Here is a 56,290-nt window from a genome sequence, read left to right as displayed (position 1 = left end):
TTCTTACTGGCGGTCACGCTGGCGGTATTTGTAGCGAACGCGCTGGCATCTCCCTATTTCCTGAATATCTGGAACCTGTCGGACGCCACGTTCAACTTCACCGAGAAAGCGATCGTCGTGCTGCCAATGGCGATGCTGATTATTGCCCGGGAAATTGACCTGTCCGTAGCCTCCACCATCGCGCTCAGCTCCACGGCGATGGGCTTTTGCGCGCAGGCGGGCATGGATACGCCGGGGCTGGTCTGCGTGGGTCTGGGCGTCGGGCTGCTTTGCGGCCTGTTCAACGGCTGGCTGGTGACGCGCTTTAACCTGTCATCCATCGTCATCACCATCGGCACCATGAGCCTGTACCGCGGCATTACCTACATCCTGCTCGGCGACCAGGCGCTGAACGCCTGGCCTGAAAGCTTCGCGTGGTTCGGACAGGGCTACGTGTGGGGCGCGCTGTCGTTTGAATTCACATTGTTTGTCGTGCTGGCGGGCGCGTTCGCCTTCCTGCTGCACAGAACCAACTTCGGTCGCCGCACCTACGCCATCGGCAATAACCCGACCGGCGCCTGGTATTCCGGCATCAACGTTAAGCGGCACAACATGATCCTGTTCATGCTGGTCGGCGTGATGTCGGGGCTTGCGGCGGTGCTGCTGACCTCAAGGTTAGGCAGTACAAGGCCGACGATTGCCATGGGCTGGGAGCTTGCCGTGGTGACCATGGCGGTGCTGGGCGGCGTCAATATTCTTGGCGGCTCCGGCAGCATAATCGGGGTGATTATCGCCGCCTTCCTGATGGGACTGGTGACCTTCGGCCTGAGCCTGCTCAACGTGCCGGGCATCGTGATGTCGATTATCGTCGGCCTGATGCTGATCGTGGTGATTTCCCTGCCGATTCTTACCCGGCGCTTAATACAACGTAGGGTGGATAAGCGCAGCGTCATTCACCACTAAATTTTCGGCGGGTGAAGCATTGCTAACCCGCCCTGCGCTTGCCCTGGAGGGGAGCGAACAAGGATTCAAAAACTGCAATATTAAGGAAAATAACAATGAGTTTTATGTTGGCCTTACCAAAAATCAGCCTTCACGGCGCGGGCGCAATCGGCGATATGGTTAAGCTGGTTGCGGGAAAAAACTGGGGCAAAGCGCTGGTCGTCACCGACGGTCAGCTGGTGAAAATGGGGCTGCTCGACAGCCTGTTCACCGCTCTGGACGCTCATCAGCTCTCTTACGAACTGTTTGACGAGGTCTTCCCGAACCCGACCGAGGAGCTGGTGCAGAAGGGGTTCGCCGCGTACCAGACGGCAGATTGCGACTACATCATCGCCTTCGGCGGCGGCAGCCCAATCGACACGGCCAAAGCGGTGAAGATCCTGACCGCCAACCCCGGCCCGTCTACCGCTTATTCCGGCGTAGGCAAAGTGGTTAACGCGGGCGTGCCTCTGGTGGCGATTAACACCACGGCAGGAACGGCGGCGGAGATGACCAGCAACGCGGTGATCATCGACTCGCAGCGCCAGGTGAAAGAAGTAATTATCGATTCAAACATCATCCCGGATATCGCCGTGGACGACGCGAGCGTGATGCTGGAGATCCCTGCCAGCGTTACAGCCGCAACGGGCATGGATGCGCTAACCCACGCGGTTGAAGCCTATGTTTCGGTCGGCGCACACCCGCTTACCGATGCCAACGCGCTGGAAGCAATTCGATTAATCAGCACCTGGCTGCCGAAGGCCGTGGATGACGGGCATAACCTTGAAGCGCGCGAGATGATGGCTTACGGTCAATATATGGCAGGGATGGCGTTCAACAGCGCGGGCCTTGGCCTGGTGCATGCGCTGGCGCATCAGCCCGGGGCCACGCACAACCTGCCCCACGGCGTCTGCAACGCCATCCTGCTGCCAATTATCGAAGCCTTTAACCGCCCGCAGGCCGTTGCGCGCTTTGCGCAGGTCGCCTCAGCCATGGGTGTGAACACGCAGGGGATGAATGAAGATCAGGCGAGCCACAAGGCGATCGAGGCGATCCGCGCCCTTTCCGCCCGCGTCGGCATTCCGTCCGGCTTCAGCCAGCTCGGCGTGAAGTCGTCGGACATTGAAGGCTGGTTAGATAAAGCCCTCGCCGACCCGTGCGCGCCTTCTAACCCACGCACCGCCACCCGTGAAGAGGTGCGCGAGCTCTATCTGGAGGCTTTATGATACGCAAAGCATTTGTGATGCAGGTAAACCCCGATGCCCATGAAGAATACCAACGCCGCCATACGCCGATTTGGCCGGAGCTGGAGGCGGTACTTAAACAGCACGGTGCTCACCACTACGCTATTTATCTTGATGCCGAACGCCACCTGCTTTTTGCAACGGTAGAGATAGAGTCGGAAGCCCGCTGGAACGCGGTGGCGCAAACCGAAGTCTGCCAGCGCTGGTGGAAGCACATGAGCGAAATTATGCCGAGCAACCCGGACAACAGCCCGGTGAGCGCGGAGTTAAAAGAGGTGTTTTATCTCGCGTAAATAGCTGAACTTGTAAGACGGGTAAGCCCTCGCGCCATCCAGCAAATCGAGTATAAACGGTGGATGGCGCTGGCGCTTATCTACCCGACTTTTTGAAATTGGATCATCGTGGTCGGGTTTAAATGCTGACGTCGGGGAAACATCAGGCAGTGCAGCGATCGTTCCACGTATCGCGATAAATAATGTTGCCTTCCGTATACTTCCAGGAGATCGCCTCGTAGCGTAACTCGAGCGTTTCCAGGTGAGTGCTGCTCAGGCCGTTGGGGGAAAGGTACGGCGAAACCGTCGTCAGCTTGACGTTTTCCAGGATGATATTGAAATATTCAGACTCCGCGCCTGATTCAACAATGCGGTACATTTTAATAATGGCTTTTTTCAGCGTGCGGCTTTCACAGACGGCGCGATACAGCACGGGGGTGGTCTGGTCGAATTCTTTTACTATTACGACAGGCCGGTGAACGCGTGTACCGGTGAGTTTGCCCCAGTTCGGGTCAACGGGAATGGTTACCCCATGGGAAAATGATTTTAATTCGATGGAGCCTGAACGCAGCGGCATTAAGCATCCGCCGACAATGGGCGAGCCGTTTTCATCTTCAAGCCATAAATGCGCGGGAGTCGACATATAATATCCTTATTAATGAGAATTAAAAATTGGCAATCCAGACTGCTGGGTATTTACCACTTCACGTAACGGGAAACTATTACGAGTATGAATATTGCAAATATTCCAACAGGCCATATAGGGCCGTCCGGAAAAAAATTCACCATGACGACCGCGAAGAGAAGCGTTAGCAATCCAGGACCGTAGATCGAAAATAAAAATCTGCACTGCCATCGTAAAACTTTTTTTATGTAACCCATCATTATCATCTAATCATCCTGCTAATTATCCCCGCAATAGCGTTATCTGATAATTCTTGGGAGCTAACCGCTCCCGCGCGTATGAATACTGACTCGATCAGAAAGTACATCATTTCTAATTCTTGTGCGTATAACGCAGAGTAATATACGGGATGTTCAAAATGTAGACGATACGCGCTGTCTGCCGCTTTTTGTACAACTCCATACATGGCAGTCCATCCTACAACATTACCAACCCTGGTGCCTGCCAGTGCGCTAATTTCAAGTCTTAGATTCATGCCAATAGCGACATAGGTGGCGACCGCTAACGCAAATCCCAAACTTGTAAGAGAACTGGCGGCAATATGTACATTCACCGCCATCAGCATTTGTTTGATGTGCTCTAATTGATCGGATGTTTTGTATCGAAAAAGTTCCTCAAAATAGATCTTAAGCATCTCATCAATCACGCCGCCATGTTGAAGAAGGCGGGTGACGCCCATAGCAAACCGACTATCTTCGATTCGTTGCTGCCTGCAGACATCCTGGTACTCATCCGTAAAGCAGGAGGCATAATACAGCGCGCGTTTTGCGCCTGCTCCTATCGTGTCAATCTGTTTTGATACCGCTTTCCCGACACCGCTTAAAGCATGGTCGAGCTTCAGGGCGAGAATATTATTAGCCTGTAAATAACTTATGACGTCGTTTTTATAATACATAGCTGCTCCCTGCTATTTTTTATAAACTCCCGATAACTGTAAGTGATTTATACTGGCGGGTAAACAACTTATTTGATGTGTTTTTACGACCACTAATAATATGCTCTTGTAATAACATAATGGCGGGACATTCATAATTCTTATGAGTCGTAGGCCGGATAAGCATTAGCGTCATCCGGCAAATCAGGTTTAAAGAGTGGATGAAACGGTGAGTTTGCCCCAGTTCGGGTCAACGGGAATGGTTACCCCATGGGAAAATGATTTTAATTCTATGCAGCCTGAACGCAGCGGCATTAAGCATCCGCCGACCATGGGCGAGCCGTTTTCATCTTCAAGCCATAAATGCGCGGGAGTCGACATATAATACCCTTATTAATGAGAATTAAAAATTGGCAATCCAGACTGCTGGGTATTTACCACTTCACGTAACGGGCAAAGATATAAATCACAATTATCGCGAACAACGGCACAAACCAAAGTGGTACAGAAGGAAATATATTGATCTGCACTAATGCATACGTGATTATTATCGCCTGGGGAACGTAGAGCCCCACGAGGGACTTAAAAATCCGTATAAAAAATCTTTTGATAAGATTCATCATGGTTATCGAATCATCCTGGTGATAACGTCCGCAATGTCGCTGTCCGATGCCCATTGCGTCTTAAGCGCACCTGCCTGCTCAAACACTGGCTCTATCAGAAAGTACATCATTTCCAGCTCTTGGGCATACAGCGCGGCATAATAGGCAGGAGAGATATAAGCAAGGCGATAGGCGCTATCAGCTGCTTTCTGAACGACACCATACACGCCAGCTAACATTACTGCCCCACTCGATACATGCCCAGTCAATGCTTGCATGTTAAGGCTTAGGTTCATGCCGATGGAGACTGAACTAGCGACAGCCAATGCGAAACCGTGCCTGGTTAGAGTACTCGCAGCTATATGCACATTAACCGCCATCAGCATTTGTTTGATGTGCTCTAATTGATCGGATGTTTTGTATCGAAAAAGTTCCTCAAAATAGATCTTAAGTATCTCATAAACCACACCTCCATGATGAAGCAGGTGAGCGACGCCCATAGCAAACCGAATATCTTCATTCTTCTGCTGCCTGCAGACATCCTCGTACTCATCCGTAAAGCAGGAGGTGTAATACAGGGCGCGTTTTGCACCTGCTCCTATCGTGTCAATCTGATTTAATACCGCTTTCCCGACACCGCTTAAAGCATGGTCGAGCTTCAGGGCGAGGATATTATTAGCCTGCAAATAACTTATAACGCCGTTTTTATAATACATAGCTGCTCCCTGCTATTTTTTATAAACCCCCAATTACCTTAAGTGATTTATACTGACGGGTAAACAACTTATTTGATGTGTTTTTACGACCACTAATAATATGTTCTTGCAATAACATAATGGCGGGACATTCATAGTTCTTATGAGTCGTAGGCCGGATAAGCATTAGCGTCATCCGGCAAATCAGCTGTAAAGAGTGGATGAAACGGTGAATTTGCCCCAGTTCGGGTCAACGGGAATGGTCACCCCATGGAAAAATGATTTTAATTCGATGGGGCTTGAACGCTGTGGCATATGTATTCGCCGACCATGGGCGAACCGTTTTCATCTTCAAGCCATAAATGCGCGGGTGTTGACATACCATTTCCTTATAAATGAATTTTAGATTATTCTAACGTTTGAACCTTACAATTTCATATATCGATAAAACAACCATCACAAATACAAAGAATAAGGGGGCAAGCCAGATTGGGCTGTCCGGAAACAATAAACCTTGAACCGAAGCGAATATTATGGTTAGTACGGCAGGTCCATAATACGAAATCAATGATCTGAATATCCGACTGAAAAATCTTTTAATGAGATTCATCATTATTATCGAATCATCCTGGTAATGATATCTGCAATTTCACTATCTGACACCCATTGTGCTTTAAACGCCTCAGCCCGCTCAAACAACGGCTCTATCAGAAAGTACATCATTTCCAACTCTTGCGCGTATAGCGCTGAGTAGTAAGCTGGATAAGTAATGTGAAGGCGATGTACACTATCTGCTGCTTTCTGGACCACGCCGTATATGCCGATAGCCCCTACAACCTCGCCCGCCCTTCGCCCTGCCAGTGCACTGAGTTCAAGACTTAGATTCATGCCTGCAGCGACAAATGATGCTGTTGCCAGAGCAAATCCAGCGTTTGTGAGTGAACTGGCGGCAATATGGATATTAACAGCCATAAGCATTTGTTTGATGCGCTCCAGTTGATCGGAGGTTTTATATTTAAATATTTCTTCGAAATATATTTTGAGCATGTCATATACAACATCGCCATGTCGCAGAAAATAAATAACGCCATTTTTAAATCGGATATCCTCGGCCTTCTGCTGCTGGCAGACATCCTGGTATTCATCCGTAAAGCAGGAGGCATAATACAGCGCGCGTTTTGCACCTGCTCCTATCGTGTCAATCTGATTTGCTACCGCTTTCCCGACACCGCTTAAAGCATTGTCGAGCTTCAGGGCGACAACATTATTAGCCTGCAAATAACTTATAACGTCGCTTTTATAATACATAGCTGCTCCTTGCTATTTTTTTATAAACTCCCGACAAATGTAAGCGATTTATGCTGGTGTGTAAATAACCGATTTGAAATACGTTTTACGGTTACTAATAATATGTTCTCGTAATAAAACTATGGCGGAACACCCCACAATTCGAATGAACTGAAGGCCGGATAAGCTTTAGCGTCATCCGGCAAATAAGGTGTAAGGGGTGGAAAGCGCTGCCGCTTACCCCCCTTATTTTTCCTATCCGGCAATTCCTTCCAGCTTCGCCATCACTTCCGGAGACAGTTTCATCTCCGCGACGGCCAGATTTTCATGCAGGTGGGCAACCGACGAGGTGCCTGGGATCAGCAGAATATTCGGGGAACGCTGCAGCAGCCAGGCCAGCGCCAGCTGCATTGGGGTGATGTTCAGCTCTTTAGCCACGTCCGACAGAATCGACGACTGCAAAGGCGAGAAGCCCCCCAACGGGAAGTACGGCACGTAGGCGATCCCGTCTTTTGCAAGGTCATCAATCAGCGCGTCATCGTTACGGTTCGCCAGGTTATAGAGGTTCTGCACGCAGACGATTGGGCAAATTTTGCGGCCTTCGGCAATCTGCGTTGGCGTCACGTGGCTCAGGCCGATGTGGCGCACCAGGCCCTGCTGCTGCAGTTTTGCCAGTGCACCCAGCGGTTCCGCAATCGAACCTTCCGCCGGTTTGTGCGGGTCGAACATCGCACGCAGGTTCACTACGTCGATTTGCTCAAGGCCAAGGTTGCGCAGGTTGTCATGCACCGCGCTGGTCAGCTCTTCGGCAGAGAAAGCGGGCAGCCAGTCGCCTTTGTCGCTTCGGCGCGCGCCAATTTTGGTCACGATAACCAGGTTGTCCGGGTAAGGTGCCAGCGCTTCGCGGATCAGCTTGTTGGTGACGTGCGGACCGTAAAAATCGCTGGTATCAATGTGGTTTACGCCCGCTTCGACAGCCGCTTTTAATACCGCCAGCGCTCCGTCATGATCGCGCGCAGGGCCAAATACGCCGGGGCCTGCAAGCTGCATCGCGCCGTAGCCAAGACGGTGAACTTTGCGATCGCCAAGGGTGAACGAACCTGATTTTTCGATGGAAGCCATGATGTCTCTCTTATGGGTAGGGATGACTAACAATGCACCCGTGTCGGAGAAAAAACCATAGTTGTTAATGCCCTTTCCGGGAAGAGAGGGCATTCAGAAAAAGACTTACAGCACCGCGTCCGCAAGCGCTTTATGGATCACCGCCGAAAGCTCCTGTACGTCAAACTTCGCGACGTAGCCGTTGGCCCCGACTTTTCTCACATGATCCTCGTTGGCGCTGCCGGAAAGCGACGAGTGGATGATGACCGGAATACTTTTCAGACCGGCATCCGTTTTAATATTTCTCGTCAAAGTAAAACCGTCCATTTCCGGCATTTCGATGTCGGTGAGCACCATGCCAATTCTGTCGGTGATTGGCACGCCGTCCGCTTTCGCCGCCGCCGCAATCGCCTGAATATTTTCCCAGGCAGCAAGGCCCGTAGGGTGCATGATCGCCGGAATACCCATGCCTTTCAGCCCCTGCTCCAGCATGGAACGGGCTACCTTTGAATCTTCCGCCACAATCGCCACGGCCCCTGGTTTCAGGGTGTAGCTTTTCTCTTCTATAGCGGACACATCAACGTTACGGCCGGACGGCAGGATGTCGTACAGAATCTGTTCAACGTCCAGCACCAGCGCCAGCTCACCTTTGTAATCTTCGCCGTCCAGCGAGGCGATGCTGGTGATATTGCGGCTGCTGACGCCCGCTTCGGCGGCGTGAACCTGGCTCCAGTCCAGACGAATAATGTTTTCAACTGATTCCACGGCGAACGCCTGCGTACTGCGGGCGTACTCGGTGATCAGCAGCAGGTTGAGACCGGTTTCGGCCACGCAGCCGGTGACGGCGGGCAGATCGATAACCGGGATAATCTGGTCGCGGATATTAGCCATGCCCATCAGCGGTGATGCCATGCCCGCAGCCCGGTTAATCTTCGGCATCGGCACTATTTCGCGCAGCTTGAAGACGTTGATGCCGTACAGCTCGGATTTGTCAGCGTGCTGGCCTGTGCCCAGGCGGAACAGCAGAAGCTCGAATTTGTTGGATAACGCAAGGTTAGCCCTTTCATCAATATCTTTTTGAAAACTATCCACTTTAACCTCGAATAATCGCCCGGCGGATGGGCATCGCGATGCGTTTCAACGTCCTGGTTAAGTTATCGGCAGAAAGGAAAAAAAGTGGAGTGAAATTGGCTTATTGATGCGGGTTAGGAGGAGGCTACGGCCCCCCGCGCAAATGAGAGGGCCGCTTCGCTTAGTTCTCCAGCGCCTTTCCCAGCCAGGCAACCAGCGCCGCACTGTCTATCGGCTTCCCCTGATCCAGGGTATAAACCGGCCCCAGCGCCATAGGCTGTGCACTATCGGCCAGCCGCAGCAGCTCCGGTAAATACTCTTCACCGGGGTGCCCGTTACGCCTGACGTCCAGCCTTTGCGCATAGCGCGCCGCCGCAAGATTACCGGGAATGCTGTTCCAGACTTCCAGCACGCGGGTAATGCCCGCCTGCTCAAGATAGCGGACGAGCGACGCCTTCGGCTGGAAGCCAAACCAGGCGTCAATCAGAAATACGCACTGCCGGGGGCTGTCTGCCACTATTGACCAAATCACCTCGTAGGCCGCGCAGCCCAGCCGTCGGTTGAACGGCCTGTCAATATCATCAAACTGCGCCATAAACGGCTCTTTGATCCCGTCGATGGTCAAAACCGGCAAAGCAAAGTGCTCTGACAGCAGACGCGCGATGGTGCTTTTCCCGGATGCGGGAACGCCGTTCACCAGTACCACCGTTTTGCCCTGTGTTCGCGTAGTCTGGCTCATAATATTGCGATCGCCTCTTCTTTGTTCTTTGCCTGACGCAGCTTCGTCATCACCTCGTCATCGCCCAGCAGGTTCACAATGGCGCGAATGCCTTCTTCTATGTGCCCGTTACTGTCCCTGGCGGCAAACATGATGACGATATCGGCCTTGTCACTGTCGGCAAAGGCGATCGGCTCCTCCAGCAGCAGCAGACTGAAGCAGTTCCTCAGCACCCCGCACTCCGGCCTGGCATGGGGCATGGCGACGCCTTCCTCAAAGACGTAATAGGCACCGTGCTCCAGCGTGTTAGCGATTACCGCCTGATGATAGGACGGCAAAATATAGCCGTTCTCAACCAGCGGCCGCGCCGCCATTTCAATAACTTTTTGCCAGTCCTTTTCACGTACGCCGACCTGGATTGCCTGCGCCTCGATCAATAACTCCTTAATAGCCATAGTGGCTCCTTAAATCGTTCTGCGGATGATATTGCGCAGCTCGTCTATTTTGACAAATAAAGGATCAATATGCTGACGGTGCGTTTTACTCTTCGCAAAGACCTGTAACGCCTGGTTATAGCGCAGCATTAATGTTTTTTGCGCTTCGCTATTCAGGGGATCTGCCGATAATATATTTTCCAGAGCCGTTAATTCAGCCGCAAGCTGCGCCGCCTGAATATCATATTTTTCCGTATCTGTATTATCCGGCTTAAACAGTCTTTTTAATGATTCAAACATAGCTATCTCCCGCCCCGATGATTGCCGGGCAACCAGGGTTACAGTGAAGAGTAAAGATTAACGCGGTCGTTATTTAAATAATGCAATCTTTTCGATTAATACCGCAGCCACCGCATCATTAGCCGGAATTAAAAATTTGCGCACGCTGTCGTTAACTTTGCCTTTGCCGAACGTCTGCTGGCAGTGACCGACCCACTGAACGTTCATCTCTGTGCCGACGTTCACTTTGTCGATTCCCCCCGCCACGGCGCGGCGCATGTCATCATCGCTGACGCCCGTTCCACCGTGCAGTACCAGCGGCGTTCTGGTGACTTCGCTGATGTCCGCCAGGCGCTGATGCTGGATTTTGGCCTTGCCGGTGTACAGGCCGTGCACGGTGCCCACGGAAACCGCCAGCATATCGACCTTCGTGGCATCGACAAACTGCCGGGCATCTTCCGTGGTGGTAAAACAAATATCTTCCGCCGCCACCGCTTTACCGTCTTCCGAACCGCCGATTGCGCCTAACTCTGCCTCAACAGAAACATTTCGCGGGCGGGCAATTTCGATAACTTTTCGCGTATTGGCGATATTCTCTGCCATTTCCAAATGCGAGCCGTCATACATCACCGAGCTGAACCCGGCGTCAATGGCCGTTTTAATGGATTCAATATCCGAACAGTGATCCAGATGCAGGCAGGTCGGAATATCCTGGCTTTCCGCTAAAGAACAAACTGAATCGACCAGCAAACGATAGCCTAAATATTCCGCCGTGCCGGTTGAGATCTGAATCATTAACGGGCTGTTCGTCGCTTTTGCCGCTTTAAAAAAGGCGGGCAGCATTTCCAGACAATGTAAGTTGAAGGAACCAACCGCTTTAAAACCGCGTGCTTTTGCCACCTGCAATAAATCAGGGAAGTTATACAGACTCATGTGCTTTTTCCTCTTGAGGTTTGGTTGATTTGCCATTCACGAACCAGGCGATGAGCGCCACTAACAGGATAAATACGCCGACAAACGTCCAGTTATTCTGGAAGACGTGCCCCAGAATCAGGCCGCTGCCGATCACGTCGGAGTCGCTGAAGGTCACGCCGGTAAAGCCGTAGCTTTCCAGCATCGGTACCAGAATTGCCGGCAGGAAGGTAATGAACAGGCCGTGTACCACGCCGCCGATCACCGCGCCGCGTCTGCCGCCCATCGCGTTACCGAAAATGCCTGCGGTACCGCCCGCAAAGAAGTTGGTCAGCAGGCCGGGGAGGATCATCGCCAGGCCAAACATAGGGAAGACAATCATGCCGATGATGGAACCCGCCGTGGTAGCCAGGAAGCCGACGATAACGGCGTTAGGGGCATACGGAAACAGAACCGGGCAATCCAGCGCGGGTTTTGCGTCGGGCACAATGCGCATCGCAATGCCGCGGAACGCGGGAACCAGTTCGTTTAACAGCAGACGTACGCCGCTATAGAGCACGAATACCCCGGCAACAAACTGAATCGACTGCATAAATGCAAACATCAAGTAGTTCACGCCGTTGGAATACTGGCTGATGTATTCCGGCCCGGCCGCCAGCGCGGGGATGAGATACATCGGGATCATCACCACCGCCATAGAGAGGTAGGTGTCCTGCAGGAATTTGAAGTTATCCGGCAGCACCAGGTCTTCGGTGGATTTCGACCCTTTGCCCACCACCTTCGCCACCGCCGCCTGCACCAGGTAGCCAATGGTGCAGAAGTGGCCGAGCGCCACGTCATCCGATCCAGTAATGCGGCGCACGACCGGCTGAGCAAGCGCGGGCATCAGCACCGCCATAATTCCGCCGAAAATCCCCCCGGTCAGGATCAGCGGCGCCCCTGTCAGCCCCGATTTGTAGCCGATGACCGCACCGATGGTGGCCATCCACAGCAGCGCCTGGCCGGTAAGAAAGATGTATTTAAACGGCGTGATACGGGCAATGATGATGTTGACGATGAAAATCACCATCAGCGTGAGCGCCACTTCCGAACCCAGCTCGCGGTTTGCCAGCCCCGCAATCGCCGCCACGTCGGTGATGTAGCCCTTCATGCCGAAGCCGTGGGTGAAGATATCGTTCAGGAAGGTCAGGGTATCGACGATAATATTGATGCCCGCCATCATGATTAAAAAGCCGAGCAGCGTTTTAAACGTGCCTTCCGCCACTTTGCCCTTCGATTTCTTCTGCAGCAAAAGACCGAGCATGGCGATAAAGGCAATCAGAATCGATGCCTGCCCCAGCAGGTCCTTAACGATAAAGTGAATGATGCTATTCATTTTCGAGTACCTTCACATTTCGTTCTTTTAAAAAGGCGACAATTTTCTGCTCAATTTCGTCTTTGTCCGTTAAGCGGTGCAGCACGATAACGCGTTTAATTTCCTCTTCGCTGGCGTCCGCCGTTAAAATATCGGCGAAGGTTTTTTGCGTAAGAATAATATCGGATTTAAAAGCGCCCGCTTCGGAGACGGTGGTGTGTTCAATCTCGGCCGGGATTTCTAATTTTTTAAGCACCGCCTTCGCCGTCATTTCAATGGCGAAACTGGAACCTAAACCGCAGCCACATACGCATAGAATTTTAAGCATTGATTCACTCCTCAAATAATATCGAGTTGCCTGGCTAATTTATAATGGTGCCCTTCGGTGTCGACGAGGCGCTTTTGCATACTGATTAAATCTATCGGGATCGGTTTATTACTCGAATTAATAATGACTGCTTTATTTCTCATGCCTGACCGGATGCAGCGCACGACCTCTCCGGCCATAATTGTGCCCTGATAAATCTCTTCGCAGGTCGGGTCACCGTTACGCAGGCTGTAGCCGACTATCGACTTACGGATGCGCACGCCGATTTTCGGCTCAAGCTGTTTAATCATGGTATCAATCGCCCCCTGAAAGCCGGGGGAGTACTCTTTGGTGTAGCCTTCAGAGCAGAGGATCACGACGCTGTTTTGCGATTCAAGCCTGGCGGTAATTTTCCCGGCCAGCTCGCTCAGCGTCTGCTGGCATTCAGGGATCAGCGCGAAATCAGCGTTGCTTTTAATCGCCGACTGCAGAGTCAATTCGCCGCAGTAGCCGCCCAGCAGCTCGACCATAAATACCCGTCCCGGCAATGCCCGGCCGGTATTACGCAGCTTACTGACCTCTTTAATAACCTGTTCGCAGGCGGTAGAAAAACCAATCGTGTAATCGCTGCCGTAAACGTCATTATCGATGGTCATGCCGACGCCGAAACAGTTCACACCGTACTCGCTAAGGTGATGAAGAAACTGTAGCGAGCCGTCGCCGCCCGCCATAATAAGCACATCAATATGCAGGGCTTTAAGCTGCTTCGCGATGGTTTCATATTCCGGGGCCATCAATTTACGGCTGGTTCTTCCCGAAGACATAATCGGAATGGCGGCAATGGAAAAGTCCACTAAATCACGCAGGGAAATAGCCTGATATTTATTTTGCAACAGGCCGGGAATACCCCCATTGAATAAAATGATTTCTGCCCGGGCTAATCTGGAGACCTGGAATACAAAGTTATTTATTCCTGTCACATCCCCGCCGCTAATTACCATGCCGATTCTCATGACCCTTACCCCATTTAATTTCCCTGCAATCATTTTTCCTTTTTAACAAGCCCTCGATTTGCAATGAATGTCACAAAAATGCGATTCATCTGGCGACCATGAATATTGACAGAGGGTTTTAACGGTCATTTATTGTGATGAATGTAACATTGTAAAAAACAGCGGGCCGCCGCTAATATCGTGAAAAAATATTATATTTCAAGGAGGTAAACGGATTTCAGAAAGGGATTTAATGAATGGCAAAATTCAGGGGATAACGGATAAAAAGCAGATATCAGAAATGTGACTATCCACGCATTTTTATGCGGGAAATCGGAGAAGGAAAAGCCGGAATCGGGTTTCTTAAAGCATCCAGCCAGCATCTGAAAGATGCCGGCGATTCTCAACGTTATCGCAGCCGCTCAGGGTGCGTATAAACAGTCGCGCGGCCAGGCTTGCTGAAGCCCACCAGCGTCAGGTTGCAGCGCTGGGCCACTTCGACGGCAAGCGTGGTGGCGGCTGAAACCGCGAAGAGGATCTCGACCCCGCACTGGGCGGATTTTTGCACCATCTCGTAGCTTGCACGGCTGGAGACTAACGCCGCGCCGCTGTGCCAGTTCTGGCGGGCGCGGGTGCCGAGCAGCTTGTCGAGCGCCACGTGGCGGCCAATATCTTCTTTGCCATCCAGAATTTCACCCTGCCCGTTGAGCCACAGCGCAACGTGCGTACAGCCCGTCAGCTCGCCGATGGGCTGGTACTCGCGCATTTTGCCCAGCGCCGCGTCAAGCAGGTTCAGATTGAACGTCTGGGTGAAAGGCAGTGGGGTAACCGGGCGGCCAATATCGTTAAGCTGTTCTACACCGCAGACACCGCAGCCAGTGCGCCCGGCAAGGGAACGGCGGCGCTCTTTCAGGCCCATAAAGCGGCGGCTGGAGAGTTCAATTTGTACTTCGATGCCGCTGCAGCCCGGCACGGTGTCGATGCCAAAAATTTCTGAAGGGGATTCAATAATGCCCTCGGAGAGGGAGAAGCCCAGCGCAAACTGCTCCAGGTCCTTCGGCGAGGCCATCATCACCACGTGAGAAATACCGTTGTAGACCAGCGCGACGGGCACCTCCTCGGCAATCCAGTCGCTTTTGGCAACCTCGAGCGAGCCCCGCGTCCACAGATCCACCGCGCTTAACCCTGCGATTTCTGTCACATTTTTTTCGTGATTTACGTCAGTTTTATTCACTTTCTATTAACCGGATGAGAACAGCCTTAATACCAATGTGGTATTCTGGACATACTACCCCTTCAGGAAGAAGGGTAATAACCCGTTTAGCGGTTCCGATTGTGAACCTTTGCGGCTTACACCGCAAAAATAAACCTATAAGTCATGTGAAAAATGTCGAAAGGAGTATCCATGCAGGTCAGCAGAAGGCAGTTCTTTAAGATCTGCGCTGGCGGTATGGCAGGCACCACGGCAGCGGCGCTGGGCTTTGCCCCGGGCGTTGCGCTTGCGGAAACCCGGCAGTACAAGCTGCTGCGCACCCGCGAAACCCGTAATACCTGCACATACTGTTCCGTTGGTTGTGGGCTATTAATGTACAGCCTGGGCGACGGGGCAAAAAATGCCAAAGCATCCATCTTCCACATTGAAGGCGACCCGGATCACCCGGTCAACCGCGGCGCGCTCTGCCCGAAAGGCGCAGGCCTGGTGGATTTCATCCACAGCGAAAGCCGCCTCAAGTTCCCGTCTTACCGCGCGCCCGGCTCGGATAAGTGGCAGCAAATCAGCTGGGAAACGGCCTTCGACCGCATCGCGAAGCTGATGAAAGAAGACCGCGACGCCAACTTCATCGAGCAGAACGACCAGGGCGCCACCGTCAACCGCTGGCTCTCTACCGGCATGCTGTGCGCATCCGCCTCCAGTAACGAAACCGGCTATTTAACCCAGAAATTTACCCGCGCCCTCGGCATGCTTGCCGTGGATAACCAGGCGCGCGTCTGACACGGACCAACGGTAGCAAGTCTTGCTCCAACATTTGGTCGCGGTGCGATGACCAACCACTGGGTTGATATTAAAAACGCCGATCTCGTGATTGTGATGGGTGGCAACGCCGCAGAAGCGCACCCGGTCGGGTTCCGCTGGGCGATGGAAGCCAAAATTCACAACGGCGCGAAGCTGCTCGTTATCGATCCGCGCTTCACGCGAACCGCTTCGGTGGCGGATTTTTATACCCCGATTCGTTCCGGTACCGACATAGCCTTCCTGTCGGGCGTGCTGCTGTACCTGATTACCAACAATAAATTCAACCGCGAGTACGTTGAGGCCTACACCAACGCCAACCTGATTGTGCGTGAGGATTACAGCTTCGACGACGGCCTGTTCTCCGGCTACGACGCGGCAAACCGCAAATACGACAAAACAACCTGGAACTACGAGCTGGATGAGAAGGGTTTCGCTAAGCGCGACCTGACGCTCAGCCATCCCCGCTGCGTGTGGAACCTGCTCAAAGAGCACGTCTCCCGCTATACGCCGGACGTGGTGTCGAACATCTGCGGCACGCCAAAAGACGACTTCATCAAGGTGTGCGAATACATTGCCGCCACCAGCGTGAAGAACAAAACGGCGTCGTTCCTCTATGCGCTGGGCTGGACGCAGCACTCCGTGGGCGCGCAGAACATCCGCACCATGGCAATGATCCAGCTGCTGCTCGGCAACATGGGCATGGCGGGTGGCGGCGTGAACGCCCTGCGCGGCCACTCCAACATCCAGGGCCTGACCGATCTCGGCCTGCTGTCACAGAGCCTGCCGGGCTACATGACGCTGCCAAACGAAAAGCAGCCCGACCTGCAGACCTACCTTGCCGCCAATACGCCGAAGCCGCTGCTGGAAGGCCAGGTGAACTACTGGGGCAACTACCCGAAATTCTTCGTCTCGATGATGAAGGCCTTCTTCGGCGACAAGGCCACAGCGGAAAACAGCTGGGGCTATGACTGGCTGCCGAAGTGGGACAAGGGCTACGACGTCCTGCAGTACTTCGAGATGATGAACCAGGGCAAGGTCAATGGCTATCTGTGCCAGGGCTTTAACCCGGTGGCGTCCTTCCCGAATAAAAACAAGGTGATTGCGTCGCTGTCGAAGCTGAAGTTCCTCGTCACCATCGACCCGCTGAACACTGAAACCTCCAACTTCTGGCAAAACCACGGCGAGATGAACGATGTCGATCCGTCGAAAATCCAGACCGAGGTCTTCCGCCTGCCGTCCACCTGCTTCGCCGAAGAGAATGGCTCCATCGTGAACTCCGGCCGCTGGCTGCAGTGGCACTGGAAGGGCGCGGACGCGCCGGGGGAAGCGCTGAACGACGGCGAAATCCTCGCGGGTATCTTCACCCGCCTGCGCCACATGTACCTGCGCGACGGCGGCAAGCTGCCGGAGCCGGTGGTCAACATGACCTGGAACTACCTGACACCGGACAACCCGGCGCCGGAAGAAGTGGCCATGGAGAGCAACGGCAAGGCGCTGCAGGACGTTATCGACCCAGCAACGGGCGCGGTGCTGGTGAAAAAAGGCCAGCAGCTGAGCTCGTTCGCCCAACTGCGTGATGACGGCACCACTTCCAGTGGCTGTTGGATCTTCGCCGGAAGCTGGACGCCAGATGGCAACCAGATGGCACGCCGTGATAACGCGGACCCATCAGGTTTGGGTAACACCTTAGGCTGGGCCTGGGCGTGGCCGCTTAACCGCCGCATTCTTTATAACCGCGCATCCGCAGATCCGCAGGGCAAACCGTGGGATGAAAAACGTCGCCTTATTTCCTGGGACGGCGCGAAGTGGGGCGGCGCAGACGTTGCCGACTACAGCACCGCCGCGCCGGGCACGGACGTCGGGCCGTTTATCATGCAGCCGGAAGGCTTAGGGCGCCTGTTTGCCATCGACAAAATGGCGGAAGGGCCGTTCCCCGAGCACTACGAGCCGTTTGAGACGCCGCTGGGCACCAACCCGCTGCACCCGAACGTGGTCTCTAACCCAGCCGCCCGCGTGTTCAAGGGCGATCTTGAGGCGATGGGCAAGCATGACAAGTTCCCGTACGTCGGCACCACCTATCGCCTGACGGAGCACTTCCACTACTGGACCAAGCACGCGCTGCTGAACGCCATCGCGCAGCCGGAGCAGTTTATCGAGATTGGCGAGAAGCTCGCGAACAAGCTCGGGATTGTTCAGGGCGATACGGTGAAGGTCTCCTCCAACCGTGGCTATATCAAGGCCAAAGCGGTGGTGACCAAGCGTATCCGCACGCTTGATGTGAACGGACAGAAGGTGGACACCATCGGCATCCCTATTCACTGGGGTTACGAAGGCGTGGCGAAAAAAGGCTTCCTCGCCAACACGCTGACGCCGTTTGTCGGTGATGCCAACACGCAAACGCCAGAGTTTAAGGCGTTCCTGGTCAACGTGGAAAAGGTGTAACGGAGACGAACTATGGCTTATCAATCTCAGGACATTATCCGTCGTTCCGCCACCAACGGCTTCACGCCCGCCCCCCAGGCGCGGGATCACCAGCAGGAGGTGGCGAAGCTCATCGACGTCACCACCTGCATCGGCTGCAAGGCCTGCCAGGTGGCGTGTTCGGAGTGGAACGACATCCGCGATGAGGTGGGGCACAACGTCGGGGTTTATGACAACCCGGCGGATCTGACCGCCAAATCCTGGACCGTAATGCGCTTTTCGGAAGTGGAGCAAAACGACAAGCTGGAGTGGCTTATCCGCAAGGATGGCTGCATGCACTGCGCGGATCCCGGCTGCCTGAAGGCGTGCCCGTCGGAAGGGGCGATCATCCAGTATGCCAACGGCATCGTCGACTTCCAGTCTGAGCAGTGCATCGGCTGCGGCTACTGCATTGCGGGCTGCCCGTTCGACATACCGCGCCTGAACCCGGAGGACAACCGCGTCTACAAATGCACCCTGTGCGTGGACCGAGTGACCGTCGGCCAGGAGCCTGCCTGCGTGAAAACCTGCCCGACCGGCGCAATTCATTTCGGTTCGAAAGACGACATGAAAGTGCTGGCCGGCGAGCGGGTCGCGGAGCTGAAAACCCGTGGCTACGACAACGCCGGGCTGTACGATCCGGCGGGAGTTGGCGGCACCCACGTGATGTACGTGCTGCATCATGCGGACAAGCCGACGCTCTACCACGGCCTGCCCGAAAACCCGTCTATCAGCCCAACGGTGAAATTCTGGAAAGGCGTCTGGAAGCCGCTGGCCGCCATCGGCTTTGCCGCGACCTTTGCCGCCAGCGTGTTTCACTATGTGGGGGTCGGCCCGAACCGTGCCGAAATCGATGATGACAACCTGCATCATGACGATGACGAGGTGCGCAAGCCATGAAAAAACAAGTGACTATTCAGCGCTACAGCGCCCCTGAGCGCATCAACCACTGGGTCACCGCCTTCTGCTTCGTGCTGGCGGCGGTGAGCGGGCTGGGGTTCTTCTTCCCCTCCTTCAACTGGCTGATGCACATTCTGGGCACGCCGCAGCTGGCGCGCATCCTGCACCCGTTCGTGGGCGTGGTGATGTTTGCCTCGTTTATCATCATGTTTTTCCGCTACTGGCATCACAACCTCATCAATCGGGATGATATCTTTTGGGCGAAGAATATTCGTAAGATCGTCGTTAATGAGGAGGTGGGCGACACCGGGCGGTATAACTTCGGCCAGAAATGTGTGTTCTGGGCGGCGATTATTCTGCTGGTGCTGCTGCTGGCGAGCGGTGTGGTTATCTGGCGGCCTTACTTCGCGCCTGCGTTCTCCATCCCGGTTATTCGCGCTGCGCTGATGGTGCATTCATTTGCCGCAGTCGCGTTAATTGTGGTGATCATGGTGCATATCTATGCTGCACTGTGGGTAAAAGGCACGATTACCGCAATGGTGGAAGGCTGGGTCACCACGACCTGGGCCAAAAAACATCACCCGAAATGGTATCGCGAGGTTCGCCGGAAAGAACAAAACAAGCTGGACTGATCTGTTATGGCAGGAGAAACGACCGGGTCGTTTCTCCTGATTTTTATCTAACGCTTCTCCTGCGCTCTACCCTGCTCGACGTAGCTCATATCCCCCACCGATTCTACGATCAGTTTTCCTTCATCGGTGTAGCGAATTTTGGTGACGCTGGCATTTTCAAGCGGCTTTTTCAGCTCCGTGTAGCCAAGTTTTTCAAGCAGCATCCCTATCGCCAATCCGTGAGAAACGACGAGAACATTACGTTGCTCGTCGCCGTGCGCGGCGCGTGCGATACTTAAAATGCTGCGCTCCATACGTTCTGCGACAGTATTATAACGTTCCGCTATACCGCTGCTGTCGGCAGCAGCGATAGCATCAATCATTTCGGCAAGCGTCGTTTTTCCTTCACCGTAACTCTTCATCAGAGCAGTTTCAGATGAAAAACCAGCCTGTTTCGCAGCGGCTCCCCACATATTGGGATCGAGATCGCCTTCAAAGATACCAACACCCACTTCTCTGAGCCCCTTGCTTTCATTTAAGGTGAAAGGCGTCGATTTAGCCTCCATGATCAACCGGGCGGTTTCCCTTGCCCGTCCGGCATCGCTGGCATAAACCGAGTAAAAGTTTACCTCTTTCAGCCCCTTGCCCAGCAGGCGGGCCACCTCTACACCAGGTGCGGTCAGCGGCGTGTCGGCCCAGCCCTGCGCGCGATGAACCGTATTAAACATCGTCTTACCATGGCGCGTAAGATAGATAGTCACATCGGCAGCATAACTCTGACTTATACCCATAAAAAGACACAGGCCAATCAGCCAATTTACTGTAACTTTCATTTTCTGACTCCTTTATTAATTACTTTCAAAAAAGCCCAAAGCGGTAATCCACGACAATTTCAGAAGACAAGCTTGGGGAACGCATATATTTCCCGGAATCACTTAGTGTAGGTGTGGCGTTAACATTCTTATAATGCCAGCCGTAACCGACGTTTATAAACACTGATAAATCTTTGAGCGGCGCGCTATCGGGCGCCCAGACATTAATTAATGACACCTCGCCTGAACGAACAAGGTTATCTTTATAGCTGAACTGACCGTAATTTAGCTGTAAACCGCTGGTTAATGTACGGTGCGTCTGATACTGGCCATACAGCGCCAGCGCGGTTTCGCCATCGCGCATATAATCCACCCCGGCTGAGGTTAATGCGTTAAAACGTCCGCGGCTGTTTTTAGCAATATGACGGCCATAAATGCCTACGCCTGACTCTTTATGAGCATTAGTATGCGCCGCTGCGAATTTAAATAACCAACGTGGGTCCTGCCAGCGGATCTCCCCCACATAGTGCCAGGCCTGATTATCGTATTCCTTTTTCCCGGCAGCCATTTTTTTATATCCCGCCAGTGCCTCGCTGCCATATACCTGCGAAGCCAGGGTCCAGTTTTCCAGGGGTTGCCATGCCATTTCTACGGCGTGGCGACGCTGGTAATCTTTTGCTTCGCCATAGCCATAAGAAAGGCGCATTTTATCGTTTTTCCAGCTCAGTCCGCCGGTCCGTACATTGGCGATATTGCGCCTGTCCGCCGTTTGAAAATGGCTTTTATTCGGTGAGTCACGGTTAATGCTGTCGCTTAACCAGCCGAAATCAAGCTGCAAACGGTCATATACCAGTGAGCCGCTGTAGCCAAAATAACTGTTTTTAGTCAATCGATTAGAGGTCGTCAGAACACCGAAATTCTTTAGCTCATGCCAGCCAATTTTCGCCTTCAGCCCCGCACTCTCATCACCAGCTTTAACTTTAAGGTAGCGCTGGCCAAATTTATTGAAGCCTTTGGCGTTCTTTTTATCCATTCCCTGACCGTCGTTATAGAGCAGTGCACGGGTGGAAAAGTAATCGCTGGCCGCGAGCTTAATGACCTGGCTGTAGCTTGCATCAAACCCAATAACGTCCCACAGATAACCTGATTCAAAATTTAGCGTAGCGCTTTGCCCCCAGGCATTATGGACTTCTTTAGGCTGTGACGCATTTTCTTTCAAATATTTCCATTGGTTGCGCAATGCCATATCCAGATGGGAATCGCTAATAAAGCTATCAACATTTTTCGGCATTTCACTTTCTGCTAATTGCGCCAGGACCGGCGTTGCCCCTAGCAAACCAGATAATGCAAACAGGTAATAATAATGTTTTATTGGCAAGCCGCCGACATGGCGGGTTAGCTGCCTGACTCTACTATTTGTTACTGGAACATTTAATATATCCATGTCATAGCCATCCATTTTTTTGCAAAAAAAAACCTAAATTGCGCGATGAGCTTGAAAAGCTCATCGCGCAATTTAGGTTTTGCCCTGTTAAGGTGACAACCCTGCTGTTCCCACGGAATATACTCAACAACGTGCTTTCCACGAAGAGAAAAAGGTTATTTTTGAGAACTGAGCCGCAGATTAAATTCCAAGAACGGTGCTATTAAAGAAAGCAATAAAAGGAAGCGCTATCAGTAAACGAATAAATGTATTACACCTTATTAACATGACGCGCTATTTTATTTTGAACGCATCTCTGTCAGAAATAATGAATGAGGTGTATTACCCATAAGGCTTCACGTGATGTACATCGACCAGCCGCCCATTGATTTACCCTTTACCGAGCAAGGGTAATTGCGGTTATCCTCTTCTTCATTCACACTGCCTGATAAATCATATGCCGTGTCTGCCCGACGTGCTCCGGCAGGATATGTTAAGCCAGACGGGTTCACCCCGTCGTAACAGGAAGACAGATAGGAATGAGTATTCGCATAGTCCCGCAAGATCAGCTGGATAAGAGCGAGAAACGCACGGCGGACATGATCCCACCGTTATTGTTCCCCAGGCTGAAAAATCTCTACAACCGCCGCGCTGAACGACTGCGCGAGCTGGCAACCGATAATCCGCTGGGTGATTTCCTGCGCTTTGCTGCGCTTATCGCCCACGCGCAGGAAGTGGTTTTGTACGACCACCCGCTGCAGATAGATTTAACCGCGCTGCTCCAAAAATCAGCCGAGACGGGCAAGCCGCCGCTGGATATTCACGTTCTGCCGCGCGACCCGCACTGGCAGCAGCTGCTGAATTCGTTAATCGCCGAGCTAAAGCCGGAGATGGACGGCCAGGCGCTGGCGGTGATTGAAAATCTGGAGAAGGCCTCTTCCCTGGAGCTGGAAGAGATGGCAACGTCGCTGTTTAACGCCGACTTTGCGCAGGTTTCCAGCGATAAAGCCCCGTTCATCTGGGCAGCGCTGTCGCTTTACTGGGCGCAGATGGCAAGCCTCATCCCCGGCAAAGCGAAAGCCGAATATGGCGAACAACGCCAGTTCTGCCCGGTGTGCGGCTCAATGCCCGTGTCGAGCGTGGTCCAGATTGGCACCACCAGCGGCCTGCGCTACCTGCACTGCAACCTGTGCGAAACCGAGTGGCACGTGGTGCGCGTAAAATGCAGCAACTGCGAACAGACCCGCGATTTGAACTACTGGTCGCTGGACAGCGAACAGTCGGCCATCAAAGCGGAAAGCTGCGGCGACTGTGGCACCTACCTGAAACTGCTGTATCAGGAGAAGGATGCCAAAGTGGAAGCCGTGGCGGACGACCTGGCCTCGCTGGTGCTGGACGCGCGCATGGAGCAGGAAGGCTTCGCCCGCAGCAGCATCAACCCTTTCCTGTTCCCAGGGGAAGGCGAGTAAGTTTGCAGGCGGATAGCTTCGCGTTATCCGCCTCACCCATCACGCAGGATCTCAGCTATGTCTTTAGAACCCGCCATCGAGGCGCTGGTTGATGAGTTTATCGCCGCCGGTCGCCCCTCTTCACGCCAGCAAACTATCGACGAACGCCGCGCCGGGTATCTCGCCAGCACGACCCTGGCCGGTGAAACGGAAACCCGCGTAGACGTAAAAGACATCAGGCTTGATGGCATGACGCTACGCGTGTTCTCCCCGCTTAACGCATCCGGCGATCTACCCGCCGTTATCTACTACCACGGCGGATGCTTTGTGAGCGGCAGCTTTGCCACCCATGACAACCAGCTGCGCCAGCTTTGCTACTACAGCGGCTGCCGGGTGATTGCCGTGAAGTATCGCCTGGCTCCGGAGCACACGTATCCGGCAGCGCATGACGACGCTGAGCGTGCGGCCAATGCCGTCCGGAACAATGCAGAGCTTCTGGAAGTGAACCGCGAAGGTATTACGCTTGCGGGCGACAGTGCCGGGGGCCATATTGCCCTGGTCACCGCGCTGCGGCTGAAGGGCTCCGGGAAATGGCAGCCCGCGCGGCTGGTGCTGATTTACCCGATGCTGGACGCCACGGCGGAGTCCGTCAGCTATCAGGAAAATGGCTACGACTACATTATCACCCGCGATATGCTGCTTTCGGGTTACGAAGCCTATATGGCGGATCTCGAGCCAATGGATGCGGAAGCCAGCCCGCTGTACCGCGAAGATTTCAGCGGCCTGCCGCCGGTGCATATTATTACGGCCGAGTACGATCCGCTGCGCAACGAAGGCGAAGTGCTGCACGAATGCCTGATGGAGCATGGCGTGGATTCCACCTGCCAGCGCTATCTTGGCGTGATCCACGGTTTCTTCCAGCTCGGCGGGATCAGCCCGGCTGCGCGAAGCGCGATGCAGGATATTGCGTGGCGGGTGAGGCGGTAGCGGTAGCTGAAGGGTTGAAAAGCGATAGCGTCATTCAGCAATGGTGTACATTTTGCCGGATGACGCCGCGCTTATCCGGCCTACGAAAGCAGTGCGTCGTAAGCCAAAAATGGTCTTAGTCTTTCTTAATCATCTGCGAGATCTGGTCGTTGTTGATCTCATGCTCGATGCCCTGCTGGTCGGTGTAGCGGGTCAGGCCGGTTTCTTTATCCACTTCCGGCTTGCCGTGGGTGATGATCATTTCGCCCGTTTTGGTGGACATCACGTAGTTGCTGGAACAGGCGGTAACGGACAGCGCAACGCCAGCGAGCAGCGCGAAAGAAAGCAGTTTTTTCATAACGATAAATCCCCTTTAAAAGATCACGGGATTATACGCCTTTAAACCACAACCTGATGTTAATGTGTGTTGCGAGGGGTATACATTAAAAAAAGGTGGATGACGCGGACGCTTATCCACCCTACGAAGCGGTAAAATGAAGGGCGGATAAGCCTGCGTCATCCGCCATTAAACCTACAGCTCAATCACCATCCGTGACCCGGCAGAATCCGGGGTAATCACCACGCCCTGCTCGCCCATTTGGCTCTTGCCCTGCTGCACGCCCTGCACTTTGCTGATGTTACGCAGGCACAGCGTCCACGCTTTTGCCTGCCCTTCACCCTGCACCGTCAGCGCGTTACCTTCGCGCTTCACCTTCAGCGTGAAGATGACTTTACCGTCCGCCGCCGGGACTTCGCACAGCGCTTCACGGCCATCCTCAAGGTTAAACAGCTGGAAGGCGGTGCCTTCGTGCCAGGCGTAGTCCGGCTTCTGGTCATTATTACCCAGCGCCAGCAGCGTGTTGTCCCGCACGTAGACCGGCAGGCTCTGGAAGCCGTGCTGCTCTTTGTGCCAGCGGCTGCCCTGTGCCTCACGGTTGCTGAACAGGTGCGTCCAGCGTCCTTCCGGCAGGTAGAACTGCACGTCCCCCGCCTCGCTGAATACCGGCGCTACCATCACCGACTCGCCCAGCATGTACTGGCGGTCCAGATAGTCGCAGCCCGGATCGTCCGGAAACTCCAGCATCATGGCGCGCATCATCGGCGTCCCGGTTTCAGCAGCGTAGGCCGCCTGACGGTACAGATACGGCATCATGCGGGACTTCCACTGCGTGAAGTGGCGCACCACATCACAGGCTTCATCGTCGTACGCCCACGGCACGCGATAGGATTTGCTGCCGTGCAGGCGGCTGTGGCTGGAAAGCAGCCCGAACGCGCACCAGCGCTTATAGACGTGGGCAGGCGCGGTGTTCTCGAAGCCGCCGATGTCGTGGCTCCAGAACCCGAAGCCGGACATGCCGAGCGACAGCCCGCCGCGCAGGCTCTCTGCCATGGATTCATAGTTGGCGTAGCAGTCGCCGCCCCAGTGAACCGGGAACTGCTGCGCGCCCACGGAGGCCGAGCGGGCAAACAGCACCGCCTCTTCTTCACCCAGCTCCTGTTTCAACACGTTCCACACCAGTTCGTTGTAGATGAACGCATAATGGTTGTGCATTTTCTGCGGATCGCTGCCGTCGTGCCACACCACGTCCGTCGGGATGCGCTCGCCGAAGTCGGTTTTAAAGCAGTCCACGCCCATGCGCACCAGGCGCTTCAGGTGCCCGGCATACCACTCGCAGGCCTGCGGGTTGGTGAAGTCGACAATCGCCTGCCCCGGCTGCCATTTATCCCACTGCCACACCGCGCCGTTCGGGCGTTTCAGCAGGTAGTCCTTCTCCATCCCCTCGCGGAACAGCGGCGATTTCTGGCCGATGTAGGGGTTTATCCACACGCAGATTTTCAGGCCGCGCGCCTTCAGGCGTTTGAGCATTCCCTCCGGGTCCGGGAAGGTCACCGGGTCCCACTCGAAGTCGCACCACTGGAAGGCCTTCATCCAGAAGCAGTCGAAGTGGAAGACGTGCAGCGGCAGGTTGCGCTCCGCCATGCCGTCGATGAAGCTGTTGACCGTCGCCTCGTCGTAGTTGGTGGTGAACGAGGTGGTGAGCCACAGGCCGAACGACCAGGCCGGCGGCAGCGCTGGACGGCCGGTGAAGCGGGTGTAGCGGTCCAGCACCGCTTTCGGCGTCGGGCCGTCGATCACGAAATATTCGAGATACTCCCCTTCGACGCTGAACTGCACCTTGGAGACTTTTTCTGAGCCCACCTCGAAGGAGACGCATTCCGGATGGTTCACCAGCACGCCGTAGCCGCGGTTGGTGAGGTAGAACGGGATGTTTTTGTAGGATTGTTCGGTGCTGGTGCCGCCGTCGCGGTTCCAGGTTTCCACCGTCTGGCCGTTTTTCACCAGCGCGGTAAAGCGCTCGCCCAGGCCGTACACCGCTTCGCCCACGCCCAGGTCCAGGCGTTCAAACACATGCGTGCGGCCCGTATTCGCATCCTGCACGTAGCCGTTGTTCTTGAACGCGCTGCCGGTGATGCGCACGCCGTCGCGCAGGAAATCCAGCGCCCACTCGCTGCCTTTGGTGACGCGCACGGTCAGGCTGCCGCTTTTCAGCTCCGCGAACTTCTCGTTGTTCTGCATCTCGACTTTTACGTCTTGCAGCACGTTCAGCGGGTAGTGCGGACCGTTGTTCACCGCGCCCTGGAAGTGCTCGATACGCACCCCGACAATGCCCTCCTGCGGGGAGAAGAAGCGCAGGGTGAACAGCGGAGTATCCAGCTGGTTGCCGCGTTCGCTGACGTCTTTCGTCCCGGCGTAGACCACCATCTCGTTACCGTTTTGCTCCACGTCGAACACCTGAATCGGGTGAATCAACGCAAGCCCAGGCTGGATCAGCCAGTTACCGTCACTAATTTTCATTACTTCATGTTCTCCTGCTGTAATTCCCGGGAAACCGATGTGTTTTCAAAATCCTGCTGGTTGCGACGCACGCCTGCCGCCAGTTCGCCGAGGATCTTCGTCAGGAACGGGGTCTTAAGGGTGTAGAAGCGTTTGGCGACCACGGCGCTGATCAGGTAGCAGACCGCCGGGAAGAGGGTGAACAGCGCGATGATGATGGTGATAGTGGCGCTGTTTTGCGTGGCGGCACCGGCATCGTACCCGCCGCCTGCCAGCATCCAGCCGATCAGCGCCCCGCCGATGGCCAGGCCGAGCTTGAGCACGAACAGCGTGCCCGCAAAGCTGATGCCGGTAAGGCGTTTGCCGTTGGTCCACTCGCCATAGTCCACGGTGTCGGACATCATGACCCACTGGATTGGCGTCACCAGCTGGTGCAGCACGCCAATCACGAAGATGAAGACGAACATGGTGACCACCGAGCTCATCGGCACGAAGAACATCGCGAAGCTGAGCACCGCCAGCGCGGCGTTGGTCCACCAGAAGACGCTGACCTTGCACTTCCAGTCGGTAAGCGGCTTAGCGGCGGCGCTGCCGATCAGGTTGCCGACGCAGTAGGTGGTGAGGAAGGCGGTGAACATCAGCGGGGAGCCGAGGATCCAGGTGACGTAGTACATCATCGCCCCGCCGCGGATGCAGACCGCCATAATGTTGAGGATGGTGAGCAGGCCGACAATGCGCCACTGGTCGTTGTGCCAGATATCGCGCAGATCTTCCCGGGCCGAGGTGCTGACCGGAGGCGCCTCCACCCGCTCTCTGGTAGTAAAGAAGCAGACCGCCAGCATGATGAATGCCACCACGGAGAGCACCGCAATCCCGCCCTGGAAGCCAAAAGCTTTATCGTCCCCGCCAATGAATTTCACCAGCGGCATCATCAGCACCGTAGAGAGCATGCCGCCCGCCGTCGCCAGCACGAAGCGCCAGGACTGCAGGGAGATGCGCTGCGACGGGTCATTAGTGATGACGCCGCCCAGCGCGCAGTAGGGGATGTTGACCACGGTGTACATCAGGGTCAGCAGCGTGTAGGTGACGGCCGCGTAAATCATTTTGCCGTGCAGGCCGAAATCCGGCGTGCTGTAGGCGAACACGCAGACGATGCCGAACGGAATGGCGCCAAAGAAGATCCACGGGCGGAATTTCCCCCAGCGGCTGCGGGTGCGGTCGGCAATCAGCCCCATGCAGGGGTCGGAGATGGCGTCCAGCGCGCGGGCCAGCAGGAACATGGTGCCGACGAACCCGGCGGGGATGCCGAAGATGTCGGTGTAAAAGAACATCATGTACATCATGACGTTATCGAAAATGATATGGCTGGCGGCGTCGCCCAGGCCATAGCCAAACTTTTCCTTCGCGGAGAGTACCTGACTTGTCATCTCTACAGCCCCTGTCCTTACGGCAGCGAAAATTCACTGTCTGACGTTGTAAAGCATTGAGGGCGAGCGGTGAATTCTGTTTTCTGGTTATCAGATTACGATTCTTGATAACTGTGAGCCGGGTCGCTCTCTTAGCAAGATAACCGTAGGGGGCTGGTGGATAAGTGAGCGGATCTGCTTAATTTTAGTAATGAAAATGAGGGGAAAAGACGGTAAAAGACAAAAGCATTGTTTGGAGGATCCGGGAAACTCGGTATAATGCGCACCGCCTCCATGTAGCAATGAAGGCTGGGAAGATCGTCGTCTCCGGTGAGGCGGCTGGACTTCAAATCCAGTTGGTGCCGCCAGCGGCGCCGGGCAGGTTCAACTCCTGTGATCTTCCGCCAAGTTTTTCGTACATAACTCAGTAAATTATTTATTAACTCTCAAGGTATTAGAATTACGCATCAATATAGCTACGATAAATCATAAGAAGTATTAGAATACAAATATACTTTCCCTTTCTGTATATCAATATTATCGAGAATCTTATCTCCCACATCTGACTTTTTTTTCAAAATAATGCACTGCAGCGATTTAACTAACTCTAAGAACATCTCAATGTCACGAATATAATCTGGCTGCTGGGGCTGAGTATATACTGAGGTTTCATATCAGAATCTATATCTGGGTGAAAAACCAAATGAACCATTACGTTTTCTAATCCAATACCATTGTGTGCAGCAAAGTTATTTCGAAAAGATCATGCGTGTCATGCATAACCTGCTGAGATAGTCATGATAAAACTCTATTTTTTATTCAACCGCATTCGGCAAGCTTCTTTCACCCAGGCACTAAACTGCCCCTTGCCAGCAGCTTTCTCAATCTGTTCCAAAAGCTCATCTTCGAAGCGAATGTTCTTCATCGTACTTTTTGGTCGATCGAAGGCGAGTTTTTGTTTTTTGTCTTGCATGGTAGGTACCAAGTGGTTTATGGTGGATTTACTGATGGTACCTACCGTCAGAAAGAGAAGCAATAAATAGCAACGCCCCGGCAGTGCTTGGACCCACCACCGAGGCGTCTGACCACAACGTTAATGGAGTTAACGCCATGGCTATTCAACATAATATCACAACCCCTGCCTCTGAAATCACCACCAATCCGTCACAAATCGAGCCGGCTCGCATCGCGCTGTTAAAAACCCCGCTTAGCGTCAGCATGGATTTATTCCAGGTGCTCGACTTCTGCCAGTAGCATATCGATGAGCTGATTGATTGCCACGACCATACCGGGCGTATGGCGCTGTATGGCCGCCTGTATGCCGGGCTGGAGGTATTGAAGGTTGTGCAAAGCGCCGCTGCCAGCGCATTTGATCGAGCGCCTGACGGTGGAGGTGAAGACGGGCGAAGAGTATCGCTGCCCGCTTTCCACGGATTCCGAAACGCTGCGTGCGTACTGCGCGGCGCTGACCATGCTCTTAATGCAGGGGGACCAGTCATTCGATCAGGAAGAGCATATCTCTGGTTTATTGTTCGAACTGCTGGATGTGCTGGCCGAGGATTTGAAAGCACCGCGATTCGTTCGTGTTTCGACAGGGCTGGCAATGATTGGCGGTGCCGCCAACCCGGAAATTCACTAGGTTTTGTAGGGCGGATAAGCTTGCGTCATCCGCCTTCTAATTCAAAACATTGGTGGATGGCGCTGCCGCTTATCCACCCTACGTGACTGCTTTTCACAGTGGTAGAAGATAAATAAAAAGATTCCCATGCAAATTTTTTATCAAAACCCACGGCTCGCTATTAAGTAATCATTGAACCTGACGGAGCACTCCTTATCATTCACTAAAGCTGAAACAATAAATATGTTATGTTTATCTTCTTTATTCACAAAATCATATTTTATTATTAAATTCCGCGCATTATCTTCCAGATATATTTTTTTGTAATCCTTTACGGAAAGCCAGCTGTTAGTAGATTTTTTTTCATCTGTAATTGCAAATTGTTCGGCCAGTCGTTCGCTCACGGTTGTGTTACTGAGCAACGTCACTTTAGTTTTATCTTTTTGCAATGTTTGAATATCGATTCTCATATCCTGATCCATTGCTTCTATCATACCAATACCTATAGCAGACTCTGGGACAACACACGGATTTATTTTAGATTCAGTTGCGAAGGAAACTCGTACCAAAAACAGCAAACTAATAACTAATAATCTATATTTCATCTAACTATTAACTCCTTATCGCCACTTTCCCATATGATTTTCCTTTTATCTGGTGCTGCTACTATACATCCGTTTGATGCTGTACCGGGTTCTCTTATACTATCACCATGAATAAGAAACCCAGCACGACCAAACATGTTGTTGCTTACACTTGGTTGAAGACGAAGTGTAAATCTTCCTGCCGTAGGATGAGTAAAAGGCTGACCTACAATAAGATATTTTCCTCTCGGTAATGGTCCTTTATTAACAAGTGATTCATACTGCGTATCGTCCTTAAAACCTGGCACTCCTGCGTATAAGGCTTTAAATTGTAAGATGCCATCTCGATAAAACGTTTTTTTATTTACATCATATATCCATGTCATATGTAGCTCCATGCTTTTAATGACGCAAAAGGCGCCATTAAAACTCAGGCTTTTTCTTTCCATGTATCAGTATGAACTATATTTCCGTCGCAATACTTCCAGGTTATTTTTTCATATCGAAGACAAACTGATTCAAGATGATTCATGTTTTGCACTGCTTTGATATTATGCATAATTGGATTAACCCCAACTATTTTTACATTTTCCAGAAGCATATTAAAATATTCTTCTTCCAGCCCCGCATGATTTATACGATACCACTTAATTTCAGCGGATTTTAAAGTTTGCCCACTGGAAACGGCTTTATATAAATAAGGGCTTGATGAATCAAACTCTTTCTCAATCTCAAGTGCGCTATGAACTCGCACCCCGGTAAGCTTTCCCGTGTGGTTATCCGTGGGAATATTCAGGCCGTGCATGAAACTCAAAATCTCAATACTATCCTCACGATCAGCAACATCTACTGATCCTTTAATAAGTGCGCCGCCATCATCCTTAATCCATAAATAAGCTGGTATTGCCATGCCTTTTCTCCTGTGGATCATTATTAATCAATAAAATTATATCTGTGAGATTCAAAAATGTGCTACATCTATATCCCTTATTTAACGGCAAATGATCAAAATCGTGATCGTGATCGCCTAATAACATCAGGATCATGAATGATAGCAAACCGCTTATTCACCGAGGCTATATATTTAAGACAAGTAATAATTTGCTATTCAGGCTTCTAGTTACGCAACCAGATAGTTACAAATTCAAAGCAGCCATTCACAATATGAATAAATTGTGTAATCGCGAATGACATATTGAATAAAATATTATTCACTGAACCATTTAACACAATAAAATATTATGTGCTTAGTTACCCGCGATTATTAGTTGCGTACATAATTCGGTATTTGACCATGAACAACATTATCAAAATTGACGGACATACGGCCGTTATCAGCTTCGAACCAGACATTGAAATGTTTCGCGGAGAGTTCATCGGCTTTAACGGCGGAGCGGATTTCTATGCCTACAGCGTTCAGGAGCTGAAAACAGAAGGCGCGGAATCCCTGAAGTTCTTTCTGGAAACGTGCAGTAAATAAGGGATTGAGCCTTATAAATCCTATAGCGGGAAAATCTCTGCCCGCCTGTCACCGGAAGACCATGCAGCGCTGGAACGTATTGCGCTGGCAAGCGGGGAGAGTATTAATCATCTGCTGAATCAGGGCGCGAAGATGCTTATCAAGCAGCGTGATTCCTGACTTTATCTCGACTCCGATCTCGTAGGGCGGATAAACCTGCGCCATCCGCCTTCTGCTTCAAAACACTGGTGGATGGCGCTGTCGCTTATCCACCCTACGCGTGACCAACAGCCTCTTCCCTCACATAGGCGGCACCAGCCCATCCTTCCCGGCGGAAATCCCGCGGGCGACCGCGTTGCCCTTGTCGTCTTTCATTGCGAAGAGCACGACTTTGGTGCCTGGTTTTAATATCGATTTATCGGCTGGGGTTATCAGCACCACCGGGACGTCGTCCGGGACGGTGACCGTTTTTTCTTTGTCGTGGTATTTCACCGTCATTGTGCGGCCATTGCTGTTGACCAGCTTGCCGACCGTGCCGTTGGTCATGGTGTTGACCTGCCCGTTGGCGGATTCAAACGGATTGAAGCCTTCTCCGGAGCCGCGCAGGCTTGGGGCAAAGACATGTACTTCCAGCGCTTTTAACGTGCCATCGGCCTGGGGTACGGCGGCGGTGCCGATAAAACTATCCGGCTTGATGTCACTCATCTTCGCCCTGCTGACGCTGTTCACCTTCGTTTTGTCCGTCAGTCCAACGCTGAGCTTTTCGCCCTGCCGCGTGGTGAGCTGCAGGGTATTGTCGTTCACATTCTCAATCGTGCCGCGAACCGGGGTGATAACGTTATCGGGCGTGGCGGCCATCGCTCCAAAGCTCAGGGCCAGCGCACCCAGCAGCAGAGCGGGTAAACGGTGCTTTATCATGTTTCTCTCCAGCGTTTAGTCGGTTAATTAGCAGGCTTATTAAGCGTAGAAAGACTGGTAAATAGCGGCGGGAAAGAGTGTGTTTAAACATTTCGTTGAGGAGAGATTGAGCACAGCCTGAGGCCGTTTATTCATGATACGCTGCGGACAAACTTTCACAGGTGAAGAAAAATGGCTTATAAACGCGCGCTCTTGTTACTGGCCCCACTGGTTCTGGCTGGCTGTTCTTCGCTGGATAGCTCCGCCGGTAGCGGCCAGCGTTCTTTAAACTCGCCTGCCGAAGAGGGTTTTATCCGTTCGCCGTATCCTGATCCTTATTACAACAAAGAGTATCTGAGTGACGACCAGCGTCGCGAAATCAGTGAACAGCTCCGTGCGCAAAGGCTTGAGGCGCGTGGCCGCCGGGATAACAGTACCGACAGCGGCGATGGGTTTGGGCAGGCGATCCCCAACGGCTATTTTGACTGAGTACGACAGGCTTCTTCAGCCGCAGCTGCACGCCCTTCATTTCTTATTCATCCCTTTCTTGCTGGCCTGAAAAACAAAAACCCCGCTGGTGAGGCGGGGTCGTTTGTTTTTACTGCATTGAGCGCGTATGGGACGCAACTGCTTCGCACATCGTAATATACCAACGTTCAAAATATACGATGAAGTTTCAGACGGTGTAAACAGTTGCTGCTAATTTGAGCGGCGGTTGTTTTTCATTCTACGAGTCAGGCCTCCCTTTAATAAACGCTGGCAACAAACATTGCCGCGCCGTCTTTACATCAGGCCAGTTTGTGCCGCCAGGGAAAACGCTACGTCATCTTGCCTCGCGCTTTATCTGTGGTAGATTCCTCTCGATTTTCATACTGTGTCAGTGACATTCACTGGTGACTGTCCTTTGCCACCCATAACCATGCTGAGACGATGAGAAAGTTAGCCAATATTCACCTGCTGATGATGCTTATTCTGCTGGTCGCCGTCGGGCAGATGACCCAGACCATCTATATTCCGTCGATCCCCGATATAGCCCACGAACTGGGCGTACGCGACGGGGCTATCCAGCGGGTGATGGCGACGTATCTGCTGACGTACGGTATTTCCCAGCTGTTCTACGGGCCGATTTCAGACCGCATCGGGCGTCGCCCCGTCATACTGGCCGGGATGGGCATTTTTATTCTCGCTACGGTCTGGGCGCTGTTTACCACTAATTTATCCGCCCTGGTGTATGCCAGCGCGCTGCAGGGGATGGGCACTGGCGTGGCCGGGGTGATGGCCCGCACCATGCCGCGCGATCTCTATGAGGGATCGTCGCTGCGCCAGGCAAACAGCCTGCTGAATATGGGCATTCTGGTCAGCCCGCTGATTGCGCCGGTGCTTGGCGGCATGCTCGATTCGGTGTGGGGCTGGCGCGCTTGCTATGGTTTTCTGCTGCTGCTGTGCATGATTGTGGCGTTCTGCATGCTGCGCTGGCTGCCGGAAACGCGTCCGGTTCAGGTGCAGCCGCTGCGGCTCAGGGCCAGCTATAAGGCGCTGCTCGGCAGCGGTTCGTTCAACTGCTATCTGCTGATGCTGGTTGGCGGGCTGGCGGGCGTGGCGGTCTTCGAAGCCTGTTCCGGCGTGCTGATGGGCGGCGTGCTGGGGCTGAACGGCGTGGTGGTGAGCATTCTGTTTATTCTGCCTATTCCGGCGGCGTTCTTCGGCTCCTGGTACGCGGGCCGTCAGAACGGGCGGTTTTCGGCGCTGATGTGGCAGGCGGTGCTGAGCTGCCTGTTCGCGGGGATATTAATGTGGCTGCCGGGCTGGTTCGGCGTGATGAATATCTGGACGCTGATCGTCCCCGCCGCGCTGTTCTTCTTCGGCGCGGGGATGCTGTTCCCGCTGGCAACCAGCGGCGCCATGGAGCCTTTCCCGTTCCTGGCCGGTACCGCGGGGGCGCTGGTTGGTGGCCTGCAAAACATTGGTTCCGGGGCGATGGCGTGGTTCTCCGCGCTGCTGCCGCAAACCGGGCAGTTCAGCCTGGGGATGCTGATGACGGCGATGGGCGTGCTGATTTTGCTGTGCTGGCTGCCGCTGTCGCATAAGTTTCAGCAGCACGGTGAGGCGGCTTAACGATTCTGGTGGATGACGCAGGCTTATCCACCCTACGAGCGATCGGGCGGATTGCGCGAGCGTCACCCACCTGTTGTCTTAAAGCACCTTACTCAAAAACTCTTTGGTACGCGGGTTGGTCGGCGTGCTGAACAGCTGCGACGGCGGCCCCTGCTCCTGAATCACGCCCTGGTCGATAAACACCACGCGATCCGCCACTTCCCGGGCGAAGCCCATTTCGTGGGTCACGATCACCATCGTCATGCCCTCCAGCGCCAGCTGTTTCATCACCGCCAGCACTTCCCCCACCAGCTCCGGGTCGAGCGCCGAGGTTGGCTCATCGAATAAGATGATCGAGGGCTCCATTGCCAGCGCGCGAGCAATCGCCACGCGCTGCTGCTGCCCGCCGGACAGGCTCGATGGCCAGGCGTCGATTTTGTCTATCAGGCCCACCTTTTGCAGCAGTTTTTCCGCGCGCGAGACGGCGTCCGCCTTCGAAAGACCTTTAAGGGACATCGGCGCCATAATCAGGTTTTCCAGCACCGTCATGTGCGGGAACAGGTTAAAGCGCTGGAAGACCATGCCGATGGATTCACGCAGCGTATTAAGGTTAGTTTTCGGGTCGTGGACCGCAAAACCGTTCACCATAACTTCGCCGCCGTCCGGTTTTTCCAGCGCGTTCAGGCAGCGCAGGAAGGTACTTTTACCGGAGCCGGACGGGCCGATGACGCAGACCACTTCCTGCGGCGCGACGTCGCAGGAGATGCCGCGCAGCACGTGGGTATTGCCAAATTGTTTCTGCAGGTCGTTAACGTGAATCACTTTTGCCAAACCTCTTTTCCATGTGTTGCACCATTAGCGACAGCATAAACGTCAGCACCCAGTAGACCAGCGAGATGGTCAGGTACGGTTCCCAGTAGGTCGCATAAGCGCCGGAAACGGTACGCGCAGCGTAGGCCAGGTCGGCAAGGCCGATAGCCGAAGCCAGCGAAGAGTCCTTCACGATGGCAATGGCATTGTTGCCCAGCGGCGGCAGAATGCGGCGGAACGCCTGCGGCAGGATCACCTTGCGCATCGTTTTGCCCCAACCCATGCCCAGCGCGCGGGAAGCTTCCATCTGGCCCTTATCGATAGACTGGATGCCAGCACGGAAGATCTCAGAAACATAAGCCCCGGCGTTCAGGGTTATCGCCACCACGCACGACAGGAAAGCACCGTATTCAGAGCGCAGCTCGCGGGCGAAATCTACGGACATCAGGCCGCTGGTGACCAGCATGCCGTCGCGCGGGTTGATGAACAGCGGCACCAGCGCAAAGTGAACCACCATGATCTGCACAAACAGCGGCGTGCCGCGGAAGGCGCTGACGTAAACGCGCACCGGCCACTGTACGGCATACCGCAGCACATGTTTCCACGGGCCGTCTTCGGCGTGCGCCATACGGCCCAGGCCGAGCAGTAGCCCCCAGGTGGTGCCTAATATTACGCAGATGATGGTGCATTTGATGGTCATGATCGCGCCCTGCATAAATAGCGGCGCGTATTCTGAGATTATCTCCCAGCGAAATCCGGTCATACCTGTCCTTGTTGGGGCCGAAACGGCCCCAAGTCATGCAAATTTATTCAGCGGGGAGGGTTGGTACGTTGCTGTCAAACCACGTGGTGTAGATCTTCGCATAAGTGCCGTCAGCGACGATTTTCTTCAGTCCGGCGTTGATTTTTTCGCGAAGCTCGGCGTTATCTTTCGCCACCGCGATACCGAAATACTGGCGCTCGAATTTGGTGTCCGAAACGGTTTTCAGCTGCTTTTCCGGGTGAGATTTGATGTAGTACTTGATCACGCCAACGTCGCCCACCGCGGCGTCAATGCCGTCTTCCGCCAGCTCCTGCAGCATCAGCGGCGTGTTATCAAAACGCTTGATGTCAGTGCTGTTTTTGCCCAGCGTGTCGGAAACTACGATGTCGCCCGCGCTGGAATTCACCACGCCAACTTTCTTACCTTTCAGCGAGTTAACTGAATCCACTTTCGAATCTGTTGGCACCACGATGGACTGTTCAGCCGGGAAATAAGGCGCAGAGAAATCGACCATGGCCTTACGCTTGTCGGTGATGGTGATGCCGGAAATGATGATGTCGCGGTCGCCGGAGTTCAGGGTGGCGAAGATACCTTCCCACGGGGTGTTAACCAGCTTGATATCAAACCCTTCGGCTTTGGCGATGGCCTTGATGATGTCGATGTCGAAGCCTTCCAGCTGCTTCTGGCTGTTTTCAAATTCAAACGGGCGGTAGGTGCCGCCGGAGCCGACAACGTAGGTCTGCTGGGCGGCATACGCGCCGGTGGCGAGGGTGGCAATCATGCACCCGGCGAGAAGAACTGATTTTGCTAACATCCTGATCATGTGGCGCTCCGATATAGTATGTATTTATGCATTTTATTTGCATAAAACTACATAATTTGACGGAGCGCGGCAACTTAAAATTAGCGAAACGACTCAGTTAGTGCAGTGAGGCCTGAGAATCGCATCCAGCAGCGGCTGCATTTCAGGGCGCCAGGCCCCCTCTTCACCATCATAAAATTTGCCATCGCTGTTTACCGCAAACGGCAGGTGGGCCTTTTGCAGCTCGCAGGCCGTAAAGGTGGCAAAGGCAATTTGCTGCTTTGTAGGGCCACTTTTGACCACTTCGCCCACCGACCACGCGCCAACCCAGCTGCTCTGTCCGGTTTTCAACTGCCAGTGAAGCACACTATTAATTCGCGTGCGGATCGCCGCTTTCTCAGCAGGCGTGCCCGTCGTCCAGCCGCGCTTCCCCTTCACCGCCACCGGCCCGTACGGGAAAAGGTGCCAGTTCGCCATCACGGGAGCCGTCGCGGAGTCCGGCCACTTCAGGCTATCGGGTTGGGTATAGGCCTGAGGGGCGATCAGCACCATCCGCTGCGGGCTGATTTTGTGAATTACTTTGCTGGCCTTTTCATACAGAGCATTGAGCTGGGCGTGGCTGAGCTTATCCGACGGTTCGTAGAGAATATCGAAGCCGAGCTGCGGGAAGCGCTGGGCAAAGTAGCGGGCCGTCGTCGTCCACCACGCCACAACCTGCGCGTCGCTTTCGCTGCCCGCCTGATAGCTGACGATCGGCACAACGTTGTACTTCTGGCAGGCCTCAACGATTTTTTGCAGATGCACCAGCCGCTGGTGCGTGGCTTCCCCCGTCACTCGGATGCGCACGTGCCCGAAGCCACGCTGCTGATAGTCCTTCACCGCCAGCGGATCAAATTCGCGAATGCCGCGCTCGGTGCGCGCCCAGTCGACAATTATCCCCGTTCCCAGCCGGCTGGCGTAGGTTTGCGGTGCAGTGGCGGGCGGCGTGGCGGCCATAGCGCAGGCGCTCAGGGACAGCAGAGCGGCAATCAGAATCGGCTTGTACATGGCCTGTAACTTAATGATGAGAGGGGAAAACCTAATATTTAGCACGCTTTACCCAAAGGGGGGAGCGCAGAGTGAAATAAAACGTAGCCGGTGAGAGTGAAAAAACGGTGCCCGCAGGCATTCACCACTCGTTTTTCCACTACCACCAGCGTTTCCGGCCCGCCTATGCCTCTCCGTAGGTCGGATAAGCGCAGCGTCATCCGACAATTCCTTCACATCCAAAAAATCACCGCCAGCAGCTGGAGCGTGATGATGCGCAGGAACATCACCAGCGGGTAAACGGTGGCGTAGGAGAGAGCCGCAGCGCCGCTTGTGGCATGCAGGCCGTTGGCGAAGGCCAGCGCCGGGTGTTGGTGACCGCGCCGGAGAATATCCCCAGCACCACGGGCAGCGGCACGTCAAGAGCTTGTAGATTAGAGCCGTCACCAGCGCGCCGATAACGACAATGAGGATCGCAAAGAGGTTTAACCGCAGGCCGGAGACGCGAAGAGAGGAGAAGAACCCCGGCCCGACCTGAATGCCGACGATGATGCCGCCGAACAGCACACCTCCGATGCCAAACCCGACGCCGCGAATTTTGATGCCGCCAATCCACAGGCCAACGACGGCAACCAGCGCCAGCATGCTGATGGTTAACGCTATTCCATTCATCTACGGCTCCTTGCGAATAACACCGCTGTTTACAAGGATTCTCGCAGAGCGGCTACCGCCTTAATGGGGCGTGGAGCACAAATGGCTCCTAATTTTAAGGATTTGGCTCCGCCAGTTTAAAGCGGTTACGACCCTGCTTTTTAGAAAGATAGAGCGCTTTATCGGCGCGGTTCAGCAGGCTTTCTACCGACTCGTTTTTCTCCCACTGGGCGATACCCTGACTTATAGTCACGTGGTCGGCAATGTCCGAAGCCGCATGGGGAATAGCCAGCCGGTTGATTTCATTCTGAATACGGGCGGCAACATCCTGCGCCACGGCGAGGCTGACGTCCGACAGCACCACAACAAACTCCTCGCCGCCGTAGCGAGCCACTAAATCCCCGCTAGCGTTGCGCACCGCCCGGGTCAACGCCGTGGCAACGTTGATTAGACACTCATCGCCGACAAGGTGCCCGTAGTGGTCGTTATATTTCTTAAAGTAATCGACGTCGATCAGAATAACCGTCGGCGGCGTGTTCGCCAGCGGCGCAAGGGCGATAAGCTTGTTGATGCGCTCGTCAAACTGGCGGCGGTTAGGGATATGCGTCAGCGAGTCGCTGTGGGCGATTTCGTCCAGCGCGGCGGCATAGGTCTGATTAGTGTACTCCTGGCGGATCGCCTGAATAAACCAGTGTTTGAGCATGCGGCGACCCGTTTCCACCAGGAAGAGGGTCATTACCACGCCCATCAGGATCAGCATCTGGAAAGGCTCAAAGAAGAGATTCTTTACAACCAGCGGCAGCAAAGTGATGGGAACAACAAAGCTGTAAAGACACAGCGTTGAGACATACAGACCCGCCAGAGAAGAAAAGATCAGCATTAAGAACAGCGACATGCCGAAAAGTATCTGTCCATTTCCTTCAATCATCGTCAGCATCAGTGCCCAGTAGCAGCCAAGCAGGAAAAAACCGACCGCAAGGGCCTTAATGTGCAGCGTCGCGAGTATTCGATGCGGCCAGTCGAAACGGGAGGCGAGGGCACAGACCACCAAAAAGCCGAGGAAGAGACCAGCGGTGTAGTCGATACTCGCATTAAACAGGTTTATAGGGGTTTTAGAATGCTCAAGCTTAAGCATCTGCCGCTGGGCAAGAATAAAGATGGAACAGCAGGCACCGACAAGCCATAGCCAGCGGATAGAGGAGCTCAGGGCGCTGCGGGTAGAGTCAGAGAGGAGCTTTTTGTATTCGGCGGTTTCTTTGAACCAGACGCTGGCGAGGTTAAGCACATAGTCATCAATAACGGCCGTTAAAAAGCCTCGCAATTTCCCGAAATACATATGTTTCAACCCGCCCGTCTGTTTTCTCAACCGCGCAACAAAATGTGTACGTATGTGCAAATATAATGCATCAAGGGGGGAGAACAAAAGGGCACGTCGAAAATGAAACGGGGCCGAAGCCCCGTTTGAGGTTTAATTTTAACTGTTCAGCGCCGGACGTTCGCTAATGGCGATACGCTGCGGAGCGATTTCTGCCGGGATTTCCCGGACTAAATCAATGTGCAGCAGCCCGTTCGTGAAGGTCGCCCCGGACACCTTCATGTGTTCAGCAAGCGTAAAGCTCAGGCTGAACGGCTGCATGACTAACCCTTGATGCAGCCACGTCGGTTCTATTTCGCCCTTTTCTGGTTCGCCCTTCACGGTAAGGCGGGTGCCTTCCAGCTCAATATTTAAATCTTCCTGACGGAATCCTGCCAGCGCAAGGGTGATGCGGTAATGGTTGTCGTCGCCTTTTTCAATGTTGTAAGGCGGGAACCCCTGGGTTTCCGGTGAGGTTTGCAGGGCATTGGCCATTTTGTCAAAGCCGATCCATTGACGCAGCAGTGGGGATAAGTCGTAGTTACGCATAAGTTTTCTCCTTCTGAGAAGCGAGTGAATACCTGGCAATATGCGAATTGCCATTAGCTCCCTTACGGCGAGCCGGATTTAGCGGGCCGCGAGGCGACCCGACAGAATTAATTAATGTTGATGCGGCGTGGCTTCATTGATTCCGGGATCACGCGCTCGAGATCGATATACAGCAGGCCATTTACAAGGTTTGCACCGCGAATGTGGATATTTTCCGCCAGCTGGAATTTACGCTCGAAGTTGCGCTCGGCGATGCCCTGGTACAGATAGGTACGTTCCGGCTGTGCGTCGGCATGGGCACCTTTCACCACCAGAAGGTTATCCTGGGCGGTGATCTCCAGCTCGCTTTCGGCAAAACCAGCGACGGCAATGGCGATGCGGTAGTTATTTTCATCTGCCAGCTCAACGTTATACGGAGGGTAGCCACCGTTGCTTTGGCTTTGGTTGTTTTCCAGCAGGTTGAACAGGCGGTCGAAACCAATGGCGGAACGGTACAGCGGGGACAGGTCGAAATTACGCATAGTTAAAAGCTCCTGAAATCAGCGAGGTTCAATAGTTGCCTTCCGTCATGGACAGGTCACGGAAACCAGAGCACCCTTCCGGCGTACTCTCATACGGTCACATTCTTAAAATGGATCCGTAATCGCGCTTTTCAAGGCAATTGAAGGAAATTTTTTGCGCCTTAGCTGGTTAATACATAGACTGTCTGAAGAAGTAAACCAGACTTATCTGCGACAGCCGCCACAGAGCGGTGATTTTTGAGATATTTATTCTCCACATGAGTGCTATAACCGCCGTGTGGCCTGACCGGAACTGGTCGTTGAAATGAAATTAATAGTGATGATAAAAAGCTCTCTTCCAAAAATAATAGTCGTCAGCGGTATGGTAACGATGAGCGGCTGCTCTAGCGTCATGACCCACACCGGTGGCCAGGAAGGTTACTACCCCGGCACCAAAGCCAGCTACGAGATGCTGACAGACAAGGGTACCAGCTGGGGCTATAAGCCTTTCGTCGCGCTGGACATGCCCTTTACCGCTGTGATGGACACCCTGCTGCTGCCGTGGGACATGTTCCGAGACGATAAGTCGGTGAAAGCGAGGGTCGAGGCCAGCGAGCGCAAGAATCTGGCCACCAACTCCGTTATCCCACCCGCCTAGCCGCCAGCTCCGTCCGGGTCGTAAATAGCTGGCGATACCCGTCCATGGCCTGCATCCAGGCGATATAGGTTCCATCAGGGGAGAAAACTATCGCATCGGCAGACGGGCATTCGCCGTCCGCCGCCGTAAGCGGCGTAGTTTCTCCGCTTTGCGCATCGCAAAGTACGACGCAATCGTCCACCACAAACCCCAGCGCTTTGCCCGAAGGATGCCAGTTAAACGCCGACTGGATGTCTGACGCGCCGTGCGTGAGCTGCCACGGCTCCCCGCCCTGCGGTGAAATCAGCCACATCTGTACCACGCCATCGTCATCCTTCATCAGGAAGGCCAGCTGGCTGCCGTCCGGGCTGCTGCGCACCCAGTGACGCGGCTGTAGTACAAGGCCCGGGAAGCGGCGCTGATGAGTAAAAGTCAGGCGGCGTTGCTTAACGCTGGCCGGAGGGGCCGGGAGCGTTGTTTCGGTGCCTTCCAGCGGCTCCGCACCCGCTTGCCGCCACTCAGTTTCGCTATCCGGCAAATCAACGATAAACAGCTCAGGCACTTTCTCACCGTTATCTGCCCGCGTATCGCCGATAAACGCCAGCGCCCAGCGCTGCTGGCTGCCGTCTGCCCTGCGGTAGCCCTGCTCCCCTACCCATCCTTCTTCATATGCGCGGTTTATATCGTCAGTCCCCGGACGCGGCGCCGAGGTTGTGCGGCTGACCAGCACGCAATAATGGCTGCCATCGTACTCACGCGGATGCTGTTTAACGGGCGTAACCGGGCCAAACGGCAGCGCCACGCCAACGTTGCGTATATCTTCTGCGGGATTAAATTCGTGCATCACATGGTCGTTATAGGTGAAGCTCAGGCGAGAGCCGTCTGGACTCCAGACGTGGACATGGCTACCGCCGCGCAGCGCGCCAGGCGTGAAAGGTGCGGTGATATCCATGGCGTCCAGATTGCCCGCTCCGCCGTTATCCACCACCACGCCACGGCGATGGTGAAAATCATACTGCCAACCTGCGTCAGGGTTTTCCGGGCCGTGAATAAAGACGTATCGCTCGGGGGCCTGCGGGTTTACCGTGACCACACCAACGTGCGCACCGGCAAGAGCCTGGTAAATTACCTCGACTTCGCCAGTTGCAACATTGACGCGTTCCACAGTCTGGCTGGTAAAAGAAGCGCCGGAGGGGCGAACATCAAAGGCCAGCCACAGGCCGTCCGGCGTCCAGACGTTGGTGTTGGTGAGCTGGTGATTGCGCGGAGCGAAGGTGAGTTGTTTAGTCACGATAATACCCTGAAGCGTTAGACGCCTCAGGGTAAAACAAAGGAGTGTTTTAGAACAAACTTTATAAGATGAAGAAGTTAGCAGGCATCTTCAGAAAGATAACAAGGAAAATCAATTCATTGATTTTCGGCAGCTTGATCACAAAGAAGGAAAAACCACGCTTTTTCCTTCTTTGTTAGCCCTTTAGCCTACCCTTTCTACTTTTCCGACCAGCAGAATGTAAGAGCACGCACCCAGCAGAGCCACTATGGAGATGTAGACCAGCGCCGGGGCAAAACCGTAACCCTGCGCGAGATAACCCACCACCAGCGGTACGGTGATACCGCCCAGGCCGCCAACAAAGTTAAACACGCCGCCGGTCAGGCCAATCAGGCGCATCGGGGCCAGGGAAGAAACCAGCGACCAGGTGATAGACGCGAAGCCGTTGCCGAAAAAGGCGATCGCCATCAGCGTCATGATCCAGACCGGGTCGTCGGTATAGTTCGCACCCATGATGCAGGTGGAGATAAGCAGCCCGCAGATAATTGGCGTTTTACGCGCAATCCCCAGCGAATAGCCTTTGCGCACAAGCCGGTCGGCAACCCAGCCCGACAGCAGCACGCCGAAGAAGGCGGCGAGGAACGGCACGGTGGTCATAAAGCCCGCTTTCAGCGCGGTAATACCCTTCTCCTGAGTCAGATAGTTCGGGAACCAGGTCAGAAAGAACCAGAGCGTGGAAGTCACCGCGAACTGTCCCAGATAGACGCCAATCAGCTTACGGTGGAACACCAGTTTCCAGTCGGCGGCGGTCATCGGCACGCGGGATTTTTTTTCCGACGGCGCATCGCCATCCACCAGGCCACCGCCTTCGCGGATGTACTCCAGCTCAGCCTGGTTAATGCCCTTACTGGCGCGCGGCGCCTGGTAAACCTTGATCCAGATAAATGACCAGATGATGCCGATGCCGCCGGTGATGATAAACACCCAGTGCCAGCTCAGCATCTCCTGGATCCAGATAAGCAGCGGGGTAAGGAACGCCAGCCCCACAAACTGGCCGGAGGTATAAAAGCCCACGGCAGAAGCCCGCTCGCGCTCCGGGAACCAGCTGGTCACCATGCGGTTGTTGGTCGGGAACGCCGGGGCTTCGAAGATGCCGGTGATGGCGCGCAGGCCAATCAGCGACATCAGCCCGGTCGCAAAGCCCTGGAAGAGGGTCGCCACGGACCAGCCAAAAATCGCAATAAAATAGGTCATCCGCGATCCGACCCGGTCAAGGAACCAGCCGCCCGGGATCTGGCACAGCGTATACAGCCAGGCAAAGGCCGAGAAGATATAGCCCATCTCGGTTTTAGAAATACCAAACTCTTCCTGAATATGGGCGGACGCCACGGCCAGATTGGCGCGGTCAACATAGCAAATCACCACCGTGATAAAGATCATGACGAGCGTTAAATAGCGGCGGCGCGTAGGTTTTGCAGCAGTTACAGAAATATCCATAACATCTGACTCCTGATTTTTGGCATGGCGATACCTGTCACCATGCCCTGTTTATTACAGAGGGTGTTTTATCTTTACTATTTTTATAAAAGCTTAAGGGTGAATAATTACCACTCGGCGACGGCACCGTCAGGATAACGCCATAACGGATTGCGCCAGTCGGTGACATTTTTACTGCGGGCAATAACCTGCTCTTCGTCTATTTCCACGCCGAGGCCAGGCTTCATTAACGGCATAAAGTGGCCGCCGTCCATCTGGAAATCCTCTTTGTTTTTCACAAAGTCGAGCAGCTCCGCGCCCTTGTTATAGTGAATGCCCATGCTTTGCTCCTGGAATACGGCGTTGCGGGAGACAAAATCAATGTGCAGGCAGGCGGCCAGCGCGATGGGGCCAAGCGGGCAGTGTGGCGCAAGCGCAACGTCGTAAGCCTCTGCCATACCGGCAATTTTGTAGCACTCGGTTATGCCGCCCGCGTGGGACAGATCGGGCTGCAGAATTGCCAGGCCGCCCGCTTCCAGCACGCGTTTAAACTCAAAGCGCGAGAACATACGCTCACCGGCAGCAATGGGGATATGGGTCTGCGCTGCCAGGCGCGGATAATACTCAGCCTGTTCCGCCAGCACCGGCTCTTCAATAAACAGCGGGCGATATTGCTCAAGCTCTTTGATCAGCACCTTCGCCATCGGCGCGCTGACGCGGCCGTGGAAATCCAGACCAAATTCAATTTCGTTGCCGAAAGCCTCGCGAATTTGCGCGACGGTATTAACCGCGGCATCAACATGACGGGAGTTTTCAATGATACCCATTTCTTCGCAGCCGTTTAATTTAAAGGTATCAAAACCTATTTTGCGCAGGGAAGTAATGCCATTTATTACTTCCGCAGGGCGATCGCCGCCGACCCAGCTGTAGGCTTTTATTTTATCGCGAACCAGGCCGCCCATTAATTGCCAGACCGGCGCGTTTAATACTTTGCCTTTTATATCCCACAGCGCCTGGTCAATACCGGCAATGGCGCTCATTAGTATCGGGCCGCCGCGATAAAATCCGCCGCGGTACATCACCTGCCATAAATCATTAATGCGCGCCGGATCCTGGCCAATTAATAATTCGCCCAGTTCGTGCACCGCCGCTTCGACGCTTTTTGCACGCCCTTCTATCACCGGTTCGCCCCAGCCGACCACGCCTTCATCGGTTTCTATTTTCAGGAACATCCAGCGCGGGGGTAAACGGTAAGTCGTGAGTCTGGTAATTTTCATGATTGCACTGCCTCTTGATACGCTTTAACAAATGCTTTTGCTTTTTCGATGGTGCGTGCGACGGGCTGCCCAGCACGGTAAAGATCGCTGCCCAGCCCAGCCCCTGCGCAGCCCGCCTTCAGCCACTGGCCGAGATTTTCTGGCGTCACGCCGCCTACTGCAAAGACGGGCACGTCCGCAGGCAGCACCGCTTTCAGCGCTTTGATGTAGTCCGGGCCAAAAGAGGAAGAGGGGAAGATTTTCAGCGCCTGAGCGCCCGCGTCCAGCGCGGTAAATGCTTCTGATGCCGTCGCACAGCCCGCGCAGACGGTCATCCCGCTCGCTACGGCCCGGCGAATCACTTCGGGCTGGGTGTTAGGCGTCACCACCAGCTTCCCACCCATGGATGCCAGCTCATCGACCTGTTCAGGTTTAAGCACCGTTCCGGCACCGATCAGCGCCTGCTGACCAAAAGCCTCGACCATCGCCGGGATGCTTTTTTGCCATTCCGGTGAGTTAAGCGGGATCTCAATTGCGTCAAACCCCGCGTCCAGTAAGGCCGCAACGTGGGCGTATGCTTCGTCCGGGGTGATGCCGCGCAAAATCGCGATCAGCGGAAGGTTAGTTTGCCACTGCATTTGCAATACTCCTTATTCCTGCCTGGAATGCCTCGTCGCCGTCCAGAACCGAAGCCTGGAAGCCCAGCAGCGCAAGCGCGCTAACGTAGCGCTGGCTCAGGGACGGGTTAGCCACGAGGGTGACGGGATGCTGCTGGCTCAGCGCGTAATGGCGGGTCATCGCCGCCGCTTCGTTGCCAATAAGCAGCCCGGAAAGAAACTCGCTCACCTCTTCGCGCGGTAAATTACCCAGCACGTGGGCGGCGCGGACTTCAAACAGGCGAGGGAGTAAATCGCGGTCGTTTACGCCCCGCTCCAGCCCGGCCCTGAAGGCGCCGAGGCTTGCCTGTTGCTCCGGCAGGCCAGCGCCGACCAGAGAGTGATTCAGCAGGAGATAGTGCAGCTCGCCGGTCATCACGGTGCGGAAGTCCTGCACCGTGCGTTCATCGGCCTGCACCCATTTGCAGTGGGTTCCCGGCATGACGTAAAGCGGGGACTGGCTGAGGGTTCTGGCCCCCAGCAGCTGGGTCTCTTCGCCGCGCATGACGTTGCGGTTGTCTTCACGCTGCACGCTCATGCCGGGGATAATCCAGACGTTGTCCAGCACCGGAATAAGCTGCTGGCTGAGGTCAGAAAACTGCGCCGGGCAGGGAAGATAAGGGGCTGTTTTCCAGCCCGCATTGCTGCCAACCATGCCCGCCATCAGCACCGGCGTTTTGTCTTCACGCCAGCCGTGGGTTACTTCCTCGAACACCGCCTGTGGGGATTTGCCGTTCAGCCGGGTGATCCCGGCCGCGGTTTGCCGACTGTCAACGCAGGCACCGTCCTGATAGTACCAGGCGCGCAGGTTGGTCGAACCCCAGTCAATAGCGATGTAGCGAGATGTCATGTGATGTCCTTTAGTCGTTGGGTGGAGCTGGCGATCATGGTCATCGCCGCCTGCTCCGCAGCCTGGCTGTCCTGATGGCGTATCGCATCAAACAGCGCTTTGTGTTCCGCCAGCGTTTTCGGCATGTTGGCCTCATCGCCCATCCAGGTGCGCTCAAAGACGGCACGCTGCAGTGAGCTGATAGCAATGCTGAGCTGCTGTAAAACCGGGTTGTGCACCGATTCCAGCACCGCTTCGTGATAGCGGATATCCGCCTCGTTAAAGGCATCGCGATCCTGGTTGTGGGCCACCATGTCGTTAAGCGCGGCTTCGATTCTTGCCAGGTCGTTCGAGGTAGCCCGTTCCGCCGCCCAGCGGGCGATAGCTGGTTCCACAAGGTTACGCACCTCGCTCATCGCGCCGATCAGCCTTGGGTCATAGTCGTTTTCCAGCACCCACTGCAGCACTTCGGTATCCAGGTAGTTCCACTGATTGCGTGGCAGTACAAACGCCCCGCGATAACGCTTCATCTCCACCAGCCGCTTCGCCATCAGCGAGCGGTACACTTCACGAATAATGTTGCGCGAGGTTTCAAACTCTTCACACAGCTCCGCTTCTGCTGGTAACGCTGCACCCGGCGTGTATTTGCCGCCAACGATCTGTTTGCCCAGCGTCACGATAATGCGGTCGGTCTTGGTCATGGCTAATCCTGTTAATCAAAGTGGAAACAGCCACTACTTTACCGTGAGTGCTGAAAAACAGCGCTATTTTGAAGTACAACCTTGAAGCACTCTGCGTTTGCCGTGGACACAATGTAGTACAAACAATATATGTTGTACTACAATTTAGATCACATAATAGACAATCAGTTAAGCTTACAGACAAAAAAACCCCAGCATGTTGCCGGGGCTTTCAGAGAGGGGGATACTATTAGTTCAGCACAAACTTCTCAATCGCGTAGGCAACACCGTCTTCCAGGTTGGATTTAGTCACGAAGTTGCTGACTTCTTTGACCTTATCGATGGCGTTTTCCATCGCCACACCCATGCCCGCGTATTCAAGCATCGCAATGTCGTTTTCCTGATCGCCCAGCGTCATGACTTCTTCGCGCTTGATACCCAGCGACTCCGCCAGCGCCTTCACGCCGGTGCCTTTGTTTACGCGTTTATCGAGAATTTCCAGGAAGTAAGGGGCACTTTTCAGCAGCGTATAGCGCTCTTTGACCTCGTCCGGGATTTTTGCAATCGCTTTGTCCAGAACGACCGGATCGTCAATCATCATCACCTTCAGGAACTCGCCGTTTTTCGCCATATTTTCCGCTTCGCAGAACACCAGCGGGATATTGGCGATGAAGGATTCATGCACCGTGTAGTAGCTGATATCGCGGTTGGCGGTGTAGAGCGTATGGCGATCCAATGCGTGGAAGTGCGAACCCACCTCGCGGGAGACCTGCTCCAGGTAGCGATAGTCATCGTAGTTCAGCGCGGTTTGCGCCACGGTACTGCCGTCGTTCGCCTTCTGGACCAGCGCACCGTTATAGGTGATGCAGTAGTCGTTTGGCTGATCCATATGCAGCTCACGCAGGTAGTTCTCAACGCCCGCATAAGGACGACCGGTGCAGAGCACAACGTTTACGCCGCGTTCGCGGGCTTTGGCAATGGCATCTTTTACTGCCGGGGAGATGGTGTGATCAGGCAACAGCAGCGTGCCGTCCATATCAATCGCGATCAGTTTTATTGGCATGGTCTTTCCTGAGGTAAGGAGTTTATTTCATGCTAACGCGATTCGGCACACAAAAATAGAGCTACATTTCGCGCAGATTGGGCCCCTTTTTCCATAAAAAACGCCACCCGCAGGTGGCGTTGTCGGTTAGCTGAAGAACTTATCTCTGAGCAGGTGGAAACCCTTGGTGAGAAGGTCTTCATCGTCATGCTTGACCTCGCCGCCGGGCGAAAGCGCATCAACGATTTTCGGGAACTGCTCGGAAAGCAGCTGCGACGCGCTTGTCACGTCAATTCCCAGTTTTTCAGCCAGTCCGCTGATAGCGGGCGTACCCAGCACCTCCTGAACCTGCTCCGGGCTGACGCTCTGGTTGTGCGCGCCGCTCAGCCACGAGCTGACGACCTCGCCAAAGCCTTTTTGCCGGAACTGCTCCAGTATCGCCTGAATCCCACCCTGCTGATTTATCCACTCGAGGACGACTTTAAATTTTCCTGCTTCGCCGCCCCCCATCATGCCGGTAACCTGATCGAACAGACCCATGATTGTGTCCTCTTACGATTACGACGTTTGCTTTAAAAGTGTACGTTACGGGGGGAATTTAGCGCGAAAATTTGGGGATAAAACGAAGAATTGCCGGTGGGCAGGCGCCCACCGGCAGAGTACCGCTTAGATATCGATGTTCGCCGCTTTCAGGGCGTTTTCTTCGATGAACGCACGACGTGGTTCAACCGCATCACCCATCAGGGTGGTGAACAGCTGATCCGCAGCAATCGCGTCTTTTACGGTCACGCGCAGCATGCGGCGGCTTTCTGGATCCATGGTGGTTTCCCACAGCTGGTCCGGATTCATTTCGCCCAGCCCTTTGTAGCGCTGAATAGACAGGCCACGACGGGACTCTTTCACCAGCCACTCCAGCGCCTGTTCGAAGCTGGCAATCGGCTGACGACGTTCGCCACGTTCGATGAACGCGTCTTCTTCAATCAGACCACGCAGCTTCTCGCCCAGCGCGCACAGACGACGGTATTCACCGCCGACCACAAATTCGTGCTCCAGCGGGTAGTCGGTGTCAACGCCGTGGGTACGAACGCGAATAACCGGTTCGAAAATGCTCAGCTCGCGGTTTTCACGCACAATCGCATTCCAGGTGCTGCCGTGCTGCTCTTTTTCATTCAGCGTTTCCACCAGCACATTGACCCAGTCGACCACTTTGTCTTCGTCAGACAGGTCGGCTTCGGCAAGCGTCGGGTGATAAACCAGATTGTTCAGCAGATTGCGCGGATAGCGGCGCTCCATGCGGCCAATCATTTTCTGGGTGGCGTTGAACTCAGAAACCAGTTTTTCAAGCACTTCGCCTGAAATAGCCGGTGCGCTGGCGTTGGTATGCAGCGTTGCGCCGTCCAGAGCGATGGAGATCTGGTACTGGTCCATCGCCTCATCATCTTTGATGTACTGCTCCTGCTTGCCTTTCTTCACTTTGTAAAGCGGCGGCTGGGCGATATACACGTGGCCACGCTCAACAATTTCAGGCATCTGACGGTAGAAGAAGGTCAGCAGCAGGGTACGGATGTGTGAACCATCGACGTCCGCATCCGTCATGATGATGATGCTGTGGTAGCGCAGCTTGTCCGGGTTGTATTCGTCACGGCCAATGCCGCAGCCCAGCGCGGTAATCAGCGTTGCTACTTCCTGAGAAGCCAGCATTTTGTCGAAGCGCGCCTTCTCAACGTTGAGGATTTTACCCTTCAGCGGCAGGATCGCCTGATTCTTACGGTTACGCCCCTGTTTTGCAGAGCCGCCCGCCGAGTCCCCTTCCACCAGGTACAGTTCGGAGTGGGCCGGGTCGCGTTCCTGACAGTCTGCCAGCTTACCCGGCAGGCCTGCCAGATCCAGCGCGCCTTTGCGGCGGGTCATCTCACGTGCGCGACGAGCTGCTTCACGGGCGCGAGCCGCATCGATAATTTTGCCGACGACGATTTTCGCGTCCGACGGGTTTTCCAACAGGTATTCAGCCAGCAGTTCGTTCATCTGCTGCTCAACCGCGGATTTCACCTCTGAAGAAACCAGTTTGTCTTTGGTCTGCGAGGAGAATTTAGGATCCGGCACTTTTACAGAAACGACGGCAATCAGGCCTTCACGGGCATCGTCGCCGGTGGCGCTGACCTTCGCTTTCTTGCTGTAGCCTTCTTTATCCATGTACGCGTTCAGGGTACGCGTCATCGCCGCGCGGAAACCTGCAAGGTGGGTACCACCGTCGCGCTGCGGGATGTTGTTGGTGAAGCAGTAGATATTTTCCTGGAAACCGTCGTTCCACTGCAGCGCTACTTCCACGCCGATGCCGTCTTTTTCAGTGCTGAAATAGAATACGGTCGGATGAATGGGCGTTTTGTTCTTGTTGAGGTACTCAACGAAAGCGCGGATACCCCCTTCGTAATGGAAGTGGTCCTCACGGCCATCGCGTTTGTCGATCAGGCGGATAGACACGCCGGAGTTGAGGAACGACAGCTCGCGCAGGCGCTTGGCCAGGATATCGTATTCAAACTCAATGACATTGGTGAAGGTTTCGTGGCTCGGCCAGAAGCGCACCTGAGTACCGGTTACGTCTGTGTCGCCGGTAACGGCCAATGGTGCCTGAGGCACGCCGTGCACATAGGTTTGCTGATGCGTTTTGCCTTCGCGGCGAATCAACAGTTCCAGCTTCTGGGATAGGGCGTTTACAACCGATACGCCCACACCGTGCAAACCACCGGAGACTTTATAGGAGTTGTCATCGAATTTACCACCTGCGTGCAGGACGGTCATGATAACTTCCGCTGCGGACACGCCTTCTTCCGGGTGAATACCCGTTGGAATGCCACGGCCATCATCCGTTACGGAGACGGAGTTATCGGCGTGGATGGTGACAACAATGTCTTTACAGTGACCGGCGAGTGCTTCGTCGATTGCGTTATCCACGACCTCAAATACCATGTGGTGCAGACCGGTGCCGTCATCCGTATCGCCGATATACATGCCCGGGCGTTTACGTACCGCATCCAGCCCCTTAAGGACTTTGATACTGGAGGAGTCATAAGAATTCGACATCAACGTTTCTCGCTCAATTATTCTTGGGTTAATCCGCTATTTTACCCTGATCCACGGCGAACATCTTTGAATTTTTGTCCGTCATATCCATCACGTGTTCTGCGCTTATCGCGCTGACAAAAACCTGTGATTCCGTTGCCTTTAACCGGCTGGCTAATAGACCACGACGTGCATCATCTAGTTCAGAGGCAAAATCATCAATCAGATACAGGCATCGTTGCCCGTTCTGTCGGGTGAGAAACTCACCCTGCGCCAGTCTCAGGGCGCACATCAGTAGCTTAAGCTGACCGCGAGACAGGGTGTCCTCGACGGGCGCGCCATCGGCGCGAATTCGGAAATCAGCTTTGTGAGGGCCATGAGCGGTATAGGTCAGCTGGCGGTCGCGTTCGAAACTGCGTTCCAGTACCTCACCGTAATCACTCTCTTTTTCCCAGCCCCGCTGGAAGGAGAAGCTCAGTGAAAACTCCGGCAAAAATTGCGCGCAGGTGTCTGCCATATCTTCCGCAATGGCGGCGCTGTATTCGGCGCGCCAGCGGCTGATTTGCTCGGCCAGCGGGATAAGTTCCATGTCCCACGGGCGCAGCTGCGCATAGCGTGTCACCTGGCGAAGCGCTGCGTTGCGCTGCTTGAGCAGGCGTTTAAGGTTGCTCCAGGCGACAAAAAAACCGGGTTCGTTATGGAAACATCCCCAGTCGAGGAAGGCTCTACGGTATTTGGGGCCGCCGTTGAGTAAAGTAAACCCTTCGGGGGTGATGAGTTGCATAGGCATTAATAGCGCCAGCTCCGCCACTTTGTGACCGTCGCTGCCGTCAATGCGTACTTTACTGTCGCCCGTCCGGTCCTTCGTCAGGCCGACGGAGGTTTCCCTTTCGCCGTCCTGCAACCTTCCGTGTAATACAAATGCATCCTGTTCGTGGCGAATCACTCGCCCGGTTTGCAGACTGCGAAATGCGCGGCCGTGCCCAAGGGTATAAATCGCCTCAAGCACACTGGTTTTACCGCTGCCGTTGGCGCCAACCAGAAAGTTGAAGCCGGGGCCTAAAGCCAGATCCGCGTTTTCTATGTTGCGAAAATCTTTAATTAACAGCCTGGTGAGGGACATCTACAGTCTCATCGGCATCACAACATAGGCTGCCGCTTGTGAAGCAGCATCTTCAATCTGCACGCTGGAAACAGAGTCCGTCAGCAGGATGCGCACGTTCTCGCACTTCAGCGCGTTGAGCACATCCAGCACGTAGCTGACGTTAAAGCCAATTTCCAGATCGGTACCGTCGTAGGAGACATCCAGAATTTCTTCTGCTTCTTCCTGCTCCGGGTTGTTGGCGGTGATTTTGATCTGGTTCTGGCTGACATACAGGCGCACGCCGCGGAATTTCTCGTTAGAGAGAATGGCCGCACGGGCAAAGGCCTGCTTCAGCAGGTCGCAACCTGCGTCCAGATGTTTATCCGGGTTCTTCGGCAATACGCGGCGGTAATCCGGGAAACGGCCATCAACCAGCTTCGAAGTGAAGATAAAATCGCCGACGTGCGCGCGGATGTTATTGCTGCCAATCTGTACGCGAAGCGGCGTGTCACCACCGTCGAGCATACGCATCAGCTCAATCACGCCTTTACGAGGCACGATCACCGAATGATTAGGCAAAGACTGGCCAACCGGCATGGAGCACACCGCCAGACGGTGTCCGTCCGTGGCAACCGTACGCAGCTCTTCCCCTTCGGTTTCAAACAGCATGCCGTTGAGGTAGTAGCGAACGTCCTGATGGGCCATAGAGAACTGCGTGGCTTCAATCAGGCGCTTCATGGTCGCCTGCGGCAGCGTGAATTCGACTTCGCTTTGCCAGTCGTCCAGGTTCGGGAAATCTGCCGCCGGCAGGGTGGACAGCGAGAAGCGGCTGCGCCCGGAGCGAACCAGCATGCGGTCCCCCTCGAGCTGTACGGCTATCTCTGCGCCTTCCGGCAGGCCGCGGCAAATATCAAAGAATTTGCGGGCAGGGACGGTGGTTGCTCCCGGCTCATGTGGCTGCACCAGCGCCACGCGCGCGACCATCTCCATTTCCAGATCGGTTCCGGTTAAGGAGAGCGCACCTTCCGCAACTTGCAACAGCAGGTTGCCGAGAATCGGTAACGTAGGACGGCCACCAAGCGGGCCACTCACCTGTTGCAGCGGTTTTAATAAAGTTTCACGTTCAACGGTAAATTTCATAGCGTCACGAAGATAATGTTCTGATTAGGTTAGAGAAATCTTCTTTGATGTCGTGGCTTTCTTCACGCAGCTGCTCAATCTTACGGCAGGCGTGCAGCACGGTAGTATGGTCGCGACCGCCAAAAGCATCGCCGATTTCCGGCAGGCTGTGGTTCGTCAGCTCTTTCGCCAGCGCCATCGCCATCTGACGTGGGCGGGCAACGGAGCGGGAACGACGTTTCGACAACAGGTCAGCAATTTTAATCTTATAGTACTCGGCCACCGTTTTCTGGATATTGTCGATGGTGACGAGTTTTTCCTGCAGCGCCAGCAGATCGCGTAGGGCTTCACGCACAAAGTCGATGGTAATCGCCCGGCCGGTAAAGTTGGCGTTGGCAATGACGCGGTTCAGCGCCCCTTCCAGCTCACGTACGTTAGAGCGCAGACGCTTGGCAATAAAGAAGGCCACTTCACCCGGCAGGCGAATGTCGTTCTCGTCCGCCTTTTTCATCAGGATCGCCACGCGAGTTTCTAATTCCGGCGGTTCGATCGCAACGGTCAGGCCCCAGCCGAAGCGGGATTTCAGACGATCCTCAACACCGTTGATCTCTTTTGGGTAACGATCCGACGTCAGGATGATCTGCTGGTTGCCTTCGAGCAGCGCGTTGAACGTATGGAAGAACTCTTCCTGCGAGCGCTCTTTATTGGCAAAGAACTGAATGTCATCGATAAGCAGCGCGTCAACGGAGCGGTAGTAGCGTTTAAACTCTTCAATCGCATTGTTTTGCAGGGCTTTTACCATGTCCTGAACAAAGCGCTCGGAGTGCATATACACTACTTTGGCGTTTGGCTTACGGGCAATGATGCCGTTACCCACCGCGTGCAGCAGGTGCGTTTTACCTAAACCCGTCCCGCCATAGAGGAAGAGAGGGTTATAGGCGCCGCCTGGGTTATCCGCCACCTGTCGTGCCGCAGCACGGGCCAGCTGGTTCGATTTACCTTCCACGAAGTTATCGAAGGTGTGCTTAACGTTGACGTTCGAGCGGTAGGACTGTTCGGCGGGCGCCGGGAGGTTGTCCCAGCTTGGGCGCATAGGCGCTGCCACGCGAGCGGTCTGAGCCGGGGCGGCCGTCGCCACAGCCTGCTGATTCAGGGTCTGACTGACGGGTTTGCTGCCCACTTCAAAGCGCAGCAGTGGCGCGTCGTTGCCGCAGAAATCATTTAACAGTCCATTGATATTATTGAGGTATTTATCCCTTACCCAATCAAGCACGAAACGGTTTGGCGCATAAAGGGCCAGCGTGTTATCGCTCAGTTCCGCCTGTAGGGGGCGTATCCACATACTGAATTCTGTGGCTGGTAACTCATCCTGCAATCGGGCAAGACACTGCTGCCAAAGCGAAAGTGACAC

General features: G+C 54.3%; 58 protein-coding genes, 1 tRNA gene, 4 pseudogenes and 1 other annotated feature (1 of these 64 cut by a window edge). Of the genes and pseudogenes, 16 read left to right on the top strand and 47 right to left on the bottom strand.

From position 1 onward, the window contains the following. From ACA108_00315 to rhaM, 3 genes are all read left to right on the top strand, one after another. A protein-coding gene (locus ACA108_00315; GenBank protein ID XEX96026.1) for an ABC transporter permease crosses the window boundary here: on the top strand, window positions 1–942 show its 3' portion. 84 nt of this gene lie to the left of the window's left edge; only the last 942 of its 1,026 coding nucleotides appear in the window; its start codon lies off the left edge, out of view; it ends in the stop codon at window positions 940–942. Between the two features lie 95 nt (window positions 943–1,037). Then, entirely contained in the window at window positions 1,038–2,186 is a 1,149-nt protein-coding gene (fucO, locus tag ACA108_00310) for a lactaldehyde reductase (protein XEX96025.1), read from the top strand. Next, window positions 2,183–2,497 carry an L-rhamnose mutarotase gene (gene rhaM / locus ACA108_00305; protein ID XEX96024.1) on the top strand — a complete coding sequence of 105 codons (315 nt, stop codon included), beginning with the start codon at window positions 2,183–2,185 and terminating at the stop codon, window positions 2,495–2,497. The genes fucO and rhaM overlap by 4 nt, the downstream gene beginning before the upstream one ends. Before the next feature lie 142 nt (window positions 2,498–2,639). Here the strand turns inward: rhaM and ACA108_00300 are convergent, their stop codons facing one another. The 17 genes and pseudogenes from ACA108_00300 to fdhD all read right to left on the bottom strand — a co-directional run bounded on the left by ACA108_00300 (window position 2,640) and on the right by fdhD (window position 15,021). Continuing rightward, window positions 2,640–3,119, bottom strand: coding sequence for an Hcp family type VI secretion system effector (locus tag ACA108_00300; GenBank protein ID XEX96023.1), 480 nt, complete (start codon window positions 3,117–3,119; stop codon window positions 2,640–2,642). Window positions 3,120–3,363: 244 nt separating this feature from the next. Continuing rightward, the gene (locus tag ACA108_00295) at window positions 3,364–4,056 is read right to left on the bottom strand and encodes a hypothetical protein (GenBank protein ID XEX96022.1); all 693 of its coding nucleotides are present in this window, start codon (window positions 4,054–4,056) and stop codon (window positions 3,364–3,366) included. Between the two features lie 207 nt (window positions 4,057–4,263). Continuing rightward, window positions 4,264–4,416, bottom strand: a pseudogene (locus tag ACA108_00290) (type VI secretion system tube protein Hcp). 244 nt (window positions 4,417–4,660) lie between these two features. Then, the gene (locus ACA108_00285; protein ID XEX96021.1) at window positions 4,661–5,353 is read right to left on the bottom strand and encodes a hypothetical protein; all 693 of its coding nucleotides are present in this window, start codon (window positions 5,351–5,353) and stop codon (window positions 4,661–4,663) included. A gap of 207 nt (window positions 5,354–5,560) precedes the next feature. Then, window positions 5,561–5,712, bottom strand: a pseudogene (locus tag ACA108_00280) (type VI secretion system tube protein Hcp). A 32-nt stretch (window positions 5,713–5,744) separates the two neighbouring features. Then, entirely contained in the window at window positions 5,745–5,945 is a 201-nt protein-coding gene (locus ACA108_00275; GenBank protein XEX96020.1) for a hypothetical protein, read from the bottom strand. Between the two features lie 2 nt (window positions 5,946–5,947). Next, window positions 5,948–6,640 carry a hypothetical protein gene (locus ACA108_00270; GenBank protein ID XEX96019.1) on the bottom strand — a complete coding sequence of 231 codons (693 nt, stop codon included), beginning with the start codon at window positions 6,638–6,640 and terminating at the stop codon, window positions 5,948–5,950. 234 nt (window positions 6,641–6,874) lie between these two features. Continuing rightward, complete coding sequence (locus tag ACA108_00265) at window positions 6,875–7,741, bottom strand: aldo/keto reductase family oxidoreductase (protein ID XEX96018.1); 867 nt, start codon at window positions 7,739–7,741, stop codon at window positions 6,875–6,877. 105 nt (window positions 7,742–7,846) lie between these two features. Then, window positions 7,847–8,812: a chemotaxis protein gene (locus tag ACA108_00260; GenBank protein ID XEX96017.1), complete on the bottom strand. Its 966-nt coding sequence runs from the start codon at window positions 8,810–8,812 to the stop codon at window positions 7,847–7,849. Between the two features lie 160 nt (window positions 8,813–8,972). Next, entirely contained in the window at window positions 8,973–9,530 is a 558-nt protein-coding gene (locus ACA108_00255) for an AAA family ATPase (protein XEX96016.1), read from the bottom strand. After that, the gene (locus tag ACA108_00250) at window positions 9,527–9,964 is read right to left on the bottom strand and encodes a PTS sugar transporter subunit IIA (GenBank protein XEX96015.1); all 438 of its coding nucleotides are present in this window, start codon (window positions 9,962–9,964) and stop codon (window positions 9,527–9,529) included. The genes ACA108_00255 and ACA108_00250 overlap by 4 nt, the downstream gene beginning before the upstream one ends. 9 nt (window positions 9,965–9,973) lie before the next feature. Further along, window positions 9,974–10,243 (bottom strand): hypothetical protein, encoded by a 270-nt coding sequence (locus tag ACA108_00245; GenBank protein XEX96014.1) that lies wholly within the window; start codon window positions 10,241–10,243, stop codon window positions 9,974–9,976. 69 nt (window positions 10,244–10,312) lie between these two features. After that, on the bottom strand, window positions 10,313–11,155 hold the full coding sequence (locus tag ACA108_00240; GenBank protein XEX96013.1) for a ketose-bisphosphate aldolase: 843 nt from the start codon (window positions 11,153–11,155) through the stop codon (window positions 10,313–10,315). Continuing rightward, on the bottom strand, window positions 11,142–12,509 hold the full coding sequence (locus ACA108_00235; GenBank protein XEX96012.1) for a PTS sugar transporter subunit IIC: 1,368 nt from the start codon (window positions 12,507–12,509) through the stop codon (window positions 11,142–11,144). The genes ACA108_00240 and ACA108_00235 overlap by 14 nt, the downstream gene beginning before the upstream one ends. Next, a complete protein-coding gene (locus tag ACA108_00230) occupies window positions 12,502–12,816 on the bottom strand; it encodes a PTS sugar transporter subunit IIB (protein XEX96011.1) in 315 nt (104 codons plus the stop codon). Before ACA108_00230 ends, ACA108_00235 begins: the two co-directional genes overlap by 8 nt. An 11-nt stretch (window positions 12,817–12,827) precedes the next feature. Beyond that, on the bottom strand, window positions 12,828–13,808 hold the full coding sequence (locus ACA108_00225; protein ID XEX96010.1) for a 6-phosphofructokinase: 981 nt from the start codon (window positions 13,806–13,808) through the stop codon (window positions 12,828–12,830). 388 nt (window positions 13,809–14,196) lie between these two features. Next, entirely contained in the window at window positions 14,197–15,021 is an 825-nt protein-coding gene (gene fdhD, locus ACA108_00220) for a formate dehydrogenase accessory sulfurtransferase FdhD (protein XEX96009.1), read from the bottom strand. A 171-nt stretch (window positions 15,022–15,192) separates the two neighbouring features. Here fdhD and fdnG point away from each other — a divergent pair, with 171 nt between their 5' ends. From fdnG to fdoI, 3 genes are read left to right on the top strand one after another with little or no spacing between them, the layout of a single operon-like run. Beyond that, complete coding sequence (fdnG, locus tag ACA108_00215; GenBank protein XEX96008.1) at window positions 15,193–18,243, top strand: formate dehydrogenase-N subunit alpha; 3,051 nt, start codon at window positions 15,193–15,195, stop codon at window positions 18,241–18,243. Window positions 18,244–18,255: 12 nt separating this feature from the next. Continuing rightward, on the top strand, window positions 18,256–19,161 hold the full coding sequence (fdxH, locus tag ACA108_00210; protein ID XEX96007.1) for a formate dehydrogenase subunit beta: 906 nt from the start codon (window positions 18,256–18,258) through the stop codon (window positions 19,159–19,161). Beyond that, window positions 19,158–19,793: a formate dehydrogenase cytochrome b556 subunit gene (gene fdoI / locus ACA108_00205; GenBank protein ID XEX96006.1), complete on the top strand. Its 636-nt coding sequence runs from the start codon at window positions 19,158–19,160 to the stop codon at window positions 19,791–19,793. The genes fdxH and fdoI overlap by 4 nt, the downstream gene beginning before the upstream one ends. 47 nt (window positions 19,794–19,840) lie before the next feature. On the opposite strand, the gene ACA108_00200 is transcribed toward fdoI, so the two are convergent. Then, window positions 19,841–20,605: a histidine phosphatase family protein gene (locus ACA108_00200; protein ID XEX96005.1), complete on the bottom strand. Its 765-nt coding sequence runs from the start codon at window positions 20,603–20,605 to the stop codon at window positions 19,841–19,843. Between the two features lie 25 nt (window positions 20,606–20,630). After that, entirely contained in the window at window positions 20,631–22,028 is a 1,398-nt protein-coding gene (locus ACA108_00195; GenBank protein ID XEX96004.1) for an OprD family outer membrane porin, read from the bottom strand. A 518-nt stretch (window positions 22,029–22,546) separates the two neighbouring features. On the opposite strand from ACA108_00195, the gene fdhE reads away from it, so the two are divergent. Next, complete coding sequence (fdhE, locus tag ACA108_00190) at window positions 22,547–23,476, top strand: formate dehydrogenase accessory protein FdhE (protein ID XEX96003.1); 930 nt, start codon at window positions 22,547–22,549, stop codon at window positions 23,474–23,476. Window positions 23,477–23,533: 57 nt separating this feature from the next. Continuing rightward, the gene (locus tag ACA108_00185) at window positions 23,534–24,442 is read left to right on the top strand and encodes an alpha/beta hydrolase (GenBank protein ID XEX96002.1); all 909 of its coding nucleotides are present in this window, start codon (window positions 23,534–23,536) and stop codon (window positions 24,440–24,442) included. Between the two features lie 115 nt (window positions 24,443–24,557). Here the strand turns inward: ACA108_00185 and ACA108_00180 are convergent, their stop codons facing one another. The 3 genes from ACA108_00180 to ACA108_00170 form a co-directional block, all read right to left on the bottom strand. After that, the gene (locus tag ACA108_00180; protein XEX96001.1) at window positions 24,558–24,779 is read right to left on the bottom strand and encodes a YgdI/YgdR family lipoprotein; all 222 of its coding nucleotides are present in this window, start codon (window positions 24,777–24,779) and stop codon (window positions 24,558–24,560) included. A gap of 174 nt (window positions 24,780–24,953) precedes the next feature. Then, the gene (yicI, locus tag ACA108_00175) at window positions 24,954–27,278 is read right to left on the bottom strand and encodes an alpha-xylosidase (protein XEX96000.1); all 2,325 of its coding nucleotides are present in this window, start codon (window positions 27,276–27,278) and stop codon (window positions 24,954–24,956) included. After that, on the bottom strand, window positions 27,278–28,684 hold the full coding sequence (locus tag ACA108_00170) for a glycoside-pentoside-hexuronide family transporter (GenBank protein ID XEX95999.1): 1,407 nt from the start codon (window positions 28,682–28,684) through the stop codon (window positions 27,278–27,280). Before ACA108_00170 ends, yicI begins: the two co-directional genes overlap by 1 nt. 291 nt (window positions 28,685–28,975) lie before the next feature. Here ACA108_00170 and ACA108_00165 point away from each other — a divergent pair. Then, a tRNA-Sec gene (locus ACA108_00165) sits at window positions 28,976–29,070 on the top strand. 401 nt (window positions 29,071–29,471) lie between these two features. On the opposite strand, the gene ACA108_00160 is transcribed toward ACA108_00165, so the two are convergent. After that, complete coding sequence (locus ACA108_00160) at window positions 29,472–29,636, bottom strand: YlcI/YnfO family protein (GenBank protein ID XEX95998.1); 165 nt, start codon at window positions 29,634–29,636, stop codon at window positions 29,472–29,474. Window positions 29,637–29,773: 137 nt separating this feature from the next. Between ACA108_00160 and ACA108_00155 the strand changes: the two genes are divergently transcribed. Beyond that, window positions 29,774–29,917 carry a hypothetical protein gene (locus ACA108_00155; GenBank protein ID XEX95997.1) on the top strand — a complete coding sequence of 48 codons (144 nt, stop codon included), beginning with the start codon at window positions 29,774–29,776 and terminating at the stop codon, window positions 29,915–29,917. Between the two features lie 88 nt (window positions 29,918–30,005). After that, window positions 30,006–30,302, top strand: a complete 297-nt coding sequence (locus ACA108_00150) for a hypothetical protein (protein XEX95996.1) — start codon at window positions 30,006–30,008, stop codon at window positions 30,300–30,302. A 140-nt stretch (window positions 30,303–30,442) separates the two neighbouring features. On the opposite strand, the gene ACA108_00145 is transcribed toward ACA108_00150, so the two are convergent. From ACA108_00145 to ACA108_00135, 3 genes are read right to left on the bottom strand one after another with little or no spacing between them, the layout of a single operon-like run. Beyond that, window positions 30,443–30,886 (bottom strand): hypothetical protein, encoded by a 444-nt coding sequence (locus tag ACA108_00145; GenBank protein XEX95995.1) that lies wholly within the window; start codon window positions 30,884–30,886, stop codon window positions 30,443–30,445. Continuing rightward, window positions 30,883–31,251 carry a tlde1 domain-containing protein gene (locus ACA108_00140; protein ID XEX95994.1) on the bottom strand — a complete coding sequence of 123 codons (369 nt, stop codon included), beginning with the start codon at window positions 31,249–31,251 and terminating at the stop codon, window positions 30,883–30,885. The genes ACA108_00145 and ACA108_00140 overlap by 4 nt, the downstream gene beginning before the upstream one ends. A gap of 44 nt (window positions 31,252–31,295) precedes the next feature. Next, window positions 31,296–31,775 (bottom strand): Hcp family type VI secretion system effector, encoded by a 480-nt coding sequence (locus ACA108_00135; GenBank protein ID XEX95993.1) that lies wholly within the window; start codon window positions 31,773–31,775, stop codon window positions 31,296–31,298. Between the two features lie 384 nt (window positions 31,776–32,159). On the opposite strand from ACA108_00135, the gene ACA108_00130 reads away from it, so the two are divergent. Continuing rightward, window positions 32,160–32,345, top strand: coding sequence for a type II toxin-antitoxin system HicB family antitoxin (locus ACA108_00130; GenBank protein XEX95992.1), 186 nt, complete (start codon window positions 32,160–32,162; stop codon window positions 32,343–32,345). Between the two features lie 3 nt (window positions 32,346–32,348). Beyond that, entirely contained in the window at window positions 32,349–32,504 is a 156-nt protein-coding gene (locus tag ACA108_00125) for a toxin-antitoxin system HicB family antitoxin (GenBank protein XEX98190.1), read from the top strand. Window positions 32,505–32,624: 120 nt separating this feature from the next. Here ACA108_00125 and ACA108_00120 read toward each other — a convergent pair whose 3' ends face one another. After that, window positions 32,625–33,242, bottom strand: a complete 618-nt coding sequence (locus ACA108_00120; protein ID XEX95991.1) for a hypothetical protein — start codon at window positions 33,240–33,242, stop codon at window positions 32,625–32,627. A 171-nt stretch (window positions 33,243–33,413) separates the two neighbouring features. On the opposite strand from ACA108_00120, the gene ACA108_00115 reads away from it, so the two are divergent. Both ACA108_00115 and emrD read left to right on the top strand, forming a co-directional pair. Continuing rightward, entirely contained in the window at window positions 33,414–33,710 is a 297-nt protein-coding gene (locus ACA108_00115) for a hypothetical protein (protein ID XEX95990.1), read from the top strand. 441 nt (window positions 33,711–34,151) lie between these two features. Then, the gene (gene emrD / locus ACA108_00110) at window positions 34,152–35,336 is read left to right on the top strand and encodes a multidrug efflux MFS transporter EmrD (protein ID XEX95989.1); all 1,185 of its coding nucleotides are present in this window, start codon (window positions 34,152–34,154) and stop codon (window positions 35,334–35,336) included. Window positions 35,337–35,414: 78 nt separating this feature from the next. Here emrD and ACA108_00105 read toward each other — a convergent pair whose 3' ends face one another. From ACA108_00105 to ibpA, 8 genes and pseudogenes are all read right to left on the bottom strand, one after another. Then, on the bottom strand, window positions 35,415–36,137 hold the full coding sequence (locus ACA108_00105) for an amino acid ABC transporter ATP-binding protein (protein ID XEX98189.1): 723 nt from the start codon (window positions 36,135–36,137) through the stop codon (window positions 35,415–35,417). Beyond that, complete coding sequence (locus ACA108_00100) at window positions 36,124–36,888, bottom strand: amino acid ABC transporter permease (protein ID XEX95988.1); 765 nt, start codon at window positions 36,886–36,888, stop codon at window positions 36,124–36,126. Before ACA108_00100 ends, ACA108_00105 begins: the two co-directional genes overlap by 14 nt. 43 nt (window positions 36,889–36,931) lie before the next feature. After that, the gene (locus ACA108_00095; protein XEX98188.1) at window positions 36,932–37,702 is read right to left on the bottom strand and encodes a basic amino acid ABC transporter substrate-binding protein; all 771 of its coding nucleotides are present in this window, start codon (window positions 37,700–37,702) and stop codon (window positions 36,932–36,934) included. Window positions 37,703–37,804: 102 nt separating this feature from the next. Continuing rightward, entirely contained in the window at window positions 37,805–38,737 is a 933-nt protein-coding gene (locus tag ACA108_00090; GenBank protein ID XEX95987.1) for a cellulase family glycosylhydrolase, read from the bottom strand. A 221-nt stretch (window positions 38,738–38,958) separates the two neighbouring features. Then, window positions 38,959–39,388: pseudogene (locus ACA108_00085) on the bottom strand (transporter). A 94-nt stretch (window positions 39,389–39,482) separates the two neighbouring features. After that, window positions 39,483–40,703 (bottom strand): membrane-associated sensor domain-containing protein, encoded by a 1,221-nt coding sequence (locus ACA108_00080; protein ID XEX98187.1) that lies wholly within the window; start codon window positions 40,701–40,703, stop codon window positions 39,483–39,485. A gap of 138 nt (window positions 40,704–40,841) precedes the next feature. Continuing rightward, entirely contained in the window at window positions 40,842–41,270 is a 429-nt protein-coding gene (gene ibpB, locus ACA108_00075; GenBank protein XEX95986.1) for a small heat shock chaperone IbpB, read from the bottom strand. 107 nt (window positions 41,271–41,377) lie between these two features. Next, window positions 41,378–41,791: a small heat shock chaperone IbpA gene (gene ibpA, locus ACA108_00070; protein XEX95985.1), complete on the bottom strand. Its 414-nt coding sequence runs from the start codon at window positions 41,789–41,791 to the stop codon at window positions 41,378–41,380. After that, window positions 41,785–41,861, bottom strand: a sequence feature (ROSE (Repression Of Heat Shock gene Expression) occurs in the 5'-region of heat shock genes and acts as an RNA thermometer to modulate expression.). (Overlaps the previous gene by 7 nt.) A gap of 249 nt (window positions 41,862–42,110) precedes the next feature. On the opposite strand from ibpA, the gene ACA108_00065 reads away from it, so the two are divergent. Beyond that, complete coding sequence (locus ACA108_00065) at window positions 42,111–42,428, top strand: YceK/YidQ family lipoprotein (protein XEX98186.1); 318 nt, start codon at window positions 42,111–42,113, stop codon at window positions 42,426–42,428. Here ACA108_00065 and ACA108_00060 read toward each other — a convergent pair. The 12 genes and pseudogenes from ACA108_00060 to dnaA form a co-directional block, all read right to left on the bottom strand. Beyond that, window positions 42,412–43,698, bottom strand: a complete 1,287-nt coding sequence (locus ACA108_00060) for a DUF3748 domain-containing protein (GenBank protein XEX95984.1) — start codon at window positions 43,696–43,698, stop codon at window positions 42,412–42,414. The two genes, ACA108_00065 and ACA108_00060, sit on opposite strands and share 17 nt — an antisense overlap. 183 nt (window positions 43,699–43,881) lie before the next feature. Then, window positions 43,882–45,218: pseudogene (locus tag ACA108_00055) on the bottom strand (MFS transporter). 63 nt (window positions 45,219–45,281) lie between these two features. Further along, window positions 45,282–46,430 (bottom strand): galactonate dehydratase, encoded by a 1,149-nt coding sequence (gene dgoD, locus ACA108_00050; GenBank protein ID XEX95983.1) that lies wholly within the window; start codon window positions 46,428–46,430, stop codon window positions 45,282–45,284. Next, entirely contained in the window at window positions 46,427–47,047 is a 621-nt protein-coding gene (locus ACA108_00045; GenBank protein ID XEX95982.1) for a 2-dehydro-3-deoxy-6-phosphogalactonate aldolase, read from the bottom strand. The genes dgoD and ACA108_00045 overlap by 4 nt, the downstream gene beginning before the upstream one ends. Further along, window positions 47,031–47,915, bottom strand: coding sequence for a 2-dehydro-3-deoxygalactonokinase (locus ACA108_00040; protein ID XEX95981.1), 885 nt, complete (start codon window positions 47,913–47,915; stop codon window positions 47,031–47,033). Before ACA108_00040 ends, ACA108_00045 begins: the two co-directional genes overlap by 17 nt. Then, window positions 47,912–48,595, bottom strand: coding sequence for a D-galactonate utilization transcriptional regulator DgoR (dgoR, locus tag ACA108_00035; GenBank protein ID XEX95980.1), 684 nt, complete (start codon window positions 48,593–48,595; stop codon window positions 47,912–47,914). The genes ACA108_00040 and dgoR overlap by 4 nt, the downstream gene beginning before the upstream one ends. A gap of 229 nt (window positions 48,596–48,824) precedes the next feature. Further along, window positions 48,825–49,637, bottom strand: a complete 813-nt coding sequence (gene yidA, locus ACA108_00030) for a sugar-phosphatase (GenBank protein XEX95979.1) — start codon at window positions 49,635–49,637, stop codon at window positions 48,825–48,827. Window positions 49,638–49,763: 126 nt separating this feature from the next. Next, window positions 49,764–50,156, bottom strand: coding sequence for a YidB family protein (locus ACA108_00025; GenBank protein XEX95978.1), 393 nt, complete (start codon window positions 50,154–50,156; stop codon window positions 49,764–49,766). A 126-nt stretch (window positions 50,157–50,282) separates the two neighbouring features. Next, window positions 50,283–52,697, bottom strand: coding sequence for a DNA topoisomerase (ATP-hydrolyzing) subunit B (gene gyrB / locus ACA108_00020; GenBank protein XEX95977.1), 2,415 nt, complete (start codon window positions 52,695–52,697; stop codon window positions 50,283–50,285). Between the two features lie 28 nt (window positions 52,698–52,725). After that, the gene (gene recF, locus ACA108_00015) at window positions 52,726–53,799 is read right to left on the bottom strand and encodes a DNA replication/repair protein RecF (protein ID XEX95976.1); all 1,074 of its coding nucleotides are present in this window, start codon (window positions 53,797–53,799) and stop codon (window positions 52,726–52,728) included. After that, window positions 53,800–54,900, bottom strand: coding sequence for a DNA polymerase III subunit beta (gene dnaN / locus ACA108_00010; GenBank protein ID XEX95975.1), 1,101 nt, complete (start codon window positions 54,898–54,900; stop codon window positions 53,800–53,802). A 4-nt stretch (window positions 54,901–54,904) separates the two neighbouring features. After that, the gene (gene dnaA / locus ACA108_00005) at window positions 54,905–56,290 is read right to left on the bottom strand and encodes a chromosomal replication initiator protein DnaA (protein XEX95974.1); all 1,386 of its coding nucleotides are present in this window, start codon (window positions 56,288–56,290) and stop codon (window positions 54,905–54,907) included.

It is taken from the genome of Dryocola sp. LX212 (genome assembly GCA_041504365.1).
Taxonomy (GTDB): domain Bacteria; phylum Pseudomonadota; class Gammaproteobacteria; order Enterobacterales; family Enterobacteriaceae; genus Dryocola.
This window is presented reverse-complemented; position numbering and strand designations above follow the sequence as displayed.

Bases quoted from the DNA above. Each gene is read 5' to 3' on its own strand.
- fucO (XEX96025.1), top strand. From the start codon at position 1,038: ATGAGTTTTATGTTGGCCTTACCAAAAATCAGCCTTCACGGCGCGGGC.
- rhaM (XEX96024.1), top strand. From the start codon at position 2,183: ATGATACGCAAAGCATTTGTGATGCAGGTAAACCCCGATGCCCATGAA.
- ACA108_00300 (XEX96023.1), bottom strand. From the start codon at position 3,119: ATGTCGACTCCCGCGCATTTATGGCTTGAAGATGAAAACGGCTCGCCC.
- ACA108_00295 (XEX96022.1), bottom strand. From the start codon at position 4,056: ATGTATTATAAAAACGACGTCATAAGTTATTTACAGGCTAATAATATT.
- ACA108_00285 (XEX96021.1), bottom strand. From the start codon at position 5,353: ATGTATTATAAAAACGGCGTTATAAGTTATTTGCAGGCTAATAATATC.
- ACA108_00275 (XEX96020.1), bottom strand. From the start codon at position 5,945: ATGATGAATCTCATTAAAAGATTTTTCAGTCGGATATTCAGATCATTG.
- ACA108_00270 (XEX96019.1), bottom strand. From the start codon at position 6,640: ATGTATTATAAAAGCGACGTTATAAGTTATTTGCAGGCTAATAATGTT.
- ACA108_00265 (XEX96018.1), bottom strand. From the start codon at position 7,741: ATGGCTTCCATCGAAAAATCAGGTTCGTTCACCCTTGGCGATCGCAAA.
- ACA108_00255 (XEX96016.1), bottom strand. From the start codon at position 9,530: ATGAGCCAGACTACGCGAACACAGGGCAAAACGGTGGTACTGGTGAAC.
- ACA108_00250 (XEX96015.1), bottom strand. From the start codon at position 9,964: ATGGCTATTAAGGAGTTATTGATCGAGGCGCAGGCAATCCAGGTCGGC.
- ACA108_00245 (XEX96014.1), bottom strand. From the start codon at position 10,243: ATGTTTGAATCATTAAAAAGACTGTTTAAGCCGGATAATACAGATACG.
- ACA108_00240 (XEX96013.1), bottom strand. From the start codon at position 11,155: ATGAGTCTGTATAACTTCCCTGATTTATTGCAGGTGGCAAAAGCACGC.
- ACA108_00235 (XEX96012.1), bottom strand. From the start codon at position 12,509: ATGAATAGCATCATTCACTTTATCGTTAAGGACCTGCTGGGGCAGGCA.
- ACA108_00230 (XEX96011.1), bottom strand. From the start codon at position 12,816: ATGCTTAAAATTCTATGCGTATGTGGCTGCGGTTTAGGTTCCAGTTTC.
- ACA108_00225 (XEX96010.1), bottom strand. From the start codon at position 13,808: ATGAGAATCGGCATGGTAATTAGCGGCGGGGATGTGACAGGAATAAAT.
- fdxH (XEX96007.1), top strand. From the start codon at position 18,256: ATGGCTTATCAATCTCAGGACATTATCCGTCGTTCCGCCACCAACGGC.
- fdoI (XEX96006.1), top strand. From the start codon at position 19,158: ATGAAAAAACAAGTGACTATTCAGCGCTACAGCGCCCCTGAGCGCATC.
- ACA108_00200 (XEX96005.1), bottom strand. From the start codon at position 20,605: ATGAAAGTTACAGTAAATTGGCTGATTGGCCTGTGTCTTTTTATGGGT.
- ACA108_00195 (XEX96004.1), bottom strand. From the start codon at position 22,028: ATGGATATATTAAATGTTCCAGTAACAAATAGTAGAGTCAGGCAGCTA.
- fdhE (XEX96003.1), top strand. From the start codon at position 22,547: ATGAGTATTCGCATAGTCCCGCAAGATCAGCTGGATAAGAGCGAGAAA.
- ACA108_00185 (XEX96002.1), top strand. From the start codon at position 23,534: ATGTCTTTAGAACCCGCCATCGAGGCGCTGGTTGATGAGTTTATCGCC.
- ACA108_00180 (XEX96001.1), bottom strand. From the start codon at position 24,779: ATGAAAAAACTGCTTTCTTTCGCGCTGCTCGCTGGCGTTGCGCTGTCC.
- yicI (XEX96000.1), bottom strand. From the start codon at position 27,278: ATGAAAATTAGTGACGGTAACTGGCTGATCCAGCCTGGGCTTGCGTTG.
- ACA108_00170 (XEX95999.1), bottom strand. From the start codon at position 28,684: ATGACAAGTCAGGTACTCTCCGCGAAGGAAAAGTTTGGCTATGGCCTG.
- ACA108_00160 (XEX95998.1), bottom strand. From the start codon at position 29,636: ATGCAAGACAAAAAACAAAAACTCGCCTTCGATCGACCAAAAAGTACG.
- ACA108_00155 (XEX95997.1), top strand. From the start codon at position 29,774: ATGGCTATTCAACATAATATCACAACCCCTGCCTCTGAAATCACCACC.
- ACA108_00145 (XEX95995.1), bottom strand. From the start codon at position 30,886: ATGAAATATAGATTATTAGTTATTAGTTTGCTGTTTTTGGTACGAGTT.
- ACA108_00140 (XEX95994.1), bottom strand. From the start codon at position 31,251: ATGACATGGATATATGATGTAAATAAAAAAACGTTTTATCGAGATGGC.
- ACA108_00135 (XEX95993.1), bottom strand. From the start codon at position 31,775: ATGGCAATACCAGCTTATTTATGGATTAAGGATGATGGCGGCGCACTT.
- ACA108_00130 (XEX95992.1), top strand. From the start codon at position 32,160: ATGAACAACATTATCAAAATTGACGGACATACGGCCGTTATCAGCTTC.
- ACA108_00120 (XEX95991.1), bottom strand. From the start codon at position 33,242: ATGATAAAGCACCGTTTACCCGCTCTGCTGCTGGGTGCGCTGGCCCTG.
- ACA108_00115 (XEX95990.1), top strand. From the start codon at position 33,414: ATGGCTTATAAACGCGCGCTCTTGTTACTGGCCCCACTGGTTCTGGCT.
- emrD (XEX95989.1), top strand. From the start codon at position 34,152: ATGAGAAAGTTAGCCAATATTCACCTGCTGATGATGCTTATTCTGCTG.
- ACA108_00100 (XEX95988.1), bottom strand. From the start codon at position 36,888: ATGACCGGATTTCGCTGGGAGATAATCTCAGAATACGCGCCGCTATTT.
- ACA108_00095 (XEX98188.1), bottom strand. From the start codon at position 37,702: ATGTTAGCAAAATCAGTTCTTCTCGCCGGGTGCATGATTGCCACCCTC.
- ACA108_00090 (XEX95987.1), bottom strand. From the start codon at position 38,737: ATGTACAAGCCGATTCTGATTGCCGCTCTGCTGTCCCTGAGCGCCTGC.
- ACA108_00080 (XEX98187.1), bottom strand. From the start codon at position 40,703: ATGTATTTCGGGAAATTGCGAGGCTTTTTAACGGCCGTTATTGATGAC.
- ibpB (XEX95986.1), bottom strand. From the start codon at position 41,270: ATGCGTAACTACGACTTATCCCCACTGCTGCGTCAATGGATCGGCTTT.
- ibpA (XEX95985.1), bottom strand. From the start codon at position 41,791: ATGCGTAATTTCGACCTGTCCCCGCTGTACCGTTCCGCCATTGGTTTC.
- ACA108_00065 (XEX98186.1), top strand. From the start codon at position 42,111: ATGATAAAAAGCTCTCTTCCAAAAATAATAGTCGTCAGCGGTATGGTA.
- dgoD (XEX95983.1), bottom strand. From the start codon at position 46,430: ATGAAAATTACCAGACTCACGACTTACCGTTTACCCCCGCGCTGGATG.
- ACA108_00045 (XEX95982.1), bottom strand. From the start codon at position 47,047: ATGCAGTGGCAAACTAACCTTCCGCTGATCGCGATTTTGCGCGGCATC.
- ACA108_00040 (XEX95981.1), bottom strand. From the start codon at position 47,915: ATGACATCTCGCTACATCGCTATTGACTGGGGTTCGACCAACCTGCGC.
- dgoR (XEX95980.1), bottom strand. From the start codon at position 48,595: ATGACCAAGACCGACCGCATTATCGTGACGCTGGGCAAACAGATCGTT.
- yidA (XEX95979.1), bottom strand. From the start codon at position 49,637: ATGCCAATAAAACTGATCGCGATTGATATGGACGGCACGCTGCTGTTG.
- ACA108_00025 (XEX95978.1), bottom strand. From the start codon at position 50,156: ATGGGTCTGTTCGATCAGGTTACCGGCATGATGGGGGGCGGCGAAGCA.
- gyrB (XEX95977.1), bottom strand. From the start codon at position 52,697: ATGTCGAATTCTTATGACTCCTCCAGTATCAAAGTCCTTAAGGGGCTG.
- recF (XEX95976.1), bottom strand. From the start codon at position 53,799: ATGTCCCTCACCAGGCTGTTAATTAAAGATTTTCGCAACATAGAAAAC.
- dnaN (XEX95975.1), bottom strand. From the start codon at position 54,900: ATGAAATTTACCGTTGAACGTGAAACTTTATTAAAACCGCTGCAACAG.